Here is a 45,524-nt window from a genome sequence, read left to right on the forward strand (position 1 = left end):
GTGACCTCGCCCAGACAATCGCAGGCGAGCCATTTGTGATTCTCGCGCGCTGTCACGACGAGGGAGACGCAGGCCCGGTGATCGGCCTCGTTGCCATGGCCCGTGTACCAGCGGACCAAAGCTGCTCGCAGACCGTCGCCAATGGCGACGCGCCCGGTGCTACCTGTGGTGTCCTTGGCCACCAGCCACATGGTCCGACCCTCTTGACCGCCCCTTTTGTTCACTCTATGTTCGTCACATAGAGGAATTCTGTCTTATGAACAAGGTATTCGATCTCGGCCAGTTCGACCTCGATCTGACGCTCCGCGATGCATCGCTTGACCCTCTTGTGTCGCCTACGCGGCGCTCGCTCGCCAACGCGTCCATCGGCGTCGAAGCGTTCGATGCCTATTATTCTGCGCGCGAACTCTACGAAGCGCTGCAGGGGGTGTTCCAGGGCACGCCCGGTGCCAAGAACAAGCTGACGCAAGTGCTGTCGTGCCAGTGCGACGATTATCAGCGCTGCCTCTACTACACGCTTGCGGGGCGCGGCATCGTCCAGATGCTGGATGATCTTGAATGGCTGCTCGAGATCCTGCGCCCTCGCTGCCAGATGTCGGGGCAGCTCCTGCGTTCAGGCGAACGGCCCGCACCGCAGATCAATCCTTATGTCGCGAGTGAGCCCGACGGGCCGGTTCCGGCACGTTCGGCCGACTTCGTCGAGGGACCCTCGTGGTATCTCGATCCGTCGCTTGGCGGCCTTATCGAAGACTAGGCAGGCATCTGCCTGCCGGCCTTACCGCCAGAAATCAGGGATTGCGCAGGCCAAGCCGGTCGTCATCATCTACGAGCGAGATACGCCCTTCCCAGTCCCATAGGACGAGGTTGAGAGCGTCGGCGGGAGCGCCGCGGGCATAGCTTGGAACGACGATACCGACATAGCCTTGTGCAATCGCGGCCTCGGCCAAATCCTGCGTCGGCACTGGCTGTCCTGAGATCATCCGGTCCCGCCACGAAGGGTCAGCGAGCTCCGCTGGCGCCATGGCGAAAGGCTGCAGCGCGGCTGTGTCGCGGCCATCCAGCAAGGGCCCGATGTCGGCCTGATAGGCAACCAGGGTTGTCGGCTGCAACGTGCCGACCTGATTGGCCTCGCGCAGCGCCGTCTCGGGCGCGAGCGAAGTATAGAGCGCAGGGCGCCCCATGCGATTGAACCGTCCACCAAACCGGGCAGCCCCCTCCCCCGAGAGCGGTTCGCGGGACCAGACCGGATTGTGGGCGCGGTAGAGCAGCCCGGTGAAGTGCATGCGCTTAGGCGTGAATGCCGGCGTCGACGGCGTCGATATAGGTCAGCACGTCATCGGCCCGGTTGCTCTGTACGAGCTGCATTGCGGTCTGGCCCGAGAAGCCCGGCAACGGCTCAGAGCGGTACCAGGCATAAGCCAGCAAGGCCGACCCGAAGCGCGGTTCGACCTTGTTGAGGACCTCGACCATCTGGCGAAGGCGGCGTTGGGTACGATCCGACGCGATCCGGTCCTTGCGCTGGATCGCGTCCTTGCCGAGGCCCAGCGAGCGTGCGAGTTCGTCGCTGGTCGTGCGCAGCGCGTCGACGATCTTGCGCGGAGCAAACGCGCCGTTGTCAGCGTAGTTCTGAATCGCCATTGCAAAGCTCCATAAATTCTGACGCTATATAGCGTCATTATTTGCGGCATTCAAGCCGCCGGATGGATGGCACCGATATGGGTCATAGGACGACAACTTGCAGCTCGATTGCACCGGGAGGGTTCTCCCCCGTTGGCATCACACAGAAGGGCTGGAGCGCGTTGCTGGTTCTGACCACAGCATGGCTCTTGCCCGTCTTCGCGCTCATCCGGATGGCGACGCGCTCGGCATTGGCCCGCCCGCAAAGGATGCGGCGGCGCGGATCGAGGCTGGCAGAAGTCATGGAAAAGGCCCTCGCTACTGGGCTGCCGGGAAGAAGGTCTTGATCTTTCGGGCCGGACGGATGACCTCGAAGCGCCGCTCCATCAGCCGGGAGATGCGGTAGGCCCCGACGCCGTCGGGCGTCCGCAGCTCGATCTTGTTGCCGCGCTTGCTGACCCGGAATTCGCGGTGCTCGCTGCCGTCGGTAAAACGCAGCGGTTCGGGAAGCCGCAGGATGTCGCCGTCAGCGACCTTGCGCTCCTTGAGACGCAGCATGGCGTAACACCGGTTCCGCCAGTCCAGGGCATAGGGGTGTGAGGATGAGGTGAGCAGTTCCAGGATGCTTCGCGGGCAATTCGCCTCGACGGGGCCGGATTGTTCATCCATGTCCTTGTACCCGAAGATCAGGCCATCGGCTGCGTTCGGGTTCCAGCGGACCAGGCAGATAACCGCCGTCACGTAGAGCCTCTTGCGGTCTTCGCCGTAGCGCTCGACGGCTGCATAGTAGGTGCTACCGGTGAAAACGCTCTTGAGGACCCGGCACCCCCGGAACGGAGCATCTTCGCAGGCCTCCCGTTCGTAGGTCAGCTGATCGTCGAGATAGGCTTTGGGCGTTTCATGCCCTCCCATCCCTGCGCGGTGCATGTAGAGCCAGCCCATGTGCGTGTCCTTCAGATGAGCCCCGGCTGAGCCGGAGGTGCGATTTGCAGTTCGCGGGCGATCCGCGCTGTGAGTGCCGGAATGTCGGCAAGCGCGGTGATCGGAGCCTTGCGCATGACCGCGCCGGGGGGCTTCCAGAACGGGTTCCGCCAGGCGAGACCCGGTTCGCCGAACCGCTCGGGGCTGATGCGGATGTAGACACCGTCTGCTTCGAGCACATGCTCACCGGCGAGAGCCTCCTGCGAGGTGTAGTAGCTGATGCGGTAGGCGGAATGATCGAGCCCGATCCCGGCTGCGATCTGGCGCAGCGCGCGCGTACCCTCGCGCCGGTAGTGGCGCAGTTCTTCAGGACGATAGTCGATCCCGCGCTTGACCAGCGCAATGATCGCAGGTCGGTGTTTGAGCTCGCCGAGGCGCTCGATGCACTGTGCCCGCAAGCTCTGGTCGTCGGCCTCGCAGGTTGTCGGCCTTCCGTCGGCAATGCGCTGAAGGTGGCGAGTGAGGAGCAGAACCGCGGGACAGGTGGCGACCTGCCGGCCTGCGAGGCGCACATCATCGACGGCCTCGTTCAATGCTCGCAGCGCGGTCTCGAACGTCGTCAGCCCATCGGGCTCGAGCGCGCGGCGGTAACGATAATCGATGTCGCAGGACATGCGGCTTCCTTTCCATTGCAAGTGCAATGGCCTCCTCCCCCTCCCCTCAATGCAGACTGCGGTGATGTTTCCCTGAGCTTCTCAGGGACAGTGGCTCATAGATCATCGGCCGTAAGAGAGCCCCGGGAGCGACCTGTTCGAGGATTCTCGCAATCGCCGAGACCGCAGCGCCAGCCTCGGTTGTCTTGATGACCAAGGAGCCGTCCTGCCCCGGATCGGACACCAGTGACCAACCGGGTTCTCCTTTGCCGAGGAGGCTCTCCAGGACCGCATGACGGTTCCGCCCGGGGAACAGCACCCCAACATGGTCGCCGAGCGCTGCGCCAATGTCTGCAGAACCTCCGCTCGCAAGGTCGCTGGCATAGCGGCTCAGCTGCGCAAGCCGCACCGCGTCGTCTGCGGTTGGCTCAAGCGTAAGCCGGAACTGGCGCCTCTTCATGGGCTTCCTCCGCAGGTTCACTCTCATAGCCCGAATAGGCTGCAAGCAGGTTGAAAGCCTGATCGGCCTTGGCGGCAGCCGTGATGATCGCGGTCTTGTCGGATTTCAGGATATCGAGCCAATGGGCGATGTAGCTGGCGTGGCTTTCATGGAGGTCTGCGGGGAGGCCCAGCTCATAGCAGATCCGGGCACTGACCTGCTCCGCGACCAGTTCCTCGAAGGCGTAGGCCTTGTCGCCGAACCGCTTGCCGAATGTGCGCGCGAGCCGCGAGGGGTGCCCGCTCCAATGGCCGAGTTCGTGCGCTTTGGTGGCGACATATCCGTCCTCGGTGCGGAAGGCGCCGCGTTCTGGAAGCTGGATATAGTCTCCGCCCGGAGAGAAGAATGCACGGTCACCGCCATGGCGGATATCAGCAGGTATCGGAGCAAAGAAGGCCTGGATGGCCGCTGCCTTCACAGAGGGTTGCGGCGGTGCTTCGGGGACCGGACTGGGATAGAAATGCGGCGGCAGGCCTTCGATCTGCGAGGCATTGAAAACGCTGTAGGATCGCATGAACCGGATGGTTTTCGACGTCTCCTCGCCAGTCGCCTGATCTACGTCGGTCTTGCTAGTGCTGTTGAAATAGATGCTCGGCTCGGCCGTCTCACCCTTGCGCACTTGCCCGCCCAGTTCCTGAGCCTGACGATAGGTCATCCAGTAGCGCGAGGCGTAGCCGAAGCAGTCGGCGACAGCCCAGAGATAGAGGCGATTGATCCCGGTGTAGGGCAGTCCGCCTGCACGCAAGGGCGCGCCCCCTGCCCCGGTCTTTTTCCAGGGCCGCCGCCAGGGCATTGTGCCGGCCTCGATCCGTGCAATGATGAGATTGGTAATTTCCTGCGCGACATCGCGCTTTGGTCCGCGGCGCATCGGCATTTCCCTTCGTGGAAGAAGAAGGCCCGGCCACTCGAGTGAGCGACCGGGCCAGGACATCAGGAGGAGGGTGAGGCGTTCAGGCAGCCACTGCCGTGTCTGTGGCGGCGCCTTCGGGTTCCTCTTCGGCATCCGGCAGTGCGACCACCCCCTCGATCGCGTCGATGTCGGCCTTGCCGTCTTCGGAGGCATCAGGATCAGCGCTTTGTGCGCCCTCCGGCATGGCCGCACTGAACTTCATGGCCTCGGGCAGCCAGGCAAGGGCGGCTTCCTTGACCTCCTGCTCGATGATCGCCTTACCGGCGAAGATCGTCTCGCACGTCTTGGCGAGGTCCGCCTTCTTGGACGCCGCATAGCGCGCAGCGAGGTCACTTCCGCCAACCTCGGTCAGCGCGGCGAGGCAGGAAGTCTTGCTCACCCGGTCGAAGAAATTCTCGGCAGTCGGCCGCCACAGAGCCGCAACGTCGACATCGAGCATCGACCCAAGCACGGCATGAACCGGATGATACTCGGATCCATAGCCCTTCTTGGCCTCGAGCGAGAGCGCCACCGCATAGGCAAGCCAGGCCGCCTTGGCGTCGTCTTCGAGGTCGCGGAAGGCGATGAAACGGGCCGTAACACTGCCCTGCTCCTGCCACGCCTTGTCGAGACCATCCTCGGCCTCGGCGAGAATACCCTCGGCCGCGGATTGCGGCACCTCGCCGATCGCAGGATCGCTCGGCCGTCCCGCCTTGATCGAGGTGCCCTTCCCCTCATAGCTGCGATTGTCTGCAAGCGCGAAGATGGCGAAATCGAGGGCAAGCCCCGGATCGCCGAGCAGGCAGGCCGACAGGATATTGCGGCGCTGAACGGCGAGCTCGTCGAACAGCCTCGCGCTGATCGGCTTCTCGCTTCCGGGTGCGATCGCCTCAGGCCGTGCGGGAGCACCGCTTGCGCGGCTCCCTGAGGTCGGTGCCTGCTCTTCTGCCGTCGCGGTCACATTGCCTTGGTCATCGGTCTCGAACGACAGCCGCTTCTCGCTGAAGTAATCGGCCTCGAGAACCATCTCGCCGCGGGTGGTGAGCACGAGGAAGCGGCCGACTTCACTGCGCCATTCTTCGGGCAGCTCGCGAACCGGATTGTTGAGGTCGCTGCGTTCGGCATCAAGAGCCTCGTATTCGGCCTCGAGCTTTCCGAAATCGACGTCCTCTTGCTCTTCACCTTCATCGAAGATCGCGTTGATCTCATCTATCCGGGCATCGATCTCGTCGATGCGGGCGCGCGCCGTTTCCGAGAGGGGCACGGGCGGGAGCCGGACAGCGGAGACGCCCATCTCGCTTCGCGCCTGCCAGGAATTGCTGGCGGCCACCGGGCTGATCCAGGCGAGACCGGTCTCCGAGGTCAGGCGCTCGGCTTCCGCTTCCATCTTTTCGGAGGCGAGCCGGTGCGCGATCTCGATATCGATCCAGCGATCCTCGCCCGCATCGCTGAACAGATCCCGCTCGACCTTGCCGCCGGCAGCCACATAGGCATCTTCGCCGATCAGAAGCGCGATAGGGTCATTACCGCGCATCGAGCCGGTGGCGACCATGCGGCGAATGGCGTCGGCGCTGGGGTTGTAGGCATGGCGCATCTGCTCGAAGACGCGGATCTGCACTTCGTGCTGGTCGGTCGCAGCATAAGCTTTGGCGATTTCGAGGGTGATGTCGCCGGCGGCGAGTGCCTCGAAGATCGGCGCTGCCAGATTGGCAAGGCGCAGCCGGCCTTCGACGAACCGCTGGGTGAGTCCGAAGCGCTTGGCTACGGCCGCGATATCGCTGCCTTCCTTGATGAAATGCTGAAAGGCGCGGCATTCTTCAGCCGGAGACATGCCGACCCGCTGGAAGTTCTCGGCGAGCGAGGCTTCGCCCGCCGTCTCTTCGCTACCCTCGAGCAGCTTGCATTCGACTTCGGCATCCGCAGCCCAGGCCCCGCGATCGATGATCATGCCAATGGCCCGCAGGCGGCGGCCACCGGCGATCACCGCAAACTGGCCGCGCTTCTTGCTCTTGGTCACCAGCAGGTTCTGCAGGAGGCCGCGGGCCTCGATGTCCGCAGAAAGCTGCGCGTCGTCTTGGTCGTTGCGTGTTTTGCGCACGTTCGCATCGCTCAAATAGAGCTTGGAAAAGGGAATCAGCATCTCGGTCACTCCTGATCTGCTCCCGGCCATCACCGGGGCACAGATCCCCTCCCCCTCCCCTTGTTTGTCGGGTTCAAGCATTCAAGATCCTGTGCACTTGTCGCAGTCACCATGGGTTCAGCGCCTTCGGTGCTGCCTCCCATCACCGCATCAGGAGCGCCGCCAGCACGGCCTCTGCTGCCGTTGTCGGAATGAACACCCTTGTGCGGAACGAAATGATCTCGGTGAAACAGCCGATGCTCTTCAACCAGGGCAGCTGATCGACGGGGGCGCCAACGATCTCGTAGCGCTGCTCGTTGGCGACCCGCGAGGACTTGATGGTGGCCTCGAACGGTTGCTTGATAGGGATCGTCCGATGCTCGCCGAGCGCCTTGAGGATCGTTTGCTCCGAGAGTTCGACACTCGAGGTAATGTCGAACTTCTGCAAAAGGTTTGCGACGTCGAGCTCGTGAACGATGCGGCCGAGCCAGCTGCGTCCCTCCTCATTGACGATTCGCCTCACTTCCAGATAGTCGATCGGAAGGCTCGACCATATCGGCAGCAGCAGTCCTGTGGCGAGGTAGATCTTCTCGGTTGTCAGCTTCTCGGCCAGCTCGGCGACTTCGGCACACCAAAGTTGCTCGAAGGTCTCCCGAGGACATTCCGCCCACGCAGACTCGGCAAGATGATCAAGGTGATGGTATTCGCGGCGCAGCGGTCGGTGGAGAATGACGCGGCGGATCAGTTCGCCCCGATCGGTCATGAAATGCCGGGACGGCTCAGCCAGCGCCGCCCTGCCGCTCTTGGTATTGTGCATCAGCATGCACCCGTCCGACAGGTCGAGGCGCTGCTTCACCCTTTCCAGAGTGATTGGCCGGGTACGCGTCCTGAGCGCGAGCTGGAGGAGGTGCGAGGTCGCCCCGGTCCGTGCATCCGTCCGCAGCACAATATCTTCGATGACGTCGGCACTTTCGACCTGGATCGTTTCGACGCCCACATCGAGAGAACCGGCCTCACGCGCCGCGGAAACCCGGGCTTCGACGAGCCCGAGAAACTCATCGAAAATTGCGTTCTGTATGCCGATCGGCAGGGCAAGAATGCGGTTGAGCCACCGCTGGATCGGGGGAAGGTCTTCTTCGAGCACGCCATCCTGGGAGACGATCGTCAATCCGCTGCGTCGCTCGAAGTCGGACAAGGTCACGCTCTTCAGCGTTCCCTCTGCGAGGAGGCCGAACCAGCTGGTGAGCGCCGCCTTGGCATAAGGGCTTTCGAGATTGTCCGCCGGATCGAACAGATTCTGGCCGCCGGTCTGGCGCTGGCCACGCGTCAATGCCCCAAGGCTGTCGAGGCGCCGCGCGATCGTGCTGGTGAAGCGCAGCTCACCTTTGCAGTTGGTCGTGACCGGCCTGAATAGGGGGGTGTTCGCCTGATGGGTGCGGTGGGTGCGGCCGAGGCCCTGAATGGCCCGGTCAGCGCGCCAGCCCGGCTCTAGAAGGAAATGCACCCGGCGCTTCTGGCAGGGTGCGTCAAGGCTGGCATGGTAGGAACGCCCCGTTCCGCCTGCATCGCTGAAGACGAGAATGGGTTTGCGGCCATCCATGAACTGGTCGGTTTCCGACTGGTTCGTGCGGGGGGAGCGAGTTTCGAGGCGCTGGCTACCATCGGCCTGAGAAATGAGGCGCTTTGTGCGCCCGGTGACCTCTGCGACCTTGTCCGTCCCGTAGTGTTCGATGATGCCGTCGAGGGCAGGCTTGATCGGCGGCATCGCACAGAGGTGTTCGATCAGGTCGGCGCGCCGGGCGATCGCAGCCTGGTTGTGCACGGGGCGGCCGTCCTCGTCGAACATCGGCGTCGAACGGGTAGCACCGGTGTCGTCGGTGTAGAACGTCATCTGCTGGGTGGGAAAAGCGCGCTCGAGGTATTCGATGACCGCATCAAGCGGGCTGAGATCAAGGTCGAGTTCGGCCCGCTCTTCGGGTGAAAGGCTATCGAGCCTTCGGTCGAGGATGCTTTCGGCGGTCGAGACCAGCTGAACCACGACCACGTCATCCTGGTCCAGGTGCTTATTGATGGCGCTGATCAGAGTCGGGAGCTTCATCGAAAGCAGCAGCTGGTTGAAGAAGCGCTGCTTGGTGCTTTCGAAGCGGCTGCGGGCTGCGGCCTTCGCGCCGCCGTTCAGCGTGCTGCCGTCGATCTCGTCGACCACACCGGTCAGCGCGAGCGCCTCCTCCATGTTCTGGTGAATAATCGCCCAGGCATCCGCATAGGTGTCGTAGACAGCGATCTGCTGGGCTGTCAGGTCGTGCTTGAGAATCTCGTACTCGACCCCGGCAAAGCTCAGCGCTCGTGCCTGGTAAAGCCCAAGGGCCTTAAGGTCGCGCGACACCAGCTCCATCGCAGCGATGCCACCTGCCCTGATCTGGCTGATGAAATCCTCGCGGTTGGCAAACGCCGTTCCTGGTCCCCAAAGGCCGAGCCGAACCGCATAGGCGAGATTGTTGACTTCAGAGGCCCCGGTCGCCGAGGCATAGAGCACGCGGGCCTTGGGCAGATGGTTCTGGAGCATGACGCCGGCGATGCCCTGCTGGGAACCTGATTTGCTCCCGCGGGCGCCCTCGCCTCCTGCCACCCCGCCCATTTCGTGGCTCTCATCAAAGGCGATGACACCTTCGAAATCCGCCCCGGCCCAGTCCAGCAATTGCTTCAGGCGGGTCGCATCCTGCCTCTGACTGCGCAGCGTCGGGTACGTGACGAAGAGGATCCCCTCGCGGAACGGCACTGGCTGATCGATTTTCCAGCTGGAGAGCGGTTGAATGTCGGCAGTCATCCCGCCGATCGCGCTCCAATCCCGGCGCGCATCTTCGAGCAGGCTCTCGTTCTTGGATACCCAGATCGCCTTGCGGCGTCCGGCTAGCCAGTTGTCTAGAATGCAGGCGGCAATCTGTCGGCCTTTGCCCGCGCCAGTGCCATCACCGAGGAAGTAGCCCTTGCGGTAGCTGTGTCCGTCTTCGGCCAGAGTGAGAGCGACACCTTCGTCAGCCGGGACGAACAGGCCCGGCAGATACTGCTGCCAGGCATTGCCGGCATAGATCACCGTCTCGAGCTGCGCTTCCGAAAGCAGGCTTTCTTTGAGGATGCGGCCCTGCAGGCTGGGGCAATATTCCGGCACCGGCGCTGGTATGGAGCCCATGGCCACACTTTCCACCAGCGGGGTCGGGTGCGCCTTTGCACCATCGATGTCGATCCGGCTCGGGCGGTAGGGCAGATAGACACCGGCCTGCTCGCCCAGAGGGCGCGGCGTTGCCAGGCTGCGAAAGACAAGCGGCGATATCGATGGCGCTTCGATTACGCGCGGTTTTGCCGCAGGTGGCTTTGCACTTGTGCGCATCGCCTTGAAAAGCGTGCCGGGCTTGGTCTGCTGCCGTGCGTAAATTGGTGAAGCCTCGCAAGGACCGACTGCCCGCTTCACCACTGCAACCGCCGCGGCAATCTCGGCGACAGTCGATCGAGCGAGGATTGCAGGACGTATGTTTCCGGGAACCTTGTCGATCACGTAGAGGCGAACCGGCACGCTGGTCCCCTGCTTGTGGTAGCACCTGGCAAGGCGGCAAGCTGTTTGCACCGTGCAGTTCTCGAACGTCTGGTCATAGATTTTCGAGAGCCTAGCGCTGGTGGTGAACCAGTCCGGCATGATAGCGACAAGTCTGCCGCCAGGAGCCAATCGACCGAGCGCGGCGCGCAGATGGCGGACAGCAGCGAATTGATCGACGCCCCTTCCCTCCGAACGGGAGAACGGGGGGTTCATGAGAATCAGGCTGGGGCGCAGCGAAGGATCCAGCGCGGAAGCCAGCATCGCACCGTCGATCCCGGTAAGCTTGGCATGTTTGAACAGCAGAGCGAGTTTCTCACGGCGTTTGGGATCAAGCTCATTGAGGTGTAGCTGTCTGACTGTCGTTAGGCTGGCCACGAGCGCACCATGTCCCGCACTCGGCTCCAGCACGATGTCGTCTGGCCGGGGCTGCGCAAGGACAGTCGCGAGTGCCGCAAGATCGGCGGGCGTGGAGAACTGTTGAAACCGAATCTGGTCTTCGCTCCTGACCGTATGGGTTGGCAGTTGCTCAACCAGAAGGCTCAGGGCGGTGATGTCGTCTAGGCGCACCGGACGGGATAAGCCTAGCAGATGGCGGGTCATCCCTGCTTCGAGGAGGTCATAAGCATCGCGCTGTGCCCAGCGACCTTCAGCCGAACTTCCACCGTAGAGGCGCTTCATTGCGTCGAAGAGCGACATCTTGGTTAGCGATCCACTGGCAAGCTCCTGCGCGATTTCATCGATGGCCTGATCAAGGCGGGTGTCGAACTGGGTGAAGAGATCGGTCATGCGCTGCTCCTGATGCTGATGCGCATCAGAGCATCCCCCTCCCCTTCTGCCCCGACAGCGTGGGTGCTTGGAATTCCGCTAAAGGCGCAGACCTAGGTCCAGCTAGGAAAAGCGGCCGAGATTTCAGCCTCACGGCAAGAGAGAATCGTAGGCCAAATATGGCCATTAATTTGACCACAGGAAGCATATCGGCCATATATGGCCAATGCTATTCACCCTCCAAGATCAGCTGACGCACCTCGGTATGCGGATCAAGGCCCGCCGCCTGGCCCTCGATCTTACCCAGCAAGCGGCAGCTGCCAAAGCAGGCGTGGCCCATAGAACATGGCGGCGGATGGAGACCGAAGGCAGGGCGTCCATCGAAGACCTTGTTCGCGCTGCCATTGCACTGCGCTGCGATGAGGGCATCGTCGCGCTGTTTCCGCAAGTTCCGGCGACCAGCATGGATGAACTGCTTGCACAGCAGCGCCAGGCAGCCAAGCGGCAGCGCCAGCGTGCCAGCGGGCGCTCAGGCGGAATTGGGTCATGAAGCTGGCTCCGGGAACGCCTTTGGCGGTTGGACTGCTGACCGACGAGACTGCAGCGCCGCGTTCTGTCGGCAGGCTGGCGATGGATGGGGGCCTGGCTCAGCTCGAATGGTCGGCAGAGATCATCGCTGCGCGCCTTCCGATATCTCCGCTTCACTATCCGGCTGAGTCTGGCCTGCACCCTGCCCGCAGCCGAATATTCGAGGGCCTTCACGGTTTCCTTTCTGACTGCCTGCCCGACGCCTGGGGCTTGCTGTTGTTGAAACGGCGGCTTCAAAGGATGGGTCACCGGTTCGAAGATCTTGATGCGGTCGACCGGCTCGCCCTCGTGGGCACAAAGGGTCGAGGTGCCCTCGTCTTCCAGCCCGAAACGCTTGGGTTCGAGGCTTCATGTACCATCGATCTCGATGCCCTGGCCGATGAATCCCGTCAGGTTCTGCTCGGCGAGGAGACAGAGCTCGAAGCGCTGCTGGCACGCCTGGGCGGCGGCTCGGGCGGCGCGCGGCCGAAAGTTCACGTGGCGATTGACGCGGACGGCAAGCTGTCCGCCGGAGACGAGCTGGCTGCAACGGAACGGAAGAGCTCTGGTGAGGAATGGATCGTCAAGTTTCCAGCGACGAATGACCCTGCCGATATCGGGCCATTGGAGGAGGCCTACGCCCGGATGGCACGCGCCGCAGGGATTGTTATGGCAGAGACGCGATTGATCCCATCAGCGAACGGTCCGGGTCATTTCGCGACAAGGCGCTTCGATCGACCAGCACCGGGCAAGCGGCTACACATGGTCAGCCTCGGCGGAGCACTTGAAGCGTCGCCGCATATGCCCAGCGTCGACTACGACGGGTTCCTGAAGGCGACCTTGGCCATCACCTACAGCATGGCAGACGTCGAGCAGGCCTTCCGGCGCATGGTCTTCAACGTGCTTGCGCGAAACCGTGACGACCATGTTCGCCAGCACGCTTTCCTGATGTACGACCAAGGGGACTGGCGGCTTGCGCCCGCCTTCGACCTCACGTTCTCAAACGGCCCCGGCGGCGAGCATTACATGGCCGTGTTGGGCGAAGGTCGCACCATCACCCGTGAGCATGTCGAGAAGCTCGCAAAGGTCCATGGGGTTTCGCCGAAGCGTACGGCTTCCATCGTAGACGACGTTCGTGCAGCGCTTTCCGATTGGGCGTCATATGCACGTGACGCGGGGGTCGGGGTATCTATGGCTCCGGTGTCAGAGGGTTTAGGTTTGGTAGCGCAAGAGTTTGGCTGAGGGTGGCTTGACTCACCAAAAGCCGACAGTGCCCCGCTGAGGCCGAATCCGACCAGAATGCGTCGTTCGTATTTGGCAAGCGGCCGTCCGACGCCGACAAAAGCGGTCGTTCGGATCACGCTAGCCTGTTGGGCGGAAGCCGCCAACATTGCCGACATTCGCGCACAGATAAAGCTGCCTGATAGCTGCCGTACATTCTCAGCTGTCACATCCCGCTACCTATCTCAGAGCGGCAGGCTTGGTGAACGGCGACAGCGTCACCTAGGCCATCGGGCGCGGCCGCACCGGTCCAGCAATCAGCAGATGGCTGGGCCGCAACCGGCGGGACAGCCCGTGTAATCAATCCGTGATGGCGCGTCGAATCCCGCTCTGATAGAGGTCGACGCGGGAGCAAGATCCGCGTCGCGCCGGGACCGCGCTAAGGTCATGACCAAGAGAAAGGAGCGCTCATGTCTACCAAGCAAATCGTTGCGCTCCTGAACTCGCATGTCGAGGGCGATCAAGAACAGTTTCTCTCGATCGCCTTGCAAATCGCTGCTCAGCAGGCACGGGCTGGCAATGAGACCGACGCCAACGCGCTGAAGCGGCTGGTGCAGAAAGCGCGCGAGCGCCAAGGCGGAGCGCCCTCGGGCCAGACGCCGATCCCGTTGGCGCGACCGCGTGGTGAACTACAGGGACTGGTCGAAAGCGCCTATCCCAAGACCACGCTTGCCAACATGGTGCTGACCAACGCCATTCGTGCGCGCCTCGAACGCGTCGTGCGCGAGCAGGGCCAACGCGCTGTGCTTCGCGACCATGGGCAGATCCCGGCGACGCACCTGCTGCTTGTCGGGCCGCCGGGAACCGGCAAGACGATGACTGCCGCCGCGCTCGCCGGCGAACTACGTCTGCCGTTGTTCACAGTGAAGCTCGAATCCCTGTTCAGCCGCTTCTTTGGCGAGACCGCTGGAAAGCTGCGGCTCGTCTTCGATCAGATCGCCCAGACCCGCGGTATCTATTTGCTCGACGAATTCGACGCGATTGGCTCCAGGCGCGGCGATCCCAATGATGTCGGCGAAATCCGTCGCGTCCTGAACTCGGTCTTGTCCTTCATGGAAGAGCCCAACAGCACCGACAGCATCGTCATTGCTGCGACGAACCATATCGAGATCCTGGACAAGGCGCTCGCTCGCCGCTTCGACGAGGTCGTCGAATATCATGTACCCGATCACGAGGCGGCTCGCATTCTGCTGACGCGGCGACTGGGCAAGCTTCGCCTGACGGCAAAGGCCTGGAGTTTGATCGCGCCGATGACCGATGGCCTCAGTCAGGGTGAACTCGTGCGCGCCGCAGATGCCGTGCTCAAGGACGCGATCTTGGAAAACGCCAAATCGATCGATGTCGCGCGGCTAAGCACTGCGCTCGAAGACCGGCAATCTTTCCGCCGGCGCTTTCAAGCGTAATGACATCCCGATCTCGCCAGTGAGGGATTAACCGGAACCGTAAAGTCAGGCGGGGGAATCATGTCCGAAGGTGAGGCTGGCGCGGGACCGCTGCCGCATATCCCCATCGTGCGCTGGAAAGACGACGCGCAATATGTCTATCCCAAGTCGAAGCGCGATCCCCGCGAGCGGCGCGCGGATTATCATGCGCATGCCGAGACGCTGTTGGCGCAGCTCGCCGACGCGCTGGGCGCGCTTCCTGCAGCCGGCGCCGACCGGCGAATCGCGGTTCCCGGGCACAAGCGCGGTGTCCTCGTCGAACTGGAGACGATGCCGCCGACACCGCAGGCTAAGGCCACCAAGATCCCGGCCGGCCTCGAATTCGCCGCCCAGCAGATCGCGTTGCTGCGCTCCGAACGCGGTGAAGACCGCACCGAGCGGGCGATCCTGTTCGTGCCTGATGACGCGCGCGCCTTCCTTCAGGCAAGGATCATCGCTTATGGTGAGGAAGATCTTGGCAACCGCGAGCGCCCCGATATCGACAAGTTCGAGGTCGTCGAAGCCTTCCATAAAGCCAGTGCGCGTGACCTGATCGCGGGCACGCCCGATCTCCAGTCGCCCGACACGCGCTGGTGGGAATTATGGCTGCGACGGCCCGATGCCGTGGTCAATGCGGTCGTAGCCGCCGCCCAGGCCATGAACCTCGACGTCCATGCCGACCGCTTGATCTTCCCCGATACGATGGTGCTGTTTGTTCATGCCAGCGCCGCCGCAATCCTCCAGCTCGCTGATCGGCTGCACGGCACGATCAGCGAAATCCGGGCCGCGGCGCAGGTGGTCGAACCTTTGCTCGATACCGGTGAACATGGCCTTGGGCAGCACGCACTCGTCGAGGATTATCTCGCGCGTCTCACCCCGCCGCCCAAAGGCGCGCCGAGCATCTGCATCCTCGATTCCGGCGTTGCCGGCGCGCACCCTCTGGTCGCACCGGCACTCGCCGGCGCCTGGGCGGTCAACGCCGCATGGGGACTGGATGATCATGCCGATCATGGCGGCCACGGCACAGGCATGGCCGGTCTCGTCGTCCATGGCGATATGGCCGGCCCGCTTTCCGATGGCCGCACGGTCCCGCTCAGCCATCACGTTGAATCGGTGAAATTCCTGCCGCCCGCCGGCTTTCCCGCCACTGAGCCGCCGAAATACGGCATCGTCACTCAATCCGCGGTAGCGACCGTCGAGATCGAGCGGGCAGGCGTGCCACGCTGCTTCTGCATCGCATCGTCGACCGAGGATCTCAGTCCGGACGCGCCATCGAGCTGGAGCGGCGCGATCGACCAGATCGCTTCGGGTGCGATGCCGGGCGATCGGCAAGACAATGTCGCCGCCAAGGATCATCCCAAGCGGCTCGTTATCATCGCCACTGGCAATATGCAGGGTGGGCTCAAGGCCGCTGTTGAACAGCATCATTCGCTGGAAGACCCGGCGCAAAGCTGGAACGCGCTCACCATCGGCGGCTATACGGCCAAGGTCGAGCTGTCCGCCGCAGACCCGGCGTTGACCCCACTTGCAGAGGCCAACCACAAAAGCCCGTTCAGCCGCGGGTCGCAGAACCTTCCGCCCGACCTCACACCGATCAAGCCCGAAGTGCTGTTCGAGGCTGGCAATATGATGGTCGACGGCGCGGACTATTGCGGTTGGCATCCGGCGGTATCGCTGGTGACCTCCGGCAAGGACCTCGCCACAGAGCCACTTGTGCCCTTCTGGGCGACGAGTGCGGCGACCGGGGTGGCCGGCAATTTCGTCGGCCAGCTGATGGCGGCACTGCCGGGCTACTGGCCCGAAACCTACCGCGCGCTTACCGTCCATGCCGCTGACTGGCCGCAGCCAATCCGGTCCAAGCTTATTGGCCGGGGACGGTCGTGGAAGGGCATCACTAAGGCCGCCAGGCAGAGCCTTCTGCGCGAGGTCGGCTTCGGCGTTCCCAATCTCGAGCGCGCCATCGCTTCAACGAAAAATGACATCACGCTAATCGCAGAGGCCGAGATCCAGCCTTATGCGCTGACCGACGATGGCCGCGCCGTGTTCAACGCTATCCATTTCTACGACCTTCCATGGCCCCGCGGGGGTCTGCAGGCGCTAGAGAATGCGTCCGTAACGATGAAGGTGACACTGTCCTATTTCGTCGAGCCAAACCTGTCGGGGCGAGCAGGCACGCGGCCCGATACATACCGCTCTTTCGGCCTTCGCTTCGCGCTCAAGAAGCGGACCGAGACCGCGCGCGATTTTCGGGCGAGGCTCAGCAAGACCGACGAGGCGGCGGAGAAGGTCGGTGCCGAGACGGACTATTGGCTGCTTGGCCCGCAGGCGATGCAGGCCGGTTCGCTCCACTGCGACCTGTGGCGTGGTCCTGCGGTCGACCTTGCCGCGCATGACGAAATCGCGATCCTGCCTGTCGGCGGCTGGTGGAAGTCGCATCTCGGGCAGAAGCGAGCCAACGACAAGGCGCGCTATGCGCTTGCCATCTCGATCAGTGCGCCCGACCTGGATGTCGATCTCTATGCCGAGGTGACGGCAGAGATCGAAGCACGAATCGCCGCCGAGGTCGTGGTGCCGGGCGCGCCCGGAGCCTGAGGGCGCAAGCGACCCATGGCCGCAAGCTTGGCGAGATCCAAGTCATCCGTCCGCCTTGGTGGTTGCGGCGTTCTCAAACAAGCGGGGAAGATTGTCGCCCGTGTCGCTAGGCACACGCCTCATGACCTGCCCTTGTTGACAGCGGATCTCGTGAGATGAATTTAGGGCAGCTCATGGCCAATGATTTCTGAAAGTGGACGTTCCGGAGTGTCCGCAATCGTGGCCACTTAGAGCCTCATCAGCTGACGTCGGCTGTTGGCCAACTATGCCGTTCGATGATCGGCCTGGAAACGACGGCTTTGTCCCAAGAGACGCCGGTGGCCCACCGGCAGTAGTCGACCAGAATGCGACATCAAGGTGCCGTTCGGTAACCGTCTCCTTGCAGCCTGAGCTGCCGGTCCCGGCACCGACGATGCGCAATTGCAAAGTGCCATCATGACGCGAGAGCCTAAGTCCGCACTCTACATGCGAGGTTCCGGCACCAGCGGCAGCCAGGCCTCGCTGCTGTCATGCCTGCTGATCACCCAGTCAGGACGAATGGCGGGCAGCCCATCATGCGGTTGGACGACAGGGCCACCGTTCGGTTTGTCCGACCCCGCGTTTCGCGCTCGCCGCGACAACCGTTGCCGTCATCAGCAGGGCTGCGTTCACGATCAGGAGTGGGCTGGGGCCCAAGCCTGAAACCGCAAGATGGGCGGCCCCCGTGCAACCGAGGACAGGGGCCGCAGCACGTTGCAGCGAATAGTCAGAGGCAAGGCGCGGCCAGGCCGCCGCGACAGCCATCATGGCGGCGAGCATCAGCCAGAATAGCATGGCCAGCGGTGTATCCGGCCCGAGAAGCCAGCGTGCCCACAGGGCGATCACCAGCACGAGCGGAGCGCCCCAGACCACTGTGCGCCAGCTTGCGGCAAGCCGCGTCACGTCGTGCCCGGCGCGTTCGCGCTTGCGCAGCCACAGCGTGGTCCCGGTTGCCGTGATGACGCACAGCGCAAGGCCCATCGCGACGTAGGCAAGCGCCACCGGAAGCCCGGCAAAGGTCCCGAAGTGCAGGCGGTAGATTGATGCAAGGGCTTGCCGACCGGTTTCCCGGTCGGAGAGGCCAACCTTGCCGAGGTAGTCACCCGCAGCATTGAAGCGATAGGATTCGCCATAGATCAGGCGGCGAGGATGTTCGGCAAGGATCTGGATCCACTGCCCCCGGGTGCCGGGATGATCGATGATCACATAAGTCGGTCGCACGTCCGGAAAGCGCGCGGTCAGGCTCGCCAGTGCCCGCGCGGTGTTGGCGAGCGGCGCCGGTGCCGGATCTTCTCGCGGTTCCTCGCCAAAGATCATGCCGTAGATTGCCAGCATGTTGCCCCCGGCATCGCTGCGGGCAAGCAGTGCGACGCTTGCCGACCCAAGGCCGATCACCGCACCGGTCAAAGCGATAGTCAGGGCAAAAGGCAAGGTCCAGGTGCCCAGCCGGTTGTGCCAGTCGGCGCGCGCGATCCGCGGTTCGTGGCGCGCGCGCAGGCTAAACGCATCCTGGAAAATCTTCGGCAGCGCGAGAACGCCGGTCAGCGTGATGGCGGCAAGAGCCACGCCGATGCCACCGACAAGGAGCATGCCCCAGGTCACCGGCAAGGTCAGGTTTATATGCAGCGCAAGCAGAAACTCGGTCCATGCGCTGGCCTCGCGCATCATGGGACGGCCCGCGCCATCAACGTACCAGGAAGCGTGATCCGTTGTCACTGCCGTGCGCGGGAGATACTCATCCGGCAAGCGTACGTAGATGTGGGTGGTCGGCGATTTGCCCGCATCGCGCGCCAGTGCGGCGGCGATCGCGGCCTCTACGGCGGCAGGTTCGATGGCGTCATGCTCGGGTGCAGATGGCTGCTCCCAGCGCTGAAGATGCGGAGCAACGACAACGAGGGCGCCGCTGAGCGCGATGATGTAGAGCAGCGCCGATGCCAGCAAGGCGACCGCGCTGTGCGCGGCAAGGGCGCGCTGCGCGAGGCTGGGCTTTTGCGGTTCTTCGGCGTTCATGCAAGGCTCCACAGTGCGAGACCGGCAACCGCTGCGAATGCGAGCGGACGAAGCATCCGGACCGGGCCGGGTTCCAGCATCTGCCAGACCATCAGCAGCGCCCAGATCGTGGGCGCCAGAAACAGGTTGAGCGCAACGCTGTCTGCACCTGGCGGTCCGCCTCTGCGCAACAGGGCCTGACTGGCATAGGCGAGCCACAATGCGGCACAGAAGGCGCAGGGGACGACCAGCACGAAAACCGCAAGGCGGCGGGCGAGCGCGATCTCCTTGTGGCCGGCGGGCAAGGCCGATTTTCTCGGTTCCCGGCGCGGCGCCCGTGGTGCGGATCGCGCGCCCGCGTGCAGGACGAGCGCCAACGCGGCAACGATGCCGACGACAAAGCCGGTCGCGATCCCCCAGGCGCCGGAATGAGCGCCCAGCATGATGATGGCGCTCGCGCCAATCGCCCAGCCGGTCAGCGCGATGCCGCGGCGCATGCTCCAGCCCAGCCGGACGAGACCGAGCGCCAGGGCCGTCAGGGCCCAGCTGGCCGGAAGTACAAGCGCCGCCGCCGACACCGCCTCAGTACCGCACGGTCAGCGTGCCGAGCGCAGTCCTCGGCGCGGCGTAGAAGCTCTGCCCGAACGTCAGCGACGACAGATACTGCGCATTGGTTGCGTTGCGGACATTGGCGCTGAGCGAGACGTGCGGTGTCAGGGCATAGCTTGCCAGCAGATCAAGCACCGCATAGCGGTCCTGCGCAAGGATGATGGGATCGCCGGACGTCGTCGAAAGCGCGCCGGTGTTGAGCGTGAAGCGCCCGTTATATTGCAGCGAAGCGCCCAGCTTGAGCGCCTGCAGCGATGGCGGGGAGTAGGCGAGGTTGAGCTTGGCGGTCGTGCGCGGCACAAAAGTCCGCGCGGGCGTGCCGTCCTCGTTCCTGATCCGCATCGCGGTGAAGCCGGCGGTCAGTTGCAGGCCGGGCACCGGCGATCCGGCCAGTTCGAGTTCCAAACCTTCCGACCTTGAATCCACCCCGATATAAATCGTGCGGCCCCGGACCGTATCGAACCCCGCCGCCTGCGCGGTATTGTCCTGCCGTGCGCGGAACACGGCAGCGGTGGCTAGCAGGCGCCCCTGCGCCAGTTCTGCCTTGATGCCCGCCTCCAGATTGTTGCCTTCGATCGGATCGAGCAGCCGGTTGTTCGCATCGTATTCGGTCTGCGGGTTGAAGATGGTGGCATAGCTTGCATAGACCGTCACGCGCGGGGCAATGTCGAACGTCGCACCCACGAAGGGCAGGAACTTGCCGCGATTGTAGTTCTGCTCGGCGCCGTAGGACACGCCGGCACTGCGCGCGCGGGTGTAGTTTCCGCCCAGCATGAGCCGAAGCGGTTCGGCAAGGTGCAGACGGGTGAGGCCATAGACCGTTTCCTGCCGCCGGTTGATGTTGAGGCTTTCGGTGAAGGCAGGAAAGTCCGGTTCCGGGAATGTGCCCGAGAAGAGCTGATCTAGCGGCACCGAGACGCCGACCGTGCTGAAATCATAGGCCGAGTTCTGGATGTAGCGCTCGGCACTGCGGACAAAGCCGAGCAGAACGTCGTGCTGGCGTCCGCCGGCCGGAACTTTGCCGGATACGTGCGCGTCGATGGTCAGGTTGCGCGTGCTGCCAAGGAACGCGCCGGGATAGCTGAAGATGCCGAGCCCGGTGGCGCGGTCGGGGTTGCCATAGACATAGAACAACTTGTCGTTCTCGTCGTTGGCGCGGCGCAGGACGGTGAGCGTCGCGGTCCAGCCCGGGCCAAAGTGATGCGTGATATCGCCGAAAGCCTGCCGTTCAGTGACCTGCCAGCCAGCCCAGTCCGGCCCGGTGTTGTCTGAACGGCCGAATGCGACGGGCGTCCCATCGGTATAATACAGCGGCACCGCGCCCCATTGGGCCGCCTGGCTGCGGTGGTTCTGGTGGGCATAACCCGCGCTGGCCACCGTATCGGGGCCAAGATCGGCCTCGATGATGCCATAGCCGGTCCAGCGCCGAAGCTGGTAGCGATCAAGGTAGCTGTCCGTATCGAGGTAGGCACCGACCGCGCGCGCGCGTACCGATCCGTCAGTGGTCAGCGGCACGCTGACATCGCCGTCGAGCCGCAGATTTTCGTAGGAGCCATACTGCGCCGATGCAGTGACCCGCGCATCGCGATAGGGGCGCTTGCGGATGAAGTTGACGACGGCCGACGGATTGCCGGTGGGCGATAGCAAGCCCGGTGCGCCGCGCACCACTTCGATGCGGTCATAGATCGCGGTGTCTAGCGAGCCGGTCTGGATGCCGAACGCGAACGGCATGCCCACACCATCGATCTGGAATGTCTGGATGTCGTAGCCGCGGGCCGAATAGTAGACGCGGTCGGTCTCCGCAGAGAGCACGCTGACGCCGGGGACCGTGGCGAGCAACTGGTTGACGTCGTTGAGCTGGAAATCCTCGATCTGCGAGCGGGTGACCACGCTGACCGATTGCGGCGTTTCGCGCTGGCTGAGCGGCAGACGGGTAGCGGTGCGCTGCTCGTTCACGCCGTAGTCCTCAAGGCCTTCGGTGCGCTGGCCCGTCACGACAATCGTCGAATCCCGTTCGGCTGCCTCACCGGCCGCTTCGCCGGTTCCGGTCTCGGCAGCCAGGTCGCTCGCCGGAGCGGCATGATCGGCGCTTGCCGGCACAGCGCTGGCGGCCGCAGCAAGAAGAAGGGGGACGAGCGTTGTCATAGGCGGTGTCTTTCGGGTCTGGTGCTTTAGGTCGCCTCCGCTGTGCCAGCTAGTATTTGCTAATGCAAGTGATTCGCATTTGCATTACAAGGTGGGGCGAACCGACGTTTCCCAGACTGCGCCCCCAATCACCTTGCCAGCATCGCCTTTGCGCGGGTTGACGCAAACTCACAGCGGTCGTCCACGTGCCGATATGCAAGCCGTCAAGTCACACCTTGCTTGCTGTCCGAGCAACCGAATTGCTATCGTAATTCTCCCCCAACGGACCGTTCGCGGGACCTCAGGTTTCCGCTTTGGAGCTGCCTCTAAACTCGTATGGATGGAGTGACTGGAAAGTCCCATCTTTCGTCATTCGCCGATGCTACTGCGCCGACGGTTGATCCATTCGTTGAACTCCGCCCAGTCGATGCCAGAGTTTGGAGACCTTCGCGAAATTCGGAGGCCGGGTCTGGCGTAGGTCTTGGTCGCTTGATGCGCTGCATTCTGTCCAGGTGCATCGTTGTCCTTGGCAATGATCAGCGTATGGAGCTCCTTCGGAAGCTTGAGGAGCGGCAAGCGAGCAGCGCCCATGGCCGCCCAGCAGGTCACGCCGGTTAGACGGGTGAAGGCGGCCGCGTCTTCGAAGCCTTCCGCAATTGCCAACACCCCATCAGACAGTGTCGGTTGCCATGCCCCCTGCCCGCAGCTCCCCAGCAAGAACTTGCCGCGATGTCGGCCTGATCTAGGGTCCAGGATGATCCTTTGAACCGCCACAAGCCGGCCTAGGTCACGCACGGCCACAAGCAGGGCTTGATGAAACGCAGTGTTTGGCTTTCGGCCAAGAGGGCACCGCGGATGGAACCGGATGTCGGGGAGGTCCGGGAGCAGACATCTGCCAACGAGATAGCGCTCTCCCAGCGTTCCATGAACGTTGATCGCATCATCCCAAAGGCGCTGAGCCTGTCGCCTAGAGTCCAGACTTCTAGCGGGACGGGGTTCGATGCCTTGAACTCGATCTGCACTCCGCAAGGCACGTATGATGTCCCTTGGATTGCAGCCGGCAAAGCAATGCACGAGGACCCCTGATATGCCTTGGCGGATCGATAATGAGGGCGTCCTGTCGTCATGAGCAGGGCATCGGCACATAGCGTAGGAGCCGTGCCATGTGCCGCGCAGAGCTGTGACAAGGTTGACCGTGTCCTGAGTTGGTCGGAGTGCTGTTAGGATCATGAGCTTCACTCCCCCCTCCCCCCCTTCCCTCCCTTGCAGATGCGCGTGCAAGGCGGTCATTCGACCTCTTGGTAACCTACTCCTATTCGTTTGAAGGCACTCTTGCGTCTTTCACGGACCTGCCGGGCGACGATCTCGGCTTGTGCCCTGTCAGGAAAACTCAGGGTTACCCCCTGCCCTTTCGAGCCGATCCTCCCCCAGCGACGTTCAACCGTCGTCCAACCGAACAGGTCGGTTTGGATCCAGAGATGGTAGGCACGGGCAACATTGCGTGATGGGTCTATGGCCTGCCAATGCCACGACTGGCTGGTGGGTGTTTCCATAGTGGCTTGGTGACAGAGACATCAGTTGTGGGTCCAATGGGAAATTTGAATCACTAACGCAGCTGTGATTCATAGAGGCGATTGGATTTGGGGCGACGGCCCTTCGCCCATAAATTCATCATCATAAAAACGCCGCTGCTTGCAGCGGAAGGATTCTTGATTCTAGGGATTCAGATTCAAGGCCAATTTCTGGCTTGAATTCAGCGCCATACACCGAACTTCCTGACCAGATGGGGGTGTTAGGCTGACCTGATGGGGGCTGAACCCTGACCGAGCGGGGGCATTCACCTGACCTGCTGGGGCCATCCTGACCGCTTGGGGGACGGGCCTCCAGCACGCTGCCCAGTGTGCTGAGTTCGCCCGCAAACACAGCACGCTGCCCAGTGTGCTGAGTTCGCCCGCAAACATCAAAACTGACCCCTAATCAGCGCTCTGTCCGTAAACTTGCCGACTCGCGGAATCTCCTAGGATTCGGCCTCCTGTTCACAGACCTTCATTCCTGACCTCTTGGGGGCTCCCGAACAAATCCCATCCTGACCTGACTTGACGAATGAGGTCAGGTCAGGCAGCAATCGGTCCCTCAAAGAATCAAGCTCTGATCGCACTATGGCATGGAAACTGATGATAGCCCAATAGCAGAAGCTTCCGAGGAGAAGCCTGAAGAAGGTTCCCCCGGACGTGCGATGCGCGTTGCTGCTGCATTGAAGGCAAAGGGCGGCGACGAGTTTGCCAAGCCGGGCAACATCATTGAAATCAAATTCGTCAAAGGTGAGTCGCTTAGTCTGACTGCATCGCGGCTATTGGCGCTCATGATCCTGACCGCAGGCGGAGATGCTTGGGAAGATCGTCCTCATCGCATCCGCAAAGCCGATATCCGCCGAGGCCACAAAGGTAACGAGCGGATCAGCGACATGCTTCAGGAGCTCCATCGCACCCTGTTTGCTGTGGACGACAAATCGTGGCGCGGAAAGAAGGCGACGCTCCTGTTTTCCTTGATTTCGCGATCGAAGGAAGAGACCGACGAGGATGGCGGAGAGACGGGTTGGATCGAATGGGAGTTCACGCCCGATGCGCGTAAGCTGATCCAGGCTTCTGAGACCTATGCCGTGCTTAACCGGCAAGCGGTCTTGGGTTTCCGCTCAAATTATGCGCTCAAGCTTTACGAGCTTGGAGCCCTTCGCCTCCATCGCCGCCAAGCAACCTGGCGAGGAGATATGCAGGCACTGCGTGCAGCGCTCGGGATCCCGCCTGATGTCTACACGGACTTCGCCCAGCTCCGGCGCAAGGTGCTTGAGAAGGCGAAGTCTGAAATTGACCAGCTCGCTCACTTCCGTGTCGAATGGCGTGAAATTCGGCAGGGGCGTACGGTCACCGAGCTTGAGTTCCGGTTTGAACCGAAGGGCGCCCCGGAGGTCTTGGAAACGGTAGATGAGCTCGACCGGCATTCGGCGGGACGGCAGGCGAGGCGGACCGGTTCCGTCGAGACTATAGCGGCAGGGCAGGGGGCAATAGCATCTACGCCCAGTGCGGCGCCTGCGATCAAGCAGTCAGAGTCCACATTCCCGTCGTCTGGCTCGATCCGCTTCGGGCACGCCGATTTGCTTGAAGTCGCCCGAAAGCATGGCGGTGGATGGGATGTTGATCTTATCGCGAGCGGTTTTCGCGACCACATGGGCAATCGGTTGGAGAAGCTTCGTGGCGCTAAGCTGATTGCGGCGTGGAAGGGCTTTTGTGAGGGGTGGGTAAACCGGCGTGGGCGGCCCTCATAGTGAAAATTGCACGCGTGCAATTCGCCGCGCCCCCACCGAGTCAGGATGGGGCGCCGCCTCCCCAAATCGAGGCTGACAAGGCAGTTCAACTTTCGAAATTTCCGAATTTCTTGACCGAAAAGCGCAAGTGGGTGTAGCACACCCTCAATTGCGAAAGGACGGCATGTGTCTAACGGACTTCAGATCGAAGAAGCCGAGCGTTTAGTCTCGGTTGCAACGCTCGCCAGTCGAACATCGTCGGTGCTCGAAAAGCTGCGCGACTCCGCACGAAGCGCTCGGGCAGATGCGCGCCGCGAGCCTACCTTTACGATCGGGAAGGCGGCCGAGCTCGTCGGGCGAACACCGGCAGCTATCCGTGATGCGGAGAAGGACGGGCGCCTGCCCGAGCCGGCGAGGACCGATAGCAATCGACGCGAGAGGTACACTCTTGCCCAGCTTAACGACATGCGCGGCGTGTTCGGCACCAGGCCGTATCGTGCTCCGACCGATCCGTGTTGCGTGGTTGCGGTTCAGAATTTCAAAGGCGGCGTCGGCAAATCGACGCTGTCTGTTCATCTAGCGCAGTATCTCGCGATCAAGGGCTATCGTGTTGCATTGATCGACTGCGACAGCCAGGCCTCTGCGACGACGCTGTTTGGCTATGTGCCAGATCTCGATCTGACAGAGGACGATACGCTCTACCCATTCCTTCGTGAGGGTGAGCGGTCATCGCTCGACTACGCCCTCCGCAAGACCCATTTCGACGGCCTTGAGCTGATCCCTGCCAATCTTCGCCTGTTCAATTCCGAGTACGAACTGGCCGCCAGAATGGCGCAGGGGAACGGAGCCTTACTTGACCGCCTCAAGGAAGGGATTGAGAGCATCTCGGATCGGTTCGATGTCATCGTCATGGACCCACCGCCCGCCCTCGGAGCTATCTCTTTGTCCGTGTTGCGAGCTGCGAATGCGTTGGTGGTTCCCGTTCCTCCGACCGTGATGGACTTCTCGTCGACCGCGGCATTCCTCTCAATGCTTGATGAGACGATTGAGCAGCTGGCCGACCGGGGTCTTGCCCCAGAACTGACGTTTCTGCGCTTCGTTGCCTCAAAGGTCGATGAGAACAAGTCGATGCAGAAGGAGCTTCTGCAGTTGATGCGGACGCTGTTTGGCCACGCCATGGTTCGAACGCCGCTCAAGGACTCTGCCGAGATCGATAATGCGACTGCGCGGCTAATGACAGTCTATGAACTCGACGGGCCTGCTACGAGCTCGGCGGTACGCAATCGCTGCCTTAATTATCTTGATGGCGTGAACTCAGAAATCGAAGTCGACATTCGATCGATGTGGCCAAGCCATCAAAAGCGCCTCCGGCAGGAGGCCTTGGTATGAGCCGCTGGGAAAATTGCACGCGTGCAATTCTGCTAATGGGAGGCTTGCATGAGTAGGAAGAACATCGGTTTTGCCGCCGACTTGGCAGCCGGGATCGATCTGACCGAGGATTCCGCCGCGCCGCGTCGATCGAGCATCGCGTCGAATGTGCTTACCGGGCGATCAAACCGTTTGGCCGATCTCGCTTCCGGTGCGATTGTCTCGCGCACGCATGAGCTCGTTGATCCAGCAAGGTGCCGGATGTGGGCTGGCCACAATCGCGACTACGCGCTCCTCAATGAGGAACGCTGCGCAGACTTGATCGAGAGCATCAAGGCCCAAGGGCGGCAAGAGATCCCGGCTATTGTCCGTCGCCTGTCGGGCGAAGATGGCTATGATTTCGAGGTCATCTGCGGGGCGAGGCGACACTGGTCGGTCAGCTGGCTGCGGACGCACAACTACCCAGACTTCAAGTTCCTCGTCGACGTGCGCGAGATTGGCGATGAGGAGGCTTTCAGGCTCGCAGATCTCGAGAACCGCGCACGGGACGACCTAACCGATTTCGAGCGCGCGAAGGACTATCTCCGGGCATTGTCGGCCTACTACGAGGGTCGTCAGAAGACGATGGCCGAACGGCTCAAAGTGTCCGAAAGCTGGCTCACACGCTATCTCGATCTGGCCCGCCTGCCCGAGGAGTTGACCAGAGCCTTTGCTAATCCGCAGGAGCTCGGAATTCGCAATGCGATCGCACTCAAGGCGCTCATGAAGCCAGAGGATCGGAAGGAGAGGGCCTTCCGGGAGGCAGCGCGGCTTGCCGCAGAACGGGAACGGACGAACCATTCGCCATCTGTCCTCGAGGTGATCAAGGCGCTTTCACTCGCGGCTGATCCCCCCAAGAAGTCAGGAACCCCCAAGAAGTCAGGAAAGGCCGAGACCGTCGCGAATGCGGTTGGCCAGCCTGTACTTCGGATTGAGGGTGCTGATCGCAAGGGTGTCCGCATTACCTTGCTGAACAAGGGTGGTGCGACGCGGCAGGAAGCCGAAGAGGCTATTCGCGCGGTACTAGATCAGCATTGGCCGGTACAATAGCACTATCGGTCTCGCGCAAGCGCACCATGCCTGCCTCCTGCAATGAGGACACCGATTGCGAAGCGGTTCGCTTTGTCACGCCTAGGCATCTGGCAAGCTCCGCTCTGGTAAGGGGACCAAGGCTGACGATCATGCGCCACACCTGCGGAGCAGTTGAGGAGGCATACAGCCGACCGGCCAGCTGCTTGTCGGCCAAAGTGACAGCCTCTCGCATCACCCGCAAATCGGCCGCGGCATTGTCAGTGGCCGTCTGAAGCGCTGAACGGAGAAGGGCGGGCAGGGGTTCTTCGTGGAATTCGCGGAACAGAGCCCGCGGCATGATGCCTGCAAGCGCCAGCGGGGCTGAGCCCAATCCAAAAAGGTGGGGCCTGATGGCCGCAGCCAATGAGGCAGCCCAGGCCGCGCCACGCGGCGCCGAACGCGTGATTGCGAACCCGCCGACCTGGACCATTTCGCTGCCGCCTTCGAAAAAGTCGAATTCCTCGGTTCGCAGTTCCTCAAGCCACTCGAGCAGGGTGCCCTGAGGATCCCTGCTAGGGAGTAGGGCGTCGAGCCGCGCGAGCGCATTGTCTGCGGGGGTGTAGGCCTCGGTGAAGCCTTCGGCCTGGCTCTTGGCTGCCAGCACTAGCTTCGCGGCTTTGGCGAGGGCAGGGGGCGCACGTCGGCCGATCCATGACAGAAATTGCCGCCGCTCCTCCGCATACCATGATCGGACCAGTTCGCTCGCGCCCACGCCTGGGTTGTGCGCGATTCCCAGATTATCAAAGGGATAGTCGCGAACATGTACGCGCCAAAGGCGCCGCAATGAGGCCATCGCTAGGCACTCGGAAAGCTCCGGCGAGATGAAGGGGAGGGCGCCTTCTATCCGTGCAAGGGTCAGTTGCCAGGGGGAAGGGGAAAGCGCCATCAGCCAGAAAGTATATCAATGAGCAAAAAAGTATACCCAGCTTGTACGGTTGATTTACTGTCCGATGAATGCCCTTCACGGACATCACATTCGAGGTGTCTTGAGCAGGAGAAATGAACCAGGGCAGGGCTCAAACGTCAGGATTCTCCCGGAATAATGCCACTGGCCACAACTGGTTGAGAGGTATATCTAATGGGGGCAACCGTTCAAATGCCTCCATTCTATAATATGTGACAAATGACTCTGATCGGCTACGCCCGGGTTTCGACCGATGAACAGGACACTGCTGCCCAGCAGGATGCGCTGCGTGCGCAAGGGTGCTCGATGATCTTCGAGGATAAGGCGAGCGGCGCGAATAGGGAGCGCCCGAACCTTGCAAGAGCACTGGACCGGGTAGGGAAGGACGACACCTTGCTGGTGGTACGGATTGATCGCCTGGCGCGCTCGCTGTCGCATCTGCTCGAGATTGTCGAAACGTTGCGCGCCAAGGGCGCCTACTTCCGGTCGATCAACGATCCGATCGATACTTCCAGCGCACAAGGCATGCTGATGACCCAGATGCTGGGAGCCTTCGCGGAGTTTGAACGCGCCTTGATCCGAGAGCGTACGCGCGCGGGCATCAAGGCCGCCGTCGCTCGCGGCGCGCGTCCAGGAAATCCCAAGATGCGGAGCCGCGATCCTGGAGCGATCGCCGAAATCCGCGCCAGCCATAAGGAGCGCCACCTCAATGAGTTGCTCGATGGCCGACATCGCTGGCTTCCCACGGTGGAGCGGTTGCGACCACACCTTCCCTGGGGTTTGGTGCTAAGGCAGATTCAAGCATTGCCGCCGCCAGTGCGGTCGTTCAGTGAACGCACACTTGTTAAGGCATGCCGGACCTTGGTTCGGGAAGGCTATGCCGAGCCAGCGATCCTTAAAGTCGCACCTCGGCCGCCCGCAGATACCAGAGCAGCCCGCCTCGTGGCTGATCGGCTCAAGACTCACCCAGGTAGTTCGCTCCGCGATATTGCGTCCTGGCTGTCGCGCGACCTACGCGAGCCGACGCCGCGCGGCGGGCTGTCCTGGTCCCCTGAGGGAGTCCGAAGGGTGATTTCACAAGCGATGGCGCTGCGATTGATCGCCGCCGAATAGTTGCCCGGGTTGCCTTTCCTGGAGAAGCCGAAGTAGGATCCTGACCATGTCCTCGCCCAAGCAATTCAAGATCATTCTGCGCCTCTATAGCGGAGTGGAAATTCCGATTGGGCCCGGGAAAGCTGACTTGCTCGACGCCATCAGGGGATTCGGTTCGAGCTCGGCGGCCGGCCGGGCTTTTTGGCCTGCTCCCGATCGGTCGGCACGACAGTAGAAGGAAGAGCATGATGCACCACGAAGAGTCAGCACTCGAGCCCAAACTGGCAGCCACCATTCTGCTTCTACGCGATGAGCCTGAGTTTCAGGTGCTGATGGTCAAGCGGCACCAGCAGATAGATTTTGCCTCAGGCGCGCTCGTCTTTCCTGGCGGCAAACTGCACGACCGGGATGCAGATCCTGCCTGGGCCGAACACTGTACTGGGTGGCCCCAATTCGACGAGGTGCAGCGGAAACTTCGGATCGCCGCGATTCGCGAAGTATTCGAAGAGGCGGGAATTCTCCTTGCCCACCACCGTGACGGCAGGCTTTTCGAGCACAGCTGTGAACCAGCGGTGCGCAGCGCCGTAGATCGGGGAGATCTGGCCTTCCTCGACGTTGTGCGCGACCTTGGTGTACAATTGCGGCTTGATGCATTGAGGGTATTTGCGCGCTGGATCACGCCGCCAATCATGCCAAAGCGCTTCGACACCTTTTTCTACGTCGTCCATGCCCCCGCCAATCAAGTCGCCGCTTGCGACGGTCATGAAACCGTCGATGCCGAATGGATAGCTCCAAGGGATGTTTTGCGCCTAGCCGGAAGCGGCGAACGAACGGTCATTTTCCCGACCCGGATGAATGTGCAGTTGCTTTCCGAAGCAAGCGATGCGTCGGACTGTCTGCGTCGCGCCGAAGAGCGGCCACTCGTTACCGTGCTTCCCCGGCTTGAAGAACGGAACGGCCAGCGCGTCCTCGTCATACCCGACAATGCTGGTTATGGTCCCGTTGTTGAAATTGTCGGTTGAGGCCTGACCATCGCATGATCAACAGTCTTGGAACTTGGGTGATTCCGAAGCCTCCTCACCTCAGTCCGAAGCGGCCTCATGCCATTGAGCCAGCAAAGCGCGCACGGCGGTCACAAAAGCCAGCGGCTGATCGAGCATCAGGTGATGGCGTGCTCCCGGAACAGCGATTATCTGGATGTCTTTTCCGCCAAGATCGTGCACGAAATCCCTCGAGTCACGTGTGAACAGCAAGCTTTCCTCGCCATGGATGATCGCCTTGCGGCCTGGCGCCGCCACAAGTTTCGTGCCGATTGTAAGCCAATCGGTGCGCGCATTGTCGCGCTTGAAAACTGCGGGTGAGAACTTCCAACTCCAACCGCCTTCGACCCTTCGCAACGAATGATAGGCCATATAGTCGAACAGGAACGGTTCCCCGACTTGCTGCGGCGGCGATAGCTTGTAACGGCCGCGCGCAGTCGCAAAGTCCGGGTAGATGCGGAGCGGCTTGTCGGGATTGCCTGAACCCGGGCTGGTGTGGCCGCCCGCCCAGAATGCTTCAAGCATGGCGGGGCGCAGGGTCATCATGTCGCAAATGGCTGCACCGGCAAAGCCTCCGGGCAATTGTTCGAGCGCTTCCAGCGCGACGCTGGCACCGAAGCTGTGCGCGACGATCGCTGGTTTCGGGGCGCCGTCGAACAGACCCAGCGCCCGCGCCACCCCGATCATTTCGCGGCCTCTCGCCGCTAAGTCGCAATTTTCGCGCACCGCGCTGTCGCCCATCGCAGACAGGTCGTAGGCCACAACGTCGTAATCCTTTGCGAGGAATGGCGCGATGAATGCGAAACAGCGGGCGTGGGCGAGGAAGCCATGGGTCATCAACACCGGTGGCGCTCCGCGGCGGCCCCACCGGAAATAGTGGATCCTGGTGCCATCGACCTCGACGAAGCCTTCATCGCGGGGAACGGCAAGGGCATCGACAAACCATCGGGGCAATTCTTCAGGGTTCGGCGCCCACTCTGGATCGATATCGCCAAGGCCGTTCGTTATGTCACTCGACAAGGTAATCTCCGATAAAATTCACGACCCCAGCGTGAAGCCCCGATAGCCATTCGCGGTGACGTCCGCGCAGATCTGGGCATAGGTTGACACACTCGGGAAGTTGATGAGCTGGCGCTTCTTGCCCGGGATATTGTCACCCATGTACCAGGACCTGGCTTTGGGAAAGAGCGTCATCGCGCCGATCTGTTCGACCATTTCGGTCCATTCGCATTCCGCCGCCGGGTCGGGCTCAAACCGCGTGAACCCCTCGTTCCTCAGGTGAAGGAGGAAATCCGTTGTCCAGTCACCCTGCAGCTCGGCAGCAGTCGGACCGTTCGAAAATCCGGACGGGCTCAGCGGGCCGTAGTGAAAAAGCATGTTGGGGAAGCCGGTAACCGAATAGCCTAGATAGGCGCGCACCCCGTCCTTCCACGCCTCGCCCAGGTCAAAGCCTTCGGTGCCGCGAAGCTTCATGTCGATCAGTCCGCCGCTACCGGCATCGAAGCCTGTAGCGAACACAATAATGTCGCATTCGATCAGGGCGCTCGCGGTCTCGATTCCTGAGGTGACCACGCGCACGATCGGATCGTGCTTGAGATCGACCAGCGACACATTGCCCTGCGCGAATATCTCGTAGTAGTTCTGTTCGAGCGATGGACGTTTCGTACCGAAGGGATGCGGCGGTTCCATCGGCGCCAATGCCTCGTGAAGCGAGGGATCGGCAATCCGCGCGCGGACCCTGTCGCGCCAGAAATCGTAGGCGAAGCGGTTGGCCCGTTCATCGGTCAGCAGGTCGGAGAAATTGTTGTACCAGAACCGCAGGCCGCCGGCTCGCCATAGACGTTCGAAAGTTGCGGTACGTTCGACTGCATCGACGTCGAGCGCGCTGATTTCCATTCGATCGGCGTCGAAGCCGCCGTTCGAGGTCTGCCGTTTGGCAAAGATCGCGCGATAGGCAGCCTTTTCCTGCGCTTGCTGCTCAAGGCTCAGTGGCTGCTGCTGCATCGGCAGAGCCAGGATCGGGGTGCGCTGGAACAAGGTCAGCTGCGCGGCGTCGCGCGCGGCTTCCTGCGCCACCTGGACACCGCTTGCCCCGGTTCCGATAATTGCCACCCGCTTTCCGGCGAACGAAAGTCCGCCCTGCGGCCAGTGCGCGGTATGGTGCCGTTCGCCTGCAAAAGACTCAAGGCCGACAATGTCAGGAGTATAGGATTTGGCGGCGAAGCCAGCGCACGGTAGCAAGAACCGCGCGCTGATCTGCTCGCCTTGCGGCGTATCGACACGCCAGACATTGTTGTCGCCATCGAAGCGGGCACCGGACACCCGCGTCCCCATGGCCATGTCGGCCCAGAGCTCCAGCTTGTCGCAAACATAGCGGAAATATCGTCGCAACTCACCGCCGCCGGGGAACCGTTCGCTCCAGGTCCAGTCCTGCCACAGCTCGGGCAGCGAGAATTCGTAGATCGGAACGTGCGAATCGACCCGGGCACCGGGATAACAGTTCCAGTACCAGATCCCGCCTGGCTCCGCGGCGGCGTCGATCAGCTTTGCGCGAAACCCCGCCTCACGCAGCCGATGGAGCAGATAGATGCCGCTGAAGCCCGCGCCGATTATCAGCGCATCGCAGTCAGGTTCAGGTGTGCTCATCGCGCGTCGCTCAGCTTGGCAGCGATTTGCGCAGCACCCTTGTAGTCCGCCTTGCCATTGGGCGCGCGCAGCGCCATCGCGGTTGCGAAAACGGCCTTGGGGGTCTTGTAGCCCGCCAGCTTGCTGCGGACGTGTTTCTTCACCTCCGTTTCATTGAGCGTTTCGCCCGCTGCGAGGTGAACCACCGCAGTCACCGCCTGGCCCCACTTGTCATCGGGCACCCCCACGACAAGCGCATCCTCGATCGCCGGATGGGTCTTGAGCGCTTCCTCGACCTCTTCGGGATAGACCTTTTCGCCCGCGGTGTTGATGCAGACGCTGCCCCGGCCGAGCAGGGTCAGGCTGCCATCGGGCTCGACCGTGCACCAGTCTCCGGGAATCGAATAGCGGACACCGCCGATGGTCTTGAAAGTTCGCGCCGATTTTTCAGGATCCTTGTAATATTCGAGCGGGATCGGTCCCTTGAGCGCGATGAACCCCGGTGTGCCGCTGCCCGGAAGCACCAGCTGGTCGTTCTCGTCGAACACGTCGCACATGCTGCCGATGGTGAACTTGGCGGTTTCCGTAGTCCCCGCAGCCGTGGTCACCGAGCGGCCGAAACCCAGCCCTTCGGAAGCCCCGAAGCTGTCCATCAAGGCCACCTGCGGAATGTGCCCGATCAGCCCCTGCTTGACTTCCTTGCTCCACATCACGCCCGATGAAACGATGGTGATCAGGCTGGACATGTCGAACCGGCCGGGGTTTTCGTCGAGCACCTTGAGCATCGGCTTGGCGAAGGCATCGCCAACAATCGCGATCGATTGCACCTTGTTCCGCTCGACCGCATCCCACAGCTCGACCGCGTCGAGCGATGGGTTGTCCAGCGTGACAAGGCATCCGCCCGAAGCCAGGGTGCCGATCGCGGTGATGAACCCGGTTCCGTGCATCAGCGGGCAGGCCGGCAAGGTCATCCGCCCGGGTCCGTCGGTGCGGATCATCGCGACCGCCTCGTCAAGGCTGTCGGGCACCGGCGCGAGCAGGCGCTGCGCATCGAGCTGCGCTTCGCGCATGTCGGTGTGGCGCCAGACTACGCCTTTGGGCATGCCGGTGGTCCCGCCAGTATAGATGAACAACTCGTCGTGCGGTGACCGTTCGATCCCTAATGGCGAGCCATCCCCCGCTGCTGCCAGGTCCTCGTAGGCAAGCGCAAACGGTGCCTTGGCCGCCGCATCGCCGATTTCGACGAAGATCTTGGCCTTTGCCAACCGATCCTTCAGTTCGACGATGCAATCGCGGAATTCGGCGCTGTAGAAAATGGCCTCGCTGTCGGAATCGTCGAAGATGTAGAACACCTCCTCGGGGCGGTAGCGATAGTTGATGTTCACATGGGTGAACCGGCCTTTGAAGCAGGCCGCCATCAGTTCGCCGTATTCGGGGCGGTTGCGCATGTAGAACGCCACCTTGGCTCCCGGCGAGAGGCCATGGGCCGCGAGCGACCGGGCGATATTGTTCGACCGCGCACCCATTTCGGCCCAGGTGATGACGCGCGCGCCGTGGATCAGAGCCGGGGTGTCTGCGGGAAGCGCAGGCTCGATCGCATCAAGAATGTCACCAAGATTCCACTGCGCCATTCGAACTGTCCTCTCGCTCTGTCAGGCCGCTCTTGCGGTCCAGCCTTGCAATATCGCCGCCTCTTCCCGGACTGCTTCGGGCCCACCCAGAACCTGCCGGTCAAAGCCGATCCGCTTGAACCAGTAATGCAGCCCCAACAGGTCGGTGAAGCCCATGCCGCCATGCACCTCGGTCGCGGTGCGAGCGACAAAGAGGCCCACTTCGCCGGTGTGGGACTTGGCATGGCACGCCATCAGGGCCGCCTCTTCCGGCGCCGCATCGAAGGCGTGGGCTGCATACCACACCAGCGACCTGCATGGTTCGTTCTTCGCGGTCATTTCGGCGCACATGTGCTTGACCGCCTGGAAGCTGCCGATCACCCGGCCGAACTGTTCGCGCTGCCCGGCATAGGCAACCGCCTGGGCGATCATCGCATCCGCGGCGCCCAAGCTGTCCGCCGCGAGCAAGATCCGCCCCGCCGCAATCACCCGCCGCGCCGCTGCGCCGCCATCGTCGGACAGAGCTTCCGCCGGGGTCGAAGCAAGCCGCAGTTCGCCGACCGAGCGCGTCGCGTCGATCGTCTTGAGGTCAATCAGCTGCAACCCGTCTGCCTGCACCGATACGATGTGCAGCCGCCCGGTTTGATCGGCGACCAGGAAGTAATCGGCGCCTTCGCAATCGAGCACGAACAGCGCCGCGCCGGTCAACTTTCCATCAGTGCAGAGCAGGCCTGAACCATCACGGTTGCTGACCAGCTGTTGCACGCCAACGCCGAAACGCGCTTCACCGGACGCCATCTTAGGCAGCCATTGCGCCTTCTGCGCCTCCGTACCGGCCTCGATAAAGGCGAGCGGCGCCATCACGTTGCGACCGGCAAAAGGCACTGGGGCTACCGCCTCCCCCAGCGCCGCGGCGACGACCGCTGCATCGAGCATCCCCATGCCCAGGCCACCATGAGCCTCTGGCACAACCAGCCCGGGCAATCCCATCTCGGCGAGCGCAGCCTGGGTTTGCGCGCTGACTGCGCTTGCGCCTTCGGCGACGTGCCGGACCTCATCCAGCGGGCAGAGCTCGCGCAACAGGCGCGTCACGCTTTCCGCCAGCATCTGCTGTTCTTGCGAAAGTCCGAAGTCCATCACTGCCCTCCCTGTGCCGACGGGCCTTTGGGCAGGTCCAGGCGCGGCTCGCGCGGCATGTTGAGGCCTCGCTCCGAAATGATGTTCTTCTGGATCTGGGCGGTCCCCCCGCCGATGATCAGGCCGAGCTGGAACATGTAGTTCCATTGCCAGCTGCCGTGCTCGCGCTCGTGGACGCTTCCGTTGTAGAGGATTCCCAATTCGCCCATAGCGTCGATCGCCAAAGCGGAAATCTGGTGGGCCAGCTCGCAGGCCTGGAGCTTGACGATCAGCTTGGCCAGGCCGCCCGGTTCGCCCTTGATCTGGTTCGAGAGGATCCGCATTCCGTTGTATTTCATCGCCGCGACTTCCGCCTGGAGAGCAACGAGCCGATCCCGGAAGGCCGGAAGGTCGATCGCCCGGACACCGTCAACCTGTTCCACCTTCATCAGCGCGATCAGGGCCAAAAGGCGGTTTTCGAGCGCGTCGGGATCGCCCAGCATCCCGCGCTCGTGTCCCAACGTGGCGTTGGCGACGAACCAGCCTTGCCCGCGTTGCCCCACAATCTGATCGACTGGCACGCGCACGTCGGTGAAGAAAGTTTCGTTGAATTCCGCATGGCCGGTCATGGTCCTGAGCGGGCGGACTTCGATCCCCGGCGTGGTCATCGGGAAGATCAGATAGCTGATCCCCTGATGCTTGGCGGCGTCCCCTTCGGTCCGTACCAGGCAGAAGATCATGTCCGCTTCCTTGGCGGTGCTGGTCCAGATCTTCTGGCCGTTGATGACGAATTCGTCGCCTTCGACCCGTGCGCTGGTCTTGAGACTGGCGAGGTCCGATCCCGATCCGGGTTCGGAATAGCCCTGGCACCACACCACATCGCCCGCGAGCGTCGGTTCGATCCAGCGCCGCTTCTGCTCTTCGGTGCCAAGCTCGAGCAAGGTCGGCACCAGCATCGAAATGCCCTGGTTGGCAAGTCCTCCGGGCACCCCGGCGCGCGCAAACTCCTCGGCGATGATCCGGGATTTGAGTATGTCTGGTTCGGCCCCGAACCCGCCGTATTCGCGAGGAATCGTGCGCGCGGTGTAGCCGTGCTGAATCAGCAGCTTCTGCCAGGCTACGCCTTCTTTCGACGGGCGCGCCGCGCGACCGGCATTCGTTGGTGCGAGATGACGATTGGCGGCGATGAAGCCGCGCACTTCCTCGCGGAACATCTCATACTCGGGGCCGTAACTCAGGTCCATTGCACAGCGTCCTTTCAGGCCGGCCGGAAGACGGGCAAGCGGAAGTCTTCTCCGATGGTCTCGAACGCGAGTGTCACCGGCAGGTCGAGACGGACAGCGTCAATCGGGCAATCGACCAGACGGGTGGCCATGCGGACCCCCTCGTCGAGTTCGACCACGGCGGCGATATAGGGAATGTCGGCCGCGAAGGCGGGATGTAGCGCTTGATGGACCACGGTCCACGAAAACACTGTGCCCTTGCCGCTGCTCTGCTCCCAGGCGAAGTCCGGCGATCCGCAGCGCGCGCACATGTAGCGCGGCAGATGCCGCCACGAACCACAGCTCTGGCACTTCTGGAAATGGAGGTGCCCATCCTGACAGCGGTCCCAGAACTCCTGTTCGACCGGGTCCTGCGGTCGCGGCAGCGGCTTGGGCGGGGCTGCGACTGCAGCGCGGGCCTTGGGGGGGAGATCTTCGTTCATCAGTCGAACCTCCGCAGGATGGCGATGCTGCCGTCGCCCAGATCGCCCCACCCGGTGACCAGCCCGGTCCGGGCGCCTTCAACCTGGCGTTCGCCGCAATCGTGGCGCAACTGGCGGACCGCCTCGATTACGTGGTTGAGCCCCCAGACGTGGGCTTCGCTGAGCAGGCCGCCATGGGTGTTGAGCGGATAGTTCCCGCCAAGCTCGATCTGACCGTCCTTGACAAAATCGAGCGCGCCGCCCGGTTCGCAATAGCCCATCGCTTCGAGCTGGAGCAGAACGACATAGGAGAAACAGTCATAAACCTGGAGAAAATCCATGTCGCTGCGCGATACTCCGGCCATTTCGAAAGCCTTGGGGGCGGCATAGGACAGGCCGATTCTGAACGGGTCGGGCCGGGATGGAATATCGTCGGCAGGGTACGGGTGCCCTTCGGCCGCGCCCGCAATCGTTACCGGAACGTGCGGCATGTCGCGCGCAAGATCGAGGCGCGATACCACCACCGCACAGGCGCCATCGGTTTCAAGGCAGCAGTCGTAAAGCCGGAACGGTTCCGAAATCCACCGCGCCGAATGATAGGTGTCCCAGTCCAGCGGTTTGCCATGGGTAAAGGCCTTGGGGTTGAGCTGGGCGTGCTTGCGGCAGGCCAGAGCGATTGCCGCAGTCGCTTCCGGGCCTACCCCGTAGAGCCGCGAATGCCGCATCGCCAGCCAGGCATACATCTGCACCGGCAGGAACACACCATAGGGAATGTAGTAGCCCTGGATGGTGTTGGTCAGGGTGTTCATGTTCATCGGCCGGGTCGGCGGAGCCCCGGGTTTGGGCCGAAGTGCCGAAAACCCGTTCCACCCGAGCGTGACCAGCACATGATCGCACAGCCCGGAGGCAATCGCCATCGCCGCGTTCTGCAGCGCTGTGGTCGGGCTGGCGCCGCCCATATGGACGGTCGCAGCATAGCGCAGCACCTCAATCCCAAGATTAGCGGCCAGCTCCTCGCTGGTGGTATAGATCGGCGGCGGCACCATGCCGTCGATGTCCGAAGGTTTCAGGCCGGCATCGGCAATCGCCTTGCGCGATGCTTCCAGCATCATGTCAACGGCAGTGCGCTCGGTTCCCTTGACGAAGTCGGTTTCGCCGACGCCGGTGATAGCTGCTTTGTCGGAAAAGCTCATGCCGGTTCCAGGTTTCTTTCGCGTTGCAATGCCAGTTCGCGGCGGACCTGGAATTCGACCTCGATCCGCTTGGCCTCGGGCTCAGCCGCGCGGTATCGGGGCGCGGGAGCCAGAAGTAGCGCTGCGCGAACCTCTTCGAGTGGGCGATCCAGAAATTCTTCCCACTGGATTTCGGAAAAGTTCCTGGCGGAGCGACCACGCCGCCAGGCTTCGATCATCGGACCCAATACCGGCAATTCGGGGTGCTCGCGCCTTGATTTGAACAGCCCAAGTAGAAGCAGGAAGGCAATTCCGTGATTGTAGAATTGGGCGTTGCCAAAGGTCAGCACGCAAATTTCGCCCAGTCCGTCACGGCCATAGCCGGTGACAATGTGATAGAGATCATGCGAATCTCTCATCCGGTTGCGGAAAAGGGCAACATCGGGGTCAACGAACGACCGGACACCACCTACTTTGCTCGCCTCGACCAGACCGTCGGCGCTCAGCCCTTCGCCATAGACAAATGCCAGATACCGCTGCCCCAGGCTTCCGATCGGGCAGCGTGCCAGCCGTTCGCGGTCGCGCAGGTGTTCGAGCAGATTGCTGCGGCTGGCCAGGATGCGCCTTCCGCCTTCGGATTCCGCAAATCGCCTGAAATGGTGATAATAGCTGTTTCCGGCCAAGGCCTCGACGATCCTGAAAACCTGAGCTGTGTCTTCCTTGTCGCGGAGCAGGACCTTCATCGCCGAGAAGGCTTCCACCGGTCGGATTCTGCGCTTCAGTTCTAGACCCTGCATCTTCGCCTCGCTAGCCATGTTGCCGCGGCCTCTTCACCCAAATCGCTTGGCCCCGGCCAAGGCCTTTTCGGCATCGGAGACCAGATCGCGCATCACCTCGGCCGCGGGCCGGACCGACTTGATCAGCCCGATGCCCTGTCCCGCAAAACCGGGAAGCACATCCATGCGCTTGTCGCGGATCGCCGCTGCCATGACCGGGCCGGCGACCATCGATTGGTACGGCATGGGTAATGGCTCTTTGCCGGCCTCGATCCAGGCATTGGCCCACTTGTTGGCGATCATCCGGGCCGGTTTGCCGGTAATCGATCGACTGACCACCGTGTCGCCATCGCCGCCTTCGGCGATGGCCTGCTTCTGGAAATCCTCGATCCCTGCCTCGTCAGTTGCCAGGAATGCCGTTCCTACCCAAGCCCCTTCCGCACCCAACATGAAGGCCGCTGCCACGCCGCGACCGTCAGTGATGCCGCCAGCGCCGAGCACCGGAACCCGATCGCCAACGGCATCGACCACCTGGGGGATCAGCGATATCGTCCCGACCGGCGAATTGTGCCCGCCGCCATCGTGGCCTTGCGCGACGATCATGTCGATCCCCGACTCTACAACCTGCAATGCATGTTTGACTTTGCCCACCACTGCCATGACGATCGTGCCGTTGGCGTGAAGGCGGTCCATCCACGGTCCGGGATTGCCCAATCCCGCCGCATAGACGGGCACCTTTTCCTCGATCACCACTTCCATCTGCGCCTCGAAGAATTCCTTCGAGAACAGCGGCGGGCCGCCCTCGCTTTCCGCCCCGGCGGCGGCGCGCATCGCTGCGATGGGATCGACCTCATCCAGTCCTTCGCTGGACATGAAATCGCGAGCGAACTGCTGGTATTCGCCGAACACCGCCATCGGATCTGCGGGGGCTGCACCGGTTTCCGGAGCTTTGCCCCGGCGGACCGAAGCCGGCAGCAAGGTATCGACGCCAAAAGGTTTGTCGGTGAGCGAGCGCGTCTCGCGGATCCAGCTGCGCAGGCGTTCGGGTGAGCAGGCTGCCGCTCCCAGCACGCCCAGACCGCCTGCATTCGACACGGCGGCCGCCAGGGCGGGGACACTTGCTCCGCCCATCCCGGCCAGGACGATGGGATGTTCGATCCCGAGCATTCTGCAAATTCGACTGTTCAGTGCCATTGCCCTCTCCATCCAAACCCGTTTGGCCGATCTAAGCCACCTCTCCCCACTGCACCTTTTGCGCCACAAGTTCGGGGCTTCGTTCGGCCAGATATTCGGAAGAACCCTTGACGAGCCGCTCCATATGGCGGCGGGCGGCGTCGGAATCACACAGGCGAACCGCACTCAGAATGCGGGCCAGGCAGCGCAACTGGTTGGCCCGTTCCTGTGCGGAATAGCCAAGCTCCACCGCCATGTCGCGGGTCAGCAGATGCAGAGCTGAAGTGAGCAATCCAAAGGTCGGGTTGCCGCTGGCCCAGCCCAGCAGGTCGTGAAAGCGGCGGTTGGTTTCCTCGAAAGCAGCAGTTTCGCTGTCACGTTCAAGCTGGGCATAACAATCAGAAAGCGCGGCCAGATCGGCATTGGTCGCTCGCTCTGCCGCCCGCGCCGCCATGTCAGGCGCAATTGCTTCGCGCAATTCGAGCAGCGCGCGCAGATCGGTGTCCATAAATTGCAGGATCAGCGAGAGCGAACTGGCGAAATCCCGGGTTTGCGGTCGCGATACCACAGGACCACCGCCCCTGCCCAGCTGGAGATGAATAACGCCCTGGAGTTCGAGGAACCTGAGCGCCTCGCGCAACGTCGCGCGCGCCACCTCGTAGCGCGCGAGCATGTCTTCCTCTTGAGGCAGCCTGTCACCGATTTCCCGTGCATTCGACTGGATGTCCAGAACGATTGCCTGTGCAACCTGCAATGCGCGCTTGGCCTTGATTGCGGCAACCGTGCCGGGATTTAGTGAGGCGTTCGATTTCGAAATCATAAAAAGGGTATAAGCATTAATTCATTGCGATGTCTAGGCTCAAATCATCCATCGGGCATTGGCTTGAATACAGCAGAAATCCGGACGCTCTCGCCTTGACCCCTACGTTAGGCAGTTCATGCTTGAGGGAAAGGCGTAAAAGCTGATAATCTTTATTGACTCGTGCGATCCATTTGGCTAGCAGCTGACGCATCAGGAAAGGGCAGATGCATGGCAACCTCGGCAGTCCATAACCAAACCGTCGATTCCATTCCGCTTGGCGAGATCAATGTCGCCAATCCGTACCTCTTCCAAAATGACACGGTGGGGGAATATTTTTCCCGGCTTCGCCGCGAAGACCCGGTCCACTATTGCGCAGAGAGCCGGTTCGGACCCTATTGGTCGGTGACCAAGTTCAACGACATCATGGCGGTCGATACCAACCACAAGGTCTTTTCGTCGGAAGCCAAGCTGGGCGGCATCTCAGTCCAGGACATGCACAGCGACGAAAGCGCGCTTGAGCTTGAAATGTTCATCGCGATGGATCAGCCCAAGCACGATCAGCAGCGCAAGGCTGTAAGTCCTGTTGTCGCACCTTCCAATTTGCTGCTGCTCGAGCCGGTCATCCGCGAACGTGCAGGCGCCATCCTCGATGCGCTGCCCATTGGAGAAGAGATCGACTGGGTCAAGCTGGTCTCGGTCGAACTTACCACCATGACGCTTGCGACGATCTTCGATTTTCCCTGGGAAGAAAGGGCCAAGCTTACGCGTTGGTCGGATGTCACCACCGCGTCCCCAGAGACTGGCATCGTTGAATCGTTTGAACAGCGCCGCGAAGAACTCATCCAGTGCGCGATGTATTTCAAGGGCCTGTGGGACCAGCGGATCGACCAGCCCGGCGGCAACGACCTGATCTCGATGATGGCGCATTCCCCGGCCACCCGCGATATGCCCTTCCTGGAATTTCTCGGTAATCTGTTGCTGTTGATCGTGGGCGGTAACGACACCACCCGCAATTCGATCAGCGGCGGGGTCCTGGCCCTCAACCAGAACCCCGGCGAATATCAGAAATTGCGGAACAATCCGGCGCTCGTTTCAAGCATGATCCCCGAGATCATCCGCTGGCAGACCCCGCTGACCCATATGCGCCGCACCGCGCTTGAGGACGTGAAGATTGGCGGGAAGCAGATCAGAACAGGTGACAAGGTGGTGATGTGGTATCTCTCGGGCAACCGCGACGACACCGTGATCGACCGGGCCGAAGAGTTCATCATCGATCGCCAAAATCCGCGCCACCATCTCTCGTTCGGGTTCGGTATCCACCGCTGCATGGGCAACCGTCTGGCCGAATTGCAACTTCGCATCATCTGGGAGGAAATCCTCAAGCGCTACAGCTTCGTCGAAGTTGTCGGCGAACCCGAGCGGCTACTGTCGAATCTGGTGCGCGGGATCACCCGGCTGCCGGTGAAGCTCCACGCGCACTGAAGCCTTGATTTCGCTTGAAATACGGAACATCGAAATGATCAAAGTGACTTTTGTTTCCGCCGATGGCACCCGTCGAACGGTTGAAATAGACGAGGGGCTCAGCGCTCGTGAAGCCGCCCTATTCAACAGTGTGCCGGGGATCGACGGCGATTGCGGCGGGGTCTGTGCCTGCGCCACGTGCCATGTCCATGTCGACCTGGCCTGGATGGATCGGGTCGGGCCGCCGGAAGAAGGCGGCATGGAGAGCGATCTGATCCAGTTCGCTGAGGGGACGACCGAGACTAGTCGCCTCGCCTGCCAGATTTCGATGGTCCCCGAACTCGATGGCTTGGTGCTGCATCTGCCAGAACTTCAGCACTGAGCAATACGCCATGCACATGACGTTTGACGGAAGCGGCGGCATCTCCATCGCCGCAAGCCTTGTCGGCGATGGCCTTGGTCGACCGCCAGTCTTACTGGCGCATGGCGGGGGGCAGACCCGGCGAACCTGGCGCAAGACGATGCAGCAATTGGCGCAGCACGGTTATCATTCGGTGGCGATCGACATGCGCGGCCACGGCGAAAGCGACTGGGCAGCCCCTGACCAATACCGCTTTACCGATTTCGGCAAGGACATCCTTGCGGTCTGCGACAGGCTGGATCAGCGGCCGCATGTGATCGGTGCATCGCTTGGCGGATTGGCCGCACTTGTAGCGGAAGGCGCGGTGCGGCCGGGCAGCTTTGCGTCGCTGACGCTGGTCGATGTTACGCCGGAAATGGACCCGGAGGGCGTTTCGCGAATTGTCGGATTCATGAACGCCCATGTGGAGCGCGGCTTCGCGTCATACGACGAAGCCGCGGAGGCGATCGCAGACTATATGCCGAACCGCGAGAAGCGAGGCGCCAGCGAGGGTCTGAAGAGCTATCTCCGCCTCGACGCTGACCAGCGTTACCGCTGGCATTGGGATCCTGGTTTTCTGAATCACATGGCCGCGCGCCGCGAACAGGACTATGCCCAAGCCCAGGCGGCTGCATGCGCCCTCGCGCTACCGGTCCACCTGGTGCGGGGCGGATCGAGCGACCTGATCTCCCTTGAGGCTGCGAAACGATTTGTCGCGACGGTGCCCGGCGCGCAGTTCACCGATGTCTCCGGCGCGGGACACATGGTCGTCGGTGACGACAACGACGTCTTCAGCAGGGCAATTCTCGAATTCCTCGAAAGCCAGGCCGAACCGGAGACAATCGCGTGACACTCGAAGATCTTAACCGCACACTGTTGGTCGCGCCGTTTCACCGGTGGCTGAACCTGCGAATGGTCAAAGCGGATGCCGAACACATTCTGATCGAAATGCCGTGGCGGGACGAGATGATCTCCAACCCGACGCTGCCGTCAATGCACGGCGGAATTCTTGCCTCGCTGATCGATCTGACAGGTTTCTACACTGTCCTCGCGTCAGGAAGCATGTCCAAGTCCACCGCCGATCTGAGGGTTGATTACCACCGGGCGGCGAGCCGCCAGACGCTCCTTGCCGAAGGGCGCCTGATCAAGGCCGGAAGATCGTTAAGCGTGGCCGACGTACGCATTCACGATGAAGCCGGAACACTGGTCGCCAGCGGTCGCGGGGCATACAATATGTAGTTGGCATTGTCGCACGCTCAAACCGACTTCGGTCGGGGTCGAGATCACTGATATTGGCTAACATCCTGGAGAGCATGGAGCGCATTTTGATCTGATCCCGAAAAGCTGGATCATTTTGAGTTAGAGTTTTTCGCCGTAGTCTCCCCTGGCTGGGAGGAGCGAAGGATGATGAAGGCATCCAGATTCTCAAACGCGTAGAAGGCGTTCATTCTGAAACAGGGCGCGGATGGCGTTCCGGTGGCAGACATCTGCCGCAGGGCCGGGATCAGCCAGGCGACCTGCTTCAACTGGAAGAAGAAGTATGACGGCATGCTGCCGCCGGATATGCGTCGACTGAAGCAGTTCGAGGACGAAAATGCGAAGCTGCGCAAGCTCGTGGCGGACCTGTCCCTGGACAAGGAGATGCTGCAGGATGTCATTCGCCGACAACTGTGAGGCCTGCTCGTAAACGCGAGCTGGTGAACGGGGTTCGCAGTGATTGGGGCGTGTCGAACCGCCGGGCTTGCCAGGTTCTGGAGATGGACACCTCAACCTACCACTGCAAATCCCGCCGCCGCGAGCAGGCCGGCATTGAAGCCCGCATCCGTGAGATTTGCGAGACCCGCGCCCGCTACGGCTACCGGCGGGTGCACGTTCTTCTTCGCCATGAAGGCTGGGAGATCAAAATGAAGCTAACGCACAGGATTTACAACGAGTTGGGCCTCCAACTGCGTAACAAGACGCCCAAGCGAAGGGTGAAGGCGAAGCTGAGGGAAGACCACTGCGCGGCCTCCCGCGAGAATGGTGTGTGGGGCATGGATTCGTCCATGACCAGTTGGCGACAGGCCGCAAGATCCGCGTACTGACGGAGGTCGTCCACCACATCACGTCAGCGCTTCAGCTAGAGCGGTTTCCACACGTTCTGAATCGATTGGGATTCCCTTTGCGGGCTCGTTGTGATTCAGACTTCCTGCTGGTGACAGGAGGCCAGCATGGATGGCACGAACGCTTTCACA

At 62.1% G+C, this 45,524-nt stretch carries 39 protein-coding genes and 2 pseudogenes; 16 read left to right on the forward strand and 25 right to left on the reverse strand.

The annotated features are described in order from the left end of the window. Positions 1-191, reverse strand: a pseudogene (locus Q0071_RS12555) (hypothetical protein); the annotation flags it as partial. A gap of 65 nt (positions 192-256) precedes the next feature. Between Q0071_RS12555 and Q0071_RS12560 the strand changes: the two are divergent. Next, on the forward strand, positions 257-754 hold the full coding sequence (locus Q0071_RS12560) for a hypothetical protein (protein ID WP_217373630.1): 498 nt from the start codon (positions 257-259) through the stop codon (positions 752-754). A gap of 34 nt (positions 755-788) precedes the next feature. On the opposite strand, the gene Q0071_RS12565 is transcribed toward Q0071_RS12560, so the two are convergent. The 8 genes from Q0071_RS12565 to Q0071_RS12600 form a co-directional block, all read right to left on the reverse strand. Beyond that, complete coding sequence (locus Q0071_RS12565; RefSeq protein ID WP_298169683.1) at positions 789-1,283, reverse strand: RES family NAD+ phosphorylase; 495 nt, start codon at positions 1,281-1,283, stop codon at positions 789-791. Positions 1,284-1,287: 4 nt separating this feature from the next. Further along, complete coding sequence (locus Q0071_RS12570) at positions 1,288-1,638, reverse strand: antitoxin Xre/MbcA/ParS toxin-binding domain-containing protein (protein WP_133722890.1); 351 nt, start codon at positions 1,636-1,638, stop codon at positions 1,288-1,290. Positions 1,639-1,720: 82 nt separating this feature from the next. Next, positions 1,721-1,921: a hypothetical protein gene (locus Q0071_RS12575; RefSeq protein WP_298169691.1), complete on the reverse strand. Its 201-nt coding sequence runs from the start codon at positions 1,919-1,921 to the stop codon at positions 1,721-1,723. Positions 1,922-1,935: 14 nt separating this feature from the next. Further along, positions 1,936-2,559 (reverse strand): hypothetical protein, encoded by a 624-nt coding sequence (locus Q0071_RS12580; protein WP_298169693.1) that lies wholly within the window; start codon positions 2,557-2,559, stop codon positions 1,936-1,938. A gap of 11 nt (positions 2,560-2,570) precedes the next feature. Beyond that, positions 2,571-3,212 (reverse strand): hypothetical protein, encoded by a 642-nt coding sequence (locus Q0071_RS12585; protein ID WP_298169696.1) that lies wholly within the window; start codon positions 3,210-3,212, stop codon positions 2,571-2,573. Positions 3,213-3,619: 407 nt separating this feature from the next. Continuing rightward, positions 3,620-4,558, reverse strand: a complete 939-nt coding sequence (locus Q0071_RS12590) for a zincin-like metallopeptidase domain-containing protein (RefSeq protein WP_086740700.1) — start codon at positions 4,556-4,558, stop codon at positions 3,620-3,622. A gap of 82 nt (positions 4,559-4,640) precedes the next feature. Further along, positions 4,641-6,719, reverse strand: a complete 2,079-nt coding sequence (locus Q0071_RS12595; protein WP_298169782.1) for a ParB/RepB/Spo0J family partition protein — start codon at positions 6,717-6,719, stop codon at positions 4,641-4,643. A 142-nt stretch (positions 6,720-6,861) separates the two neighbouring features. Continuing rightward, a complete protein-coding gene (locus Q0071_RS12600) occupies positions 6,862-11,076 on the reverse strand; it encodes a strawberry notch-like NTP hydrolase domain-containing protein (protein ID WP_298169701.1) in 4,215 nt (1,404 codons plus the stop codon). A 205-nt stretch (positions 11,077-11,281) separates the two neighbouring features. Here Q0071_RS12600 and Q0071_RS12605 point away from each other — a divergent pair, with 205 nt between their 5' ends. The 4 genes from Q0071_RS12605 (at position 11,282) to Q0071_RS12620 (ending at position 16,916) form a co-directional block, all read left to right on the forward strand. After that, positions 11,282-11,605 (forward strand): helix-turn-helix domain-containing protein, encoded by a 324-nt coding sequence (locus tag Q0071_RS12605; protein ID WP_022675526.1) that lies wholly within the window; start codon positions 11,282-11,284, stop codon positions 11,603-11,605. Next, complete coding sequence (locus Q0071_RS12610; RefSeq protein WP_298169707.1) at positions 11,602-12,864, forward strand: type II toxin-antitoxin system HipA family toxin; 1,263 nt, start codon at positions 11,602-11,604, stop codon at positions 12,862-12,864. Before Q0071_RS12605 ends, Q0071_RS12610 begins: the two co-directional genes overlap by 4 nt. Positions 12,865-13,313: 449 nt before the next feature. Beyond that, positions 13,314-14,306: an ATP-binding protein gene (locus Q0071_RS12615; RefSeq protein ID WP_298169710.1), complete on the forward strand. Its 993-nt coding sequence runs from the start codon at positions 13,314-13,316 to the stop codon at positions 14,304-14,306. Between the two features lie 60 nt (positions 14,307-14,366). After that, the gene (locus tag Q0071_RS12620; protein ID WP_298169713.1) at positions 14,367-16,916 is read left to right on the forward strand and encodes a S8 family peptidase; all 2,550 of its coding nucleotides are present in this window, start codon (positions 14,367-14,369) and stop codon (positions 16,914-16,916) included. Between the two features lie 552 nt (positions 16,917-17,468). Here the strand turns inward: Q0071_RS12620 and Q0071_RS12625 are convergent. From Q0071_RS12625 to Q0071_RS12645, 5 genes are all read right to left on the reverse strand, one after another. Then, positions 17,469-18,944, reverse strand: coding sequence for a PepSY-associated TM helix domain-containing protein (locus Q0071_RS12625; protein ID WP_298169716.1), 1,476 nt, complete (start codon positions 18,942-18,944; stop codon positions 17,469-17,471). Further along, positions 18,941-19,501, reverse strand: a complete 561-nt coding sequence (locus tag Q0071_RS12630; RefSeq protein ID WP_298169719.1) for a hypothetical protein — start codon at positions 19,499-19,501, stop codon at positions 18,941-18,943. Before Q0071_RS12630 ends, Q0071_RS12625 begins: the two co-directional genes overlap by 4 nt. A 4-nt stretch (positions 19,502-19,505) precedes the next feature. Continuing rightward, positions 19,506-21,677 (reverse strand): TonB-dependent siderophore receptor, encoded by a 2,172-nt coding sequence (locus tag Q0071_RS12635; RefSeq protein WP_298169721.1) that lies wholly within the window; start codon positions 21,675-21,677, stop codon positions 19,506-19,508. 348 nt (positions 21,678-22,025) lie between these two features. Beyond that, entirely contained in the window at positions 22,026-22,319 is a 294-nt protein-coding gene (locus Q0071_RS12640; protein WP_298169724.1) for a toprim domain-containing protein, read from the reverse strand. A gap of 623 nt (positions 22,320-22,942) precedes the next feature. Further along, positions 22,943-23,209: a WGR domain-containing protein gene (locus Q0071_RS12645; protein WP_298169727.1), complete on the reverse strand. Its 267-nt coding sequence runs from the start codon at positions 23,207-23,209 to the stop codon at positions 22,943-22,945. A 683-nt stretch (positions 23,210-23,892) separates the two neighbouring features. Between Q0071_RS12645 and Q0071_RS12650 the strand changes: the two genes are divergently transcribed. From Q0071_RS12650 to Q0071_RS12660, 3 genes are all read left to right on the forward strand, one after another. Further along, a complete protein-coding gene (locus Q0071_RS12650) occupies positions 23,893-24,978 on the forward strand; it encodes a replication initiation protein (RefSeq protein WP_298169785.1) in 1,086 nt (361 codons plus the stop codon). A 165-nt stretch (positions 24,979-25,143) separates the two neighbouring features. Next, entirely contained in the window at positions 25,144-26,346 is a 1,203-nt protein-coding gene (locus tag Q0071_RS12655) for an AAA family ATPase (protein WP_039330676.1), read from the forward strand. A 48-nt stretch (positions 26,347-26,394) separates the two neighbouring features. Further along, positions 26,395-27,414: a ParB/RepB/Spo0J family partition protein gene (locus Q0071_RS12660; protein WP_298169732.1), complete on the forward strand. Its 1,020-nt coding sequence runs from the start codon at positions 26,395-26,397 to the stop codon at positions 27,412-27,414. Here the strand turns inward: Q0071_RS12660 and Q0071_RS12665 are convergent. Continuing rightward, entirely contained in the window at positions 27,374-28,321 is a 948-nt protein-coding gene (locus tag Q0071_RS12665) for a MarR family transcriptional regulator (RefSeq protein WP_298169735.1), read from the reverse strand. The two genes, Q0071_RS12660 and Q0071_RS12665, sit on opposite strands and share 41 nt — an antisense overlap. Before the next feature lie 237 nt (positions 28,322-28,558). Here Q0071_RS12665 and Q0071_RS12670 point away from each other — a divergent pair, with 237 nt between their 5' ends. Together Q0071_RS12670 and Q0071_RS12680 are read left to right on the forward strand one after the other, a co-directional pair. Next, positions 28,559-29,452: a recombinase family protein gene (locus tag Q0071_RS12670; RefSeq protein WP_040110197.1), complete on the forward strand. Its 894-nt coding sequence runs from the start codon at positions 28,559-28,561 to the stop codon at positions 29,450-29,452. A 224-nt stretch (positions 29,453-29,676) separates the two neighbouring features. Continuing rightward, positions 29,677-30,453 carry an NUDIX hydrolase gene (locus Q0071_RS12680; protein ID WP_040110198.1) on the forward strand — a complete coding sequence of 259 codons (777 nt, stop codon included), beginning with the start codon at positions 29,677-29,679 and terminating at the stop codon, positions 30,451-30,453. A 60-nt stretch (positions 30,454-30,513) separates the two neighbouring features. Here the strand turns inward: Q0071_RS12680 and Q0071_RS12685 are convergent, their stop codons facing one another. Beyond that, positions 30,514-31,308: an alpha/beta hydrolase gene (locus Q0071_RS12685; RefSeq protein WP_298169787.1), complete on the reverse strand. Its 795-nt coding sequence runs from the start codon at positions 31,306-31,308 to the stop codon at positions 30,514-30,516. On the opposite strand from Q0071_RS12685, the gene Q0071_RS12690 reads away from it, so the two are divergent. Further along, on the forward strand, positions 31,285-31,506 hold the full coding sequence (locus tag Q0071_RS12690) for a hypothetical protein (protein WP_298169790.1): 222 nt from the start codon (positions 31,285-31,287) through the stop codon (positions 31,504-31,506). The genes Q0071_RS12685 and Q0071_RS12690 overlap by 24 nt on opposite strands. Before the next feature lie 3 nt (positions 31,507-31,509). On the opposite strand, the gene Q0071_RS12695 is transcribed toward Q0071_RS12690, so the two are convergent. Genes Q0071_RS12695 through Q0071_RS12735 form a run of 9 tightly spaced genes read right to left on the reverse strand, consistent with a single transcriptional unit; the run spans position 31,510 to position 41,447 of the window. Continuing rightward, positions 31,510-33,117, reverse strand: coding sequence for an NAD(P)/FAD-dependent oxidoreductase (locus Q0071_RS12695; RefSeq protein ID WP_040110200.1), 1,608 nt, complete (start codon positions 33,115-33,117; stop codon positions 31,510-31,512). Next, positions 33,114-34,727 carry an acyl-CoA synthetase gene (locus Q0071_RS12700; RefSeq protein ID WP_040110201.1) on the reverse strand — a complete coding sequence of 538 codons (1,614 nt, stop codon included), beginning with the start codon at positions 34,725-34,727 and terminating at the stop codon, positions 33,114-33,116. The genes Q0071_RS12695 and Q0071_RS12700 overlap by 4 nt, the downstream gene beginning before the upstream one ends. A gap of 21 nt (positions 34,728-34,748) precedes the next feature. Beyond that, on the reverse strand, positions 34,749-35,843 hold the full coding sequence (locus tag Q0071_RS12705) for an acyl-CoA dehydrogenase family protein (RefSeq protein WP_040110202.1): 1,095 nt from the start codon (positions 35,841-35,843) through the stop codon (positions 34,749-34,751). Continuing rightward, positions 35,843-37,066 carry an acyl-CoA dehydrogenase family protein gene (locus Q0071_RS12710; protein WP_040110203.1) on the reverse strand — a complete coding sequence of 408 codons (1,224 nt, stop codon included), beginning with the start codon at positions 37,064-37,066 and terminating at the stop codon, positions 35,843-35,845. The genes Q0071_RS12705 and Q0071_RS12710 overlap by 1 nt, the downstream gene beginning before the upstream one ends. A gap of 14 nt (positions 37,067-37,080) precedes the next feature. Further along, positions 37,081-37,527, reverse strand: coding sequence for an OB-fold domain-containing protein (locus tag Q0071_RS12715; RefSeq protein ID WP_176473672.1), 447 nt, complete (start codon positions 37,525-37,527; stop codon positions 37,081-37,083). Continuing rightward, complete coding sequence (locus Q0071_RS12720) at positions 37,527-38,699, reverse strand: transporter (RefSeq protein ID WP_066272562.1); 1,173 nt, start codon at positions 38,697-38,699, stop codon at positions 37,527-37,529. Before Q0071_RS12720 ends, Q0071_RS12715 begins: the two co-directional genes overlap by 1 nt. Further along, positions 38,696-39,493, reverse strand: a complete 798-nt coding sequence (locus Q0071_RS12725) for a ubiquinone biosynthesis protein COQ4 (RefSeq protein WP_231731334.1) — start codon at positions 39,491-39,493, stop codon at positions 38,696-38,698. Before Q0071_RS12725 ends, Q0071_RS12720 begins: the two co-directional genes overlap by 4 nt. 15 nt (positions 39,494-39,508) lie before the next feature. Next, positions 39,509-40,660 carry a nitronate monooxygenase gene (locus tag Q0071_RS12730; RefSeq protein WP_366886474.1) on the reverse strand — a complete coding sequence of 384 codons (1,152 nt, stop codon included), beginning with the start codon at positions 40,658-40,660 and terminating at the stop codon, positions 39,509-39,511. Positions 40,661-40,679: 19 nt separating this feature from the next. After that, positions 40,680-41,447, reverse strand: coding sequence for an FCD domain-containing protein (locus Q0071_RS12735; RefSeq protein ID WP_052209041.1), 768 nt, complete (start codon positions 41,445-41,447; stop codon positions 40,680-40,682). A 210-nt stretch (positions 41,448-41,657) separates the two neighbouring features. Here Q0071_RS12735 and Q0071_RS12740 point away from each other — a divergent pair, with 210 nt between their 5' ends. From Q0071_RS12740 to Q0071_RS12760, 5 genes and pseudogenes are all read left to right on the forward strand, one after another. Next, on the forward strand, positions 41,658-42,911 hold the full coding sequence (locus tag Q0071_RS12740) for a cytochrome P450 (RefSeq protein ID WP_066272554.1): 1,254 nt from the start codon (positions 41,658-41,660) through the stop codon (positions 42,909-42,911). Between the two features lie 34 nt (positions 42,912-42,945). After that, entirely contained in the window at positions 42,946-43,272 is a 327-nt protein-coding gene (locus Q0071_RS12745; RefSeq protein ID WP_040110207.1) for a 2Fe-2S iron-sulfur cluster-binding protein, read from the forward strand. A gap of 16 nt (positions 43,273-43,288) precedes the next feature. Then, on the forward strand, positions 43,289-44,140 hold the full coding sequence (locus Q0071_RS12750) for an alpha/beta hydrolase (RefSeq protein WP_264424930.1): 852 nt from the start codon (positions 43,289-43,291) through the stop codon (positions 44,138-44,140). Then, entirely contained in the window at positions 44,137-44,529 is a 393-nt protein-coding gene (locus tag Q0071_RS12755; protein ID WP_228383948.1) for a PaaI family thioesterase, read from the forward strand. Before Q0071_RS12750 ends, Q0071_RS12755 begins: the two co-directional genes overlap by 4 nt. Before the next feature lie 207 nt (positions 44,530-44,736). Then, a pseudogene (locus Q0071_RS12760) lies at positions 44,737-45,524 on the forward strand (transposase); the annotation flags it as partial.

This window comes from Novosphingobium sp. (assembly GCF_027486195.1).
Classification (GTDB): domain Bacteria; phylum Pseudomonadota; class Alphaproteobacteria; order Sphingomonadales; family Sphingomonadaceae; genus Novosphingobium.

Excerpts from the sequence above, each read along its gene's own strand:
- Q0071_RS12610 (WP_298169707.1), top strand. The coding sequence starts at position 11,602 with ATGAAGCTGGCTCCGGGAACGCCTTTGGCGGTTGGACTGCTGACCGAC.
- Q0071_RS12570 (WP_133722890.1), bottom strand. The coding sequence starts at position 1,638 with ATGGCGATTCAGAACTACGCTGACAACGGCGCGTTTGCTCCGCGCAAG.
- Q0071_RS12590 (WP_086740700.1), bottom strand. The coding sequence starts at position 4,558 with ATGCGCCGCGGACCAAAGCGCGATGTCGCGCAGGAAATTACCAATCTC.
- Q0071_RS12620 (WP_298169713.1), top strand. The coding sequence starts at position 14,367 with ATGTCCGAAGGTGAGGCTGGCGCGGGACCGCTGCCGCATATCCCCATC.
- Q0071_RS12700 (WP_040110201.1), bottom strand. The coding sequence starts at position 34,727 with ATGGCGCAGTGGAATCTTGGTGACATTCTTGATGCGATCGAGCCTGCG.
- Q0071_RS12625 (WP_298169716.1), bottom strand. The coding sequence starts at position 18,944 with ATGAACGCCGAAGAACCGCAAAAGCCCAGCCTCGCGCAGCGCGCCCTT.
- Q0071_RS12750 (WP_264424930.1), top strand. The coding sequence starts at position 43,289 with ATGACGTTTGACGGAAGCGGCGGCATCTCCATCGCCGCAAGCCTTGTC.
- Q0071_RS12600 (WP_298169701.1), bottom strand. The coding sequence starts at position 11,076 with ATGACCGATCTCTTCACCCAGTTCGACACCCGCCTTGATCAGGCCATC.
- Q0071_RS12685 (WP_298169787.1), bottom strand. The coding sequence starts at position 31,308 with ATGACCCATGGCTTCCTCGCCCACGCCCGCTGTTTCGCATTCATCGCG.
- Q0071_RS12730 (WP_366886474.1), bottom strand. The coding sequence starts at position 40,660 with ATGGAGAGGGCAATGGCACTGAACAGTCGAATTTGCAGAATGCTCGGG.
- Q0071_RS12735 (WP_052209041.1), bottom strand. The coding sequence starts at position 41,447 with ATGATTTCGAAATCGAACGCCTCACTAAATCCCGGCACGGTTGCCGCA.
- Q0071_RS12645 (WP_298169727.1), bottom strand. The coding sequence starts at position 23,209 with ATGGAAACACCCACCAGCCAGTCGTGGCATTGGCAGGCCATAGACCCA.
- Q0071_RS12670 (WP_040110197.1), top strand. The coding sequence starts at position 28,559 with ATGACTCTGATCGGCTACGCCCGGGTTTCGACCGATGAACAGGACACT.
- Q0071_RS12580 (WP_298169693.1), bottom strand. The coding sequence starts at position 2,559 with ATGGGCTGGCTCTACATGCACCGCGCAGGGATGGGAGGGCATGAAACG.
- Q0071_RS12605 (WP_022675526.1), top strand. The coding sequence starts at position 11,282 with ATGCTATTCACCCTCCAAGATCAGCTGACGCACCTCGGTATGCGGATC.
- Q0071_RS12745 (WP_040110207.1), top strand. The coding sequence starts at position 42,946 with ATGATCAAAGTGACTTTTGTTTCCGCCGATGGCACCCGTCGAACGGTT.
- Q0071_RS12575 (WP_298169691.1), bottom strand. The coding sequence starts at position 1,921 with ATGACTTCTGCCAGCCTCGATCCGCGCCGCCGCATCCTTTGCGGGCGG.
- Q0071_RS12585 (WP_298169696.1), bottom strand. The coding sequence starts at position 3,212 with ATGTCCTGCGACATCGATTATCGTTACCGCCGCGCGCTCGAGCCCGAT.
- Q0071_RS12740 (WP_066272554.1), top strand. The coding sequence starts at position 41,658 with ATGGCAACCTCGGCAGTCCATAACCAAACCGTCGATTCCATTCCGCTT.
- Q0071_RS12715 (WP_176473672.1), bottom strand. The coding sequence starts at position 37,527 with ATGAACGAAGATCTCCCCCCCAAGGCCCGCGCTGCAGTCGCAGCCCCG.
- Q0071_RS12615 (WP_298169710.1), top strand. The coding sequence starts at position 13,314 with ATGTCTACCAAGCAAATCGTTGCGCTCCTGAACTCGCATGTCGAGGGC.
- Q0071_RS12695 (WP_040110200.1), bottom strand. The coding sequence starts at position 33,117 with ATGAGCACACCTGAACCTGACTGCGATGCGCTGATAATCGGCGCGGGC.
- Q0071_RS12635 (WP_298169721.1), bottom strand. The coding sequence starts at position 21,677 with ATGACAACGCTCGTCCCCCTTCTTCTTGCTGCGGCCGCCAGCGCTGTG.
- Q0071_RS12565 (WP_298169683.1), bottom strand. The coding sequence starts at position 1,283 with ATGCACTTCACCGGGCTGCTCTACCGCGCCCACAATCCGGTCTGGTCC.
- Q0071_RS12720 (WP_066272562.1), bottom strand. The coding sequence starts at position 38,699 with ATGAGCTTTTCCGACAAAGCAGCTATCACCGGCGTCGGCGAAACCGAC.
- Q0071_RS12665 (WP_298169735.1), bottom strand. The coding sequence starts at position 28,321 with ATGGCGCTTTCCCCTTCCCCCTGGCAACTGACCCTTGCACGGATAGAA.
- Q0071_RS12595 (WP_298169782.1), bottom strand. The coding sequence starts at position 6,719 with ATGCTGATTCCCTTTTCCAAGCTCTATTTGAGCGATGCGAACGTGCGC.
- Q0071_RS12650 (WP_298169785.1), top strand. The coding sequence starts at position 23,893 with ATGCGCGTTGCTGCTGCATTGAAGGCAAAGGGCGGCGACGAGTTTGCC.
- Q0071_RS12560 (WP_217373630.1), top strand. The coding sequence starts at position 257 with ATGAACAAGGTATTCGATCTCGGCCAGTTCGACCTCGATCTGACGCTC.
- Q0071_RS12680 (WP_040110198.1), top strand. The coding sequence starts at position 29,677 with ATGATGCACCACGAAGAGTCAGCACTCGAGCCCAAACTGGCAGCCACC.
- Q0071_RS12660 (WP_298169732.1), top strand. The coding sequence starts at position 26,395 with ATGAGTAGGAAGAACATCGGTTTTGCCGCCGACTTGGCAGCCGGGATC.
- Q0071_RS12710 (WP_040110203.1), bottom strand. The coding sequence starts at position 37,066 with ATGGACCTGAGTTACGGCCCCGAGTATGAGATGTTCCGCGAGGAAGTG.
- Q0071_RS12705 (WP_040110202.1), bottom strand. The coding sequence starts at position 35,843 with ATGGACTTCGGACTTTCGCAAGAACAGCAGATGCTGGCGGAAAGCGTG.
- Q0071_RS12725 (WP_231731334.1), bottom strand. The coding sequence starts at position 39,493 with ATGGCTAGCGAGGCGAAGATGCAGGGTCTAGAACTGAAGCGCAGAATC.